The sequence below is a fragment of the Allobosea sp. GW821-FHT03A12 genome, assembly GCF_058986765.1.
In genome coordinates, this window is record NZ_JBYSVZ010000005.1 from 612,064 (window position 1) to 665,687 (window position 53,624).

The window sequence follows — 53,624 nt, forward strand, 5'->3', positions numbered from 1 at the left end:
GCAAAGGCGCTCTCGGCGATGCGCAGGGAGGCCTGCCGCGTCACCTTGCGGAACGACATGGCAAGGTCTGGCGTCGGCATGATCTCGCCGGGGCCGAGATGCATCGAGCGGTCTGAATAGAAGCCTTCGGTGTTCTCGCGCACCATGACGAGGTCGAGCGGCTTGCCGCAGCGCGGCGCAAAGCCTTCGCGCGAGCGGGCCGGGCGGATATTGGCGTAGAGGTCGAGCCGCTTGCGCAACTGGCCGGATGGGTTGAGCCCTCCCTTCTCGGCCGGCGGATACTCGTTGTGCGAGACCGGGCCGAGGATGACGCCGTCCGCCCGCTTTGCCGCCTCAAGCACGGTCTCGGGGAAGGTCGTGCCCTGGTTCTTCAGCGCAGCGAAACCGATCTCCGCCCGCTCATAGACGAGCCCGAAGCCGAAGAGCTTGCTCGCCGCGTCGAGCACCTTGCAGGTCGCCGCCGCGATCTCGGGGCCGATGCCATCCCCTTCGAGGACGAGCAGGCGCAGGGCAGGGGATGTCGCGTCGGTCATGGTCGGCATCGGTCCGTGAATGATGGAAGGTGATGGAGCGGGAGGGCGCCTTACTCGATCTTGATGTCGGTCTCGGCGACGACCTTCGACCATTTCGCGCGCTCGGCCTTGACGAAGGCGGCGAACTCGGCGGGCGTATTGCCGATCGGCTGGGCGCCTTCGAGCTCGAGATTCCGGCGCACCTCCGGCAGGTTGATGATGGTCGCGACCTCGCTGCGCAGCTTGTCGATGATCGCCTGCGCCGTGCCCTTGCGCACGAAGACGCCGTACCAGCCGCTCGCCTCGTAGCCGGGCACGCCGGCTTCCGCGAGCGTCGGCACTTGCGGCAAGGCCGGCGCCCGCTCGGCAGTGGTGACGGCGAGCGCCTTGAGGCCGCCGCCGTTCACATGGCCGATCGCCGAAGGCAGCGTCGCGAACATCATCGGGATATGCCCGCCGATGAGGTCGTTCAGCGCCGGCCCGGCGCCGCGATAGGGGGCATGCTTCAGCTTGACGCCTGCCATCAGCTCGAACAGCGCGGTGGCGATGTGGTTGGCCGAGCCATGCCCGGCGGTGCCGTAGGTCAGCCCGTCCGGCTGGGCCTTTGCGAGCGCGACCAGCTCGGCGACCGAGTTGGCCTTGACCGATGGATGCACAAGCAGGAGCAGCGGCGCCTTGGCGATCAGCGTCACCGGCTCCAGCACCTCGGCCGGATCGTGCTTCAAATTCTTGAACAGGCTCGGATTGACCGCCATCGGGCCGATATTGCTGATCAGCACGGTGTAGCCGTCGGCGGGAGCCTGCGCCGCCGCGGTGGTGCCGAGATTGCCGCCTGCGCCGGCGCGGTTCTCGACCACGACGCCGACCCCGAGCCGATCTTGCAGCTTCTGCGCCACCGCCCGTGCGATCACGTCGGTGCCGCCGCCGGCGGCATAGGGCACGAGCATGGTGATCGGCTTGTTCGGCCAGTCCTGCGCCTTCGCGGCAAGGGTCGGCAGCGCAGCGAGCGCGGCTGCGAGCAGGAGCGTTGGAAACCGGCGCGACATGAAGCCTCCCGTGCTGTTCTCATTTTCGGTATACCGAAGTATGCTGAAAGCGAGCGATGCGGGCAAGCGTTGATTTCGCAGCGGGGGCGGGCGATCACCGCAGCCGGCGTCGTGGAGCAGGAGAGGGCGCAGTTTGACGGTGTTCGCCGATGTCCAGCCGGTGCGCTCGCTTGCGGGCCAGGCCTATGCCCGTCTGCGCGAGGCGATCGATGCCGGCGAGCTCAGGCCCGGCACGCGCCTGCGCGAGGAGGATCTCGCCGCTCGCCTGGAGATGAGCCGCACGCCCTTGCGCGAGGCGGTGCGCCGGCTCGAGGCCGAGGGCTTCTTCACACGCGATTCGCGCACGCTCGTGGTGGCGACGCTTGATCATCAGGCCGTGTCCGAGCTCTATGCGATGCGCGAGGTCCTGGAGGGCACTGTCGCCGCCTTCGCCGCGCGTCACGCCTCCGAGGGCGATGTCGCGCTGCTGCGTGATCTGCACGGGATCGAGGCTGGGCTGCTCACCCGCCCGCAGGAGCTGGCGCGTCACAATGAGCGTTTCCATTCGGCGCTCTATGGCGCGGCGCATAACCGCTATCTGCTGAAGGCCCTGAACGCGCTGCGCGACGCCCGCGCGCTGCTCGGTTCCTCGACATTGCTGGATGCCGACCGGGCGGCGCAGGCCCATGCCGAGCACGATGCCATCGTCAGCGCGATCGAAGCCCACGATCCCGCCAAGGCGGAGGCTGCGGCGCGCGATCACATCAGGGCCGCCGGCCGCGAGCGGCTGCGGCGGCTGGTGCAGGCGGGCTGACCCGCCTGCGGCCGACTTGGCTCAGGCCAGATTGTCGGCGATCAGGAAGCCGAGCAGCGAGATGCACGCCATCACGATCGAGATTTCCAGAAGACTGAAGCCCATTGCCGCCTCCACCGCTGAGGAGGTAACGCGCTTCGCCTGCCATGGTTCCGCCGCAGCTGAGACGATTCTGTGATCGTGCTGCTCAGTGCGCCCGCTCCCGGGAGATCGCGGCCGGCGCAGGCTCCTTCGCCGTCGCCGGATGGCGCCCGGCGAGATGGAGCACGACATAGCCGATCACGGCCGAGAGGGCCGAGCCGGCGAGCACGCCGATCTTGGTCGCTGCGGCCAACGCCGGAGCCTTCTCGAAGGCGAGCGCTCCGATGAACAGGCTCATGGTGAAGCCGATGCCGCAGAGCAGCGAGATGCCGTAGAGCTGCGCCCAATTCGCCTTGGCCGGCATGGTTCCCAGGCCTAGCCGGACCGCGAGCCAGGCGAAGCCGAACACGCCGATCTGCTTGCCGAGGAAGAGCCCGAGCATGATGCCGAGCGGCACCGGCGTCAGCAGGAGCGAGGGCGACATCCCAGCGATCGAGACGCCGGCATTGGCGAAGCCGAAGACCGGCACGATAAAATAGGAGGACCAGGGATGGAGGCGGTGCTCCAACGTATGCAGCGGCGAATGCTCAGGCTCGTCGCTTTCAGTGCCATGGCCGCCGAGCGGAATGGTCAGGGCCAGCGCGACGCCGGCCAGCGTCGCATGGATGCCGGACTTCAGCACGAAGAACCAGAGCGCCGCGCCGATGACGAGATAGAGCGGCAGCAGGCGGACGCCGCGCAGGTTGAGTGCGATCAGGATCGCGAGGCAGGCGCCGGCCCCGGCCAGCATCGGCAGCGAGAGATTGCCCGAATAGAACACGGCGATGATCAGGATCGCGCCGAGATCGTCGAGAATGGCGAGCGCGGTCAGGAAGATCTTGAGCGAGACCGGCACGCGCGAGCCGAGGATAGCGAGCACACCGAGCGCGAAGGCGATGTCGGTGGCGGCGGGGATCGCCCAGCCGCGCAGCGCCTGCGCATCGCTCCAGGCGAGCGCGGCATAGATCAAGGCGGGCGCGATCATGCCGCCGAGCGCGGCCAGCGCCGGCAAGGCGCGCCGGCTCCAGGTCGCGAGCTGGCCTTCGATGAACTCGCGCTTGATCTCCAGTCCGACGACCAGGAAGAACACCGCCATCAGCGCGTCGTTGATCCAGTGCAGGATGGAGAGGCCGGCGATCTTGGCGTCCAGCAGCTCGAAATAGACGGGGCCGAGCGCCGAATTGGCGATAATCAGCGCCAACGCCGCGGAGAAGACCAGCAGCACGCCGGCCGCGGCTCCGCTTTCGAGAAAAGCGTGCAGAGGCGAGCGGCGCTTGGGCGGCCAATCCGGGTGGTGAGCCTCGCTCTCGTCCGTCCGCTGCGCCACATCGGCCTCCTTCCGCCGGCTTCCATTCCGCCGGTTTGCTGCGACACCTCGATGTCGTTTCGATTGCAGCCGAGGATCGCGCCAAGCGGCGAGTCGGCCTTCCCAGGTTGTGAATAAAGCAGAATGCGCGTGAAGCGGCACTCCATATCGCCGCACTATCGCCGGCGCCGCCGGCTCGCGCCACCTGCCAGCGCGGCCGTGGCGGTCATGATAGCCAGCAGCGCGGCCGTACCGCCGAACAGGCTGGCATAGCCGTATCCGGCGATCACAGGTGTGCTCAGCAACGGCGAGCAGAACTGGCCGATGAAGATCGAGGCGGTGAGGATGCCGCCGGCCAGTCCGCGCTTCTGCGCCGGTGCGAGGTTGAGGGCGAGCGCGACGAAGCTCGGCGAGACCAGGGCATAGCCTGCGCCGATCGCTGCTACGGCGGCGAAGATCGCCGGGGTGGTCGCCGCGAGCAGCAGAATGAGGAAGCCGAGCGCCATCGCGCCATAGCCCAGCGCGAAGATGCCGGGATAGCCGACGGCGCGCTGGATGCGAGGGTAGAGCAGGGCGAAGCCGCCGCCCGACAGCATCAGCACGCCGAGTGCCGAGCCGGTCATGATCGCGCTGTCATAGCCTCGCGCGTCGAGGAAGAAAGAGAGCTGCGTCGGCATGACGAAGAAGATCATGTTGGTCACACCCTGGAGCAGGACCAGCAAGGCGAGGGGCAATCGCCAGGGGCGAAAATCGTCACTCGCGCTCGACAGCTTCGAGCCACTTCCCGGCGACAGGCGCGGCGGATCGACGATGACCAGCCACATCAATGGCAGGAAGGCGGCGGCGAGCCCATAGATCGCGAAGGGCAGCCGCGGCGAGAGCGTCGCGGCCCATCCGGCGGTCAGGATGAAGACGAGGCCGCCGAGATTGCGCGCCGAGATCTGCAGGCCCGTCAGTGCATTGCGGTCGTCGCCGCTGAAATAGTCGCCGACCAGCGCCGTCTGCGCCGTCATGATCAGGGCGACGGCGATACCCAAGACCAGCCGGCTCGCGAAGATCGTCGGCAGGTCGGGCAGCATGAGCCCGGCGCAGCCCGACAGGATGAACAGGATAACCCCGAAGAGCAGCAACTTGCGCCGCCCGATCCGGTCGGCCGCGATCCCGGCGAGTGGTGCAAGGATCGCGACGCTGAGCGAGGGCGCCGGCACCAGCAGTCGCGTCAGCAGCGCCGCATTCGGATCGCCGGCGAACAGCCGCTCCAGTCCGGGCAGGGCCGGGGCGATCGTCGCGTTCGCCATAGTGGTGAGCGATGCCGCCATCAGCAGGGCGATGGCGCGCCGGTCCTGCCAGACCGGAATTTGCCTTGAAACGAGAACAGCTTCCATGATGATCCTCTTGCCGAAATCTTGGGTTCGGCAGAGCGTACGAATTCAAGTCGACTTGAGGTCAAGCATGGTTGCTCTCGATATCGGCGAGGTCGCCGAGCGCTCCGGCGTCGCGCCCTCGACCCTGCGCTATTACGAGGAGATCGGCCTGATCGCCTCGCTCTGGCGGCGGGGCCTCAGGCGGCAATTCGATGCCGACGTGCTGCTGAAGCTGTCGCTGATCGCGATGGGCAAGGCCGCCGGCTTCTCGCTGGAGGAGATCGCCGGCATGTTCGGGCGCGACGGCCGCCCCGACATCCCGCGCGACCAGCTGCGCCTCAAGGCTGACGAGCTGCAGCGCCAGATGATCGAATTGCGCACGCTGCGCGACATCCTGCGTCATGTCGCCGATTGCCCGGCGCCTTCGCATCTGGAGTGCCCGACTTTCCGCAAGCTGATGCAGGCCGCTTCGCGCCGGAAGCTCGTCTACCGCCCCTCCGTCCGACGCTCTGGCGCGCGGCGCGCAGCTCCTTAGCCGCGTCCATCTATCGCTTGGACAGCCTCACTCTGCGTGATAGGGACCGCGCGGGGATCGGCCGCGATCGGCCGCCGCATTTTCAGGAGCCGGACATGACCGACGCCGCGCGCGACAAGCACCTCTCCAACTCCTTCTTCGGCGCCGGCCTTGCCGATGTCGATCCCGAGATCGCCCGCGCCATCGAGCTCGAGCTCGGTCGTCAGCGCGACGAGATCGAGCTGATCGCTTCGGAGAACATCGTCTCGCAGGCCGTGCTCGAGGCGCAGGGCTCGGTGATGACCAACAAATACGCCGAGGGCTATCCGGGCCGGCGCTATTATGGTGGCTGCCAGTTCGTCGACATCGCCGAGAAGCTCGCGATCGAGCGCGCCTGCCGGCTGTTCGACTGCCAGTTCGCCAATGTCCAGCCGAACTCGGGCTCGCAGGCCAATCAGGCTGTGTTCATGGCGCTGATGCAGCCCGGCGACACCTTCATGGGCCTCGACCTCGCCGCCGGCGGCCATCTCACCCACGGCGCCCCGGTCAACCAGTCCGGCAAGTGGTTCAAGGTCGTGCCCTACGGTGTCTGCGTCGTCGACCAGATCATCGACTATGACGCGATGGAGCGCCTCGCGATCGAGAACAAGCCGAAGATCATCGTCGCCGGCGGCTCGGCCTATGCTCGCCATTGGGATTTCGCCCGCTTCCGCGAGATCGCCGACAAGGTTGGCGCCTATTTCATGGTCGACATCGCCCATTTCGCCGGGCTCGTCGCCGGCGGCGCCCATCCCTCGCCGTTCCCGCACGCCCATGTCGTCACCACCACCACGCACAAGACCCTGCGCGGCCCGCGCGGCGGCATGGTGCTGACCAATGACGAGGCGATCGCCAAGAAGATCAACTCGGCCGTGTTCCCGGGCCTGCAGGGCGGGCCGCTGATGCACGTCATCGCTGCCAAGGCCGTCTCCTTCGAGGAGGCACTGCGGCCGGAGTTCAAGACCTACGCCCATGCCGTCGTCGCCAACGCCAAGGCGCTGGCCGAGACGTTGAAGAGCAAGGGCTTCGACCTCGTCACCGGTGGCACCGACAACCATCTGATGCTGGTCGACCTGCGCTCGAAGAAGGTGACCGGCAAGGCGGCCGAGGCCGCGCTCGGGCGCGCCCACATCACCTGCAACAAGAACGGCATCCCCTTCGATCCGGAGAAGCCGATGGTCACCTCCGGCATCCGCCTGGGTACGCCGGCTGCGACCTCGCGTGGCTTCGGCGTCGCCGAGTTCAAGAAGGTCGGCGAGCTGATCGCCGAGGTTCTCGATGGCCTCGCCGCCAATGGCGAGGAGGGCAACGCCGCCGTCGAGCAGGCGGTCAAGGCCAAGGCCCACGAGCTGACCGCGCGCTTCCCGATCTACTGAGCGGGAGCGGGCGGGACCTCTTTTACGGGAAGGTCCCGGTCAGCTTGATCATGAACAGGTTCTCCGGACCGCCGGGCGCATCGCCCCGGTTGGTCCGGCTGAGCTCGGCGTTGAGGTCGAGCCCCTTGGTGATTTTGTAGCCGGCCGAGGCGCTGCCGCCGAACTGGCCGTCCTTGACCTGCGCCGCGACCGAGACGTTGAAGCGGTCATCGGTCGCGCTTAGCTTGAGATTGAGGTCGACGGTCGGCTTGGTGACGTCCTTCTTGACGATGCCGCTGAGCTCGAACGAGCCGTACTGGACCATGACCTCGCCCTCGACCTTCTCGATCGCGGCCGACTTGGTCACCACCTGAAGCGAAAGATCGAGCTTCAGCCGGTCCCATTTCAGCTTGCCGGTCAGCTTGGCGCCGACCAGCTCAGCTGTCGGGTCGAAGACGATGCCGCCGACGCCGAGCTTCAGCGCACCGAGCTTGACGACCTCGAATTTGAGCTTCTCCAGCTGCTGCAGGCCGAGCGTCACCGCGCCATTGTTCGGCTTGGTGACGAAGAGGGCCGCACCTGCTCCGAGCGCCAGCGCCGCGCCGACGACATAGACGATGCCCTTGTGCTGATCGACCCAGACGCCAAGGGCCGACGAGCTGGCAGCCTCCTTGAAGGCATCGAGCTGCTTTTCGAGCGATTTATACGCCGACGACTTCTTGATCTGCTTGAAATACTCGTCCGCCGCCTTCGACAGGACGTCGTCGCCGATGGAGCGGAGTTTCTGGATGTCCTCGAACGAAAGCTGCGTCGTCTGGCTCTTCAGCTTGGCGTTCGCGAAGCTCAGCAGCCCCTTCTGTGCCGTCGACAGGACGACCGGGCTCTTGAGGATCTCGGCGAGGCGTTCGGGAGACCTGTGGATCTCGCTGTCGAGAAGGTCGAACGCCAGGACGACCAGGCCGCCGAAGGCGTCGCCGACACTATCATTGGACATCTGCGTAACTCCGATTGGCGAGCTTCGTGGATCGGCAGGCAGGCGCAGGCGGGTCGCAGGACGATACCTTGCCATGGGAAGGCCACTCGTTGGGCGTCATTTCTTGCGAGCGCTGCGATCCGGCTGCCGGAGCGTCATGCGATCTCGTGCTTGCTCCCTTGCCGTCGGCTGGTCGTTTTTCGCTGGCCTGCGACGGCATGGCTGGGGCAATGAAGGGCCGCGGGCGCTATCGTCCCTCAAGCTAACCTGAAGGCCCCATTCATGCGCTGTCCCTATTGCGGCTCGCTCGATACCCAGGTGAAAGATTCGCGGCCGACCGACGACCACGCCTCGATCCGGCGCCGGCGCGTCTGCCCCGATTGCGGCGGCCGCTTCACCACCTTCGAGCGCGTGCAGCTGCGCGAGCTCACCGTGGTCAAGCGCTCGGGCCGGCGTACCGCCTTCGACCGCGACAAGCTGCAGACCTCGATCGAGGTGGCGCTGCGCAAGCGTCCGGTCGCGCCCGAGCGGATCGAGCGCATGGTCAACGGCATCGTCCGCCAGCTCGAAAGCTCGGGAGAGGGCGAGATCCAGAGCTCGACCATCGGCGAATTGGTGATGGAGGGGCTGAAATCGCTCGACGACGTCGCCTATGTCCGCTTCGCCTCGGTCTACCGGAACTTCCGCGAGGCCCGCGATTTCGAGGAGCTGCTCGGCCAGCTCGGCGGCGACGAGATCGAGATCGGCACCAAACCGGCTCCTGCCCGCGACGATGCCTGATCAGAACGCGATCGACCGCGCCTTCATGGCGTGGGCCTTGGAACTTGGCGCGCGCGGGCTCGGCCGTACCTGGCCGAATCCGAGCGTTGGTGCCGTCGTCGTGCGCGATGGTACGGACGGTTCGGTGATCGTCGGCGAAGGCCACACGCAGCCGGGCGGCCGTCCGCATGGCGAGGCGATGGCCTTCGAGCAGGCTGGCGCCGCTGCGAGCGGCGGCACGCTCTACGTCACGCTGGAGCCCTGCTCGCACCGCACCGTCCGCGGCGGCACGCCTTGCGTCGAGCGCACCTTGCTCGCCGGCGTCCGGCGCGTCGTCTCGGCGATGTCCGATCCCAACCCGCAGATTGCCGGCCTCGGCCATGCCTTGCTGCGCATGGCCGGCCTGGAGGTCGTCACCGGCGTGCTGGAGGACCAGGCCCAGCGCAGCCATCGCGGCCATGTCCTGCGGGTGACGCAAGGGCGGCCGATGGTGACCTTCAAGGTCGCGCGTACGGCCGATGGCTTCGCCGGCGGGGCAGGGGGCGCGCGCCTTGCCATCTCATGCCCGGAATCGGGCGAATGGGTGCATCGCCTGCGCGCCAGCCATGACGCGATCATGCTCGGCATCGGCAGCGTCCTCGCCGACGACCCGCTGCTGACCGTGCGCCTGCCCGGACTTGAAATCCGCTCGCCGATCCGCGTCGTGCTCGATTCCTCGCTGCGCTTGCCGCTCGACGCCAAGCTGGTGCGGGGGGCGGCGACCGTGCCACTCTGGGTGATCGCGGCCGAGGATGCCCCGGTTGCGGCCGAGGAGAGGCTCGTTGCCGCCGGCGTCGAGGTCATGCGCGTCTCGCGCGGCGCTGATGGCCATCTCGACTTACGCGAGGCGCTGCGCCTGCTGGCGACCCGCGGCATCACCCGCGTCTTCTCCGAGGGCGGTCCGACGATCGGTGAGCAACTGGCGCTGCAGGGCCTCGCCGACGAGGTCATCGTCTCGACCTCGCCGAAGCCGCTCGGGGCCGAGGGCATCGTCGCCGTCCGGCCGGGGCTTGCGGCACTGCTCGCCGATCCCGAAATCTACGCCGTCACCGAGGTCGGGCAGATCGGCTGCGACCGTTTCGAAGTTTTCACGAGGATCGCCTGATGTTCACCGGCATCGTCACCGCCATCGGCACCGTTACCCGCGCGCAGACCAAGGGCCCGAGCCTGAAGCAGTTCGATATCTCGTGCCCCTGGGAAGCCTCCGGCATCGAGCTCGGCGCCTCGATCGCTTGCGCCGGCGTCTGCCTGACCGTGACGGCGCTCAAGCCGCGCGAGGATGGCGAGGCGGGCTGCATCTTCCAGGTCGAGACCGCGGCCGAGACCCTTGCGAAGACCAGGGTCGCCGAATGGGCGCCCGGCACGAAGATCAACCTCGAACGCTCCTTGAAGATGGGCGACGAGCTCGGCGGCCATCTCGTCACCGGCCATGTCGACGGCGTCGGCACCATCCTGAAGATCGACGAGATCGCGCCCGATCCGAGCGAGCCCTGGGGCGCGACGGCGCGCTTCCATATCCGCGCGCCGCAAGGGCTTGCGCGCTTCATCGCTGCCAAGGGCTCGATCTGCCTCGACGGGACATCGCTGACGGTCAACACCGTCGAGGACGACGTCTTCACCGTGCTGCTGATCCCGCATTCCTTCAGCGTCACAACCTGGGGTGAGCGCCGCAAGGGGGACGGCGTCCATGTCGAGGTCGATCTGATGGCGCGGTATGCCGCGCGGCTTGCGGAGGCGCGTCCGGGGGGCTAAAGCCGGCCCAACGCTCAGCCCTCATCCTGAGGAGCCGTTTCTGCCGAAACCGCTCCTCAGGATGAGGGCTTTGGTGCTTGGATATTCACGGGCACCATCTCTTGCAAAAGGAAGACGCCATGGCCGGATCCCGGCAATCTTCGGCTGCCTCAGCCGCTCCGCTCGACGATGTCCGCGTGCTCGTTGTTGAGGCCCGCTTCTACGACGGCCTGGCCGACGAACTGCTCGCCGGCGCGACCGCCGTGCTGGAGAAGGCTGGCTGCCGCGTCGACGTCGTCACCGTGCCCGGCGCGCTCGAAATCCCCTCCGCCATCGTCATCGGCCTGCGCGCCGCCGACGAGGCGGTCGATCCTTATGAGGCCGTCGTCGCGCTCGGCACTGTCATCCGCGGCGAGACCGGCCATTATGACATCGTCGCCGGCGAGAGCTCGCGCGCGCTGATGGACCTGTCGGTCGCCTTCGCCCTGCCGCTCGGCAATGGCATCCTCACGGTCGAGAACGAGGCACAGGCCTGGGCCCGCGCCAACCGCAGCGAGATGGACAAGGGCGGCGGCGCGGCGGAAGCTGCGCTCGCGGTGCTGCGTTACAAGCGCTCGCTGGCGGAGGAGTCGAAATGAGCCGATCCGAGATGCGCCGCGGCGCGCGGCTCTCGGCCGTCCAGGCGCTCTACGAGATGGAGGTCGGCGGGCGCGGCGTGGTCGAGGCCATGGCCGAGTTCGAGGCCTTCTGGATCGGCAAGGAAGTCGAAGACATCGAGCTCCCCAAGGCCGAGATCGCCTTCTTCCGCGATCTGCTCGGCGGCGTCGTTCGCGAGCAGCGTCTGGTCGACCGCTCGGTCGACGATCTGCTCGCCTCCGGCTGGCCGCTGAAGCGCGTCGAGGCGGTGGTGCGCGCCATCCTGCGTGCCGGCGCCTATGAGCTCGCCTTCCGCAAGGACGTGCCGGCCCGCGCCGTGATTTCGGAATATGTCGCGGTCGCCCGCTCCTTCTACGAGGGCGAGGAGGTCGGCATGGTCAACGCGGTGCTCGACAGGATGGCCCGCGACGTCCGCGCCGAGGAATTCGACGCTCCGGCAGCGTGAGCGGCGCCGTGGCCGGAACCCAGTCCCCCGGCGAATTCGAGCTGATCGCCCGCTATTTCGCGCCGATAGCCGGCCGCGCCGGGCTCGGTCTGATCGACGATGCCGCTTTGCTGCGCCCGGCGCGCGGCTATGAAGTCGTGATCACCGCCGATGCACTCGTCGCCGGCGTGCACTTCTTCGCCGACGACCCGCCGGCCTCGATCGGGCGCAAGGCGCTGGGTGTCAACCTGTCGGATCTCGCCGCCAAGGGCGCCAGGCCCGATGGCTTCGTGCTCACGCTCGCTTTGCCCAAGGGCTGGACGGAAGGATGGCTCGCGGGTTTCACCGAGGGCCTCGGCGCCATGGCGGGCGAGGGCGGCTGTCCGCTGATCGGTGGCGATACGGTCTCGACCACCGGCCCGCTGACCCTCTCGATCACCGCCTTCGGTAGCGTGCCTGCCGGCCGCATGGTGCTGCGTTCCGGTGCCAAGCCGGGCGACATCGTCGCCGTCAGCGGCACGATCGGTGACGGTGCGCTCGGCCTGAAGGCGCATGGGCCGGACCGGCCCGCCTGGGTCGGCCAACTCCCGGAAGCCGACCGCGCCTTCCTCGCCGACCGCTATCTGCATCCGCAGCCACGGACCGCGCTCGCAGAAGCGCTGCAGGCCCATGCCTCGGCCGCGATGGACATCTCCGACGGCCTGGTGGGTGACCTCGCCAAGCTGCTGGCGGCCTCGAAGGTGGGGGCTGAGATCGACCTCGGCGCCGTGCCGCTCTCGCCCGCGGCCCGCACTGCGGTCATGGCCGATCCCGCATTGGCGGAACTGGCCTGGACGGGCGGCGACGACTACGAAATTCTCTGTACGATCCCAGAAGGAGAATTTCCTTCTATGGTTGCTGCCGCCGAGGCCGCGGGACTCAGCCTCGCGCGCATCGGGCGCATCACCGCCGAGGCGGAGAGCGTGCGCTATACCGAAGCGGGCCGGCCGCGAACGTTCGCACGCGGCTCCTTCGCTCATTTCTGACGGCGGCCAGGCGGCCGCGGGGGCGGCGGCTGCGATGAACCAGCATGGTCCGGTTATGGATGGCGACACACTCGCCAGGCGCAATGCGCTGGTGCTCGCCGGCGCCCAGGCCCTCGGCGGCGCGAGCCCCGCGATCGTCATTTCGCTCGGCGGCATCGTCGGCTCGCAACTGGTCGCGAACCAGGCCTTTGCCACCGTCCCGGTCAGCCTGATGCAGCTCGGGCTCGCCACCGGCGTCATCCCCGCGGCGTTCCTGATGCGCCGGATCGGCCGCCGCAACGGCTACGTCATCGGAGCGCTGATCGGCGCTACAGGCGCCAGCATCGCTGCGGCCGGTGCGGCCGAGCGCCTGTTCTGGCTGTTCTGCCTGGGCACCTTCCTGTGCGGGCTCTACAGCTCCTATGTCCAGAGCTACCGCTTCGCCGCCGCCGACACGGCGAGCGAGGCGTTCAGGCCGCGCGCCATCTCCTGGGTGATGATCGGCGGGCTGCTGGCAGGGGTGATCGGCCCGCAATCGGTCTACTGGACGCGTGACCTGACGCCGGCCGCGCCCTTCGCCGCGAGCTTCCTGGCCCAGGGCGCACTCGCGCTGCTGGCTATCGGCGTCGTGCTGGCGCTCCGGGCCCCGCCGGTGAAGGAGGCGAAGTCCGGCGGCGGCCGGCCGCTCCCCGAGATCATGCGCCAGCCCAAATTCATCGCCTCGGTGATCGCGGCGCTCGTCGCCTATGGTTTGATGAGCTTTGTCATGACCGCTGCCCCGATCGCGATGGTCGCCTGCGGCCACAGCGTCGGTGAGGCGGCGCTCGGCATCCAATGGCATGTGCTCGCCATGTACGGGCCGAGCTTCCTGACCGGCCGCCTGATCGCGCGGTTCGGCAAGGAGAAGGTCACGGCCGCCGGCCTCTTGCTGACCGCGATCGCAGCGATCGTCGGGCTCTCCGGCCTCAGCGTCGCGCATTTCTGGGTCGCGCTCGTCCTGCTTGGGATCGGCTGGAATTTCGGCTTCATCGGCGCGACCGCGCTGGTGACCGACTGCTACCGCCCCGAGGAGCGGGTCAAGGTCCAGGCCGCCAACGACTTCCTCGTCTTCGGCTCGGTTGCGATCGCTTCCTTCTCCTCGGGCGGCCTGCTCAGCGCCGGCGGCTGGACCAGTGTCAACTGGCTGGTCTTCCCACCGGTCGCGATCGCTTTGGCGCTGGTTGGCTGGCAGGCGATGGGCAAGCGGGCGGCGGTGGGCGCTGGCTGACCCTCAGCCAGGCCAGCCCCCCTTCGGCCAGTCACGGGCGCTGTGGATCACGCGCAGTACGACGAGCCTGTTGCCATCGAGCGCATAGGCTATGATCCAGGGCAGCCCGGACACTGTCTTCTCATAGGTCCCGGTGACACGCCCCGGTCGCCCGATCGGGCGCTCCGCCAATAGGCGCGCAGCGCGATCGATCGCCCCGGCGACTCTCTGGGCAGCGGCCTGATCGTCAATCGCGATCCGGGTGATGGCGGCTTCGAAATCGTCGAGCGCCGCAGTCGACCAGAGAAGCGAGCGCATCAAGGCTCGCCAGCACCGGCCTTGTCGATGCTGCGGGCGATCCTCGCCATTGCCTCGTCATGCTCGATGAGGCGCCCGGCCTTCAGGTCGTCAAGGCCCTGCTCGATCCCTTCGACGATGTCCGCTTCGCGGGCGACATAGGCGGCGATCGCTTCCCCGGCGAGGAAGGAGGGGGTGCGGCGTGTCGCTTGCGCCAGCCGGCCGAGCTTGTCCTTGACCTCTTCCGGCAGGCGGATCGTCATGGTCGTCGTCGCCACGGCAGCCTCTACGAATGTATACGACGTACACAATGTAAGCTGGTGTACCCCGTAAGTGAAGGGGACTGACATCCCCCCAAAATTGTCAGCCGACCCGTTTGCGATTCTGGCGGAAACTGGGCAACAATCCCACCCGACACTGGTGATCGGCGCTGTGGCCTGATTCTTCGTGAGGCCGACAGAGCCGTTTCCTGCGTTCAAAGAACCGGAAAACCGGCTCCGTCGGGGTGTCCTGCCCCGGATGACGAAATCTCAGGGATAGGAAATTCGATGTCGGCCTTGCTCATCATCATTGTCTTGAGTGCGTTATCGATCGTCTACGGCTTATGGGCCTATGGCGACGTGATGAAACGCGATGCCGGCAGCCAACGCATGCAGGAGATTTCCGGCGCGGTGGCGGAAGGCGCGCAGGCTTATCTCAAGCGCCAGTACATGACGATCGGCGTGGTCGGCGTCGTGCTCTTCCTCGGCCTGACCTGGTTGCTCGGCGCCTATGTCGGCATCGGCTTCCTGATCGGCGCCGTGCTCTCTGGCGTCGCCGGCTTCATCGGCATGAACGTCTCGGTCCGCGCCAATGTCCGCACTGCCCAGGCGGCGATGCAGTCGCTCGGCGAGGGACTCGACGTCGCCTTCAAGGCCGGCGCAGTCACCGGCATGCTGGTCGCCGGCCTCGCTCTGCTCGGCGTCGCCTGCTATTACGGCTTCCTCACCGGCATGAAGGGCTTTGCCGCCTCGGACCGCGTCGTCATCGACTCGCTCGTCGCCCTTGGCTTCGGCGCCTCGCTGATCTCGATCTTCGCCCGTCTCGGCGGCGGCATCTTCACCAAGGGCGCCGATGTCGGCGCCGACCTCGTCGGCAAGGTCGAGGCCGGTATCCCCGAGGACGATCCGCGCAATCCGGCGACGATTGCCGACAATGTCGGCGACAATGTCGGTGACTGCGCCGGCATGGCGGCCGACCTGTTCGAGACCTATGCGGTGACGCTGGTCGCGACCATGGTGCTCTCGGCGATCTTCTTCGCTGGCCAGCCCGTGCTCGGCGCGATGATGCTCTATCCGATGGCGATCGGCGCGGCCTGCGTCGTCACCTCGATCATCGGCACCTTCTTCGTCAAGCTCGGCGCCAACCAGTCGATCATGGGCGCGCTCTACAAGGGCTTCATTGCCGCCGGTGTGCTCTCGGTCGGCGCGATCGCCGCCGTGAACTACCTGATGTTCGGCGGCTTCGCGGCGTCGTTCACCACCGTGCAGGGCGTGACCTTCACCTCGGGCGGCCTGTTCGGCTGTGCGCTGGTCGGTCTTGCCGTGACGCTGCTGATCGTCGTCATCACCGAGTACTACACCGGCACCGGCAAGCGCCCGGTCGTCTCGATCGCCCAAGCCTCGGTCACCGGCCACGGCACCAACGTCATCCAGGGCCTCGCGGTCTCGCTGGAAGCGACGGCGATGCCGACCATCGTGATCATCGCCGGCATCATCGTCTCCTATGGCCTCGCCGGCCTGTTCGGCATCGCCATCGCCACCACCGCCATGCTGGCGCTGGCCGGCGTCGTCGTCGCGCTCGATGCCTTCGGCCCGGTCACCGACAATGCCGGCGGCATCGCCGAGATGGCCGGCCTGCCCAAGGAGGTCCGCCACTCTACCGACGCGCTCGACGCGGTCGGCAACACCACCAAGGCGATCACCAAGGGCTACGCGATCGGCTCGGCCGGCCTCGGCGCGCTGGTGCTCTTCGCCGCCTACACCTCGGACCTCAACTTCTTCGTGGCCGAGGCCAACAAGGCAGGCTCGACCACCTTCCAGTACTTCAAGGGTGTCACTGTCGACTTCACTCTGTCGAACCCCTACGTCGTCGTCGGCCTCCTGCTCGGCGGCCTGATCCCCTTCCTGTTCGGCGGCATGAGCATGACCGCCGTCGGCAAGGCGGCGGGCTCGGTGGTCGAGGAGGTCCGCCGGCAGTTCAAGGAAAAGCCCGGCATCATGGAAGGCAAGGACCGGCCCGATTACGGCCGGGCCGTCGACATGCTGACCAAGGCGGCGATCAAGGAGATGATCGTGCCGTCGCTGCTGCCGGTGCTGGCGCCGATCGTGACCTTCTTCGTCATCAACGCCATCGCCGGCAAGAACCAGGCCTTCGCCGCGGTCGGCGCCATGCTGATGGGCGTGATCGTCACCGGCATCTTCGTCGCCATTTCGATGACCTCGGGCGGCGGCGCCTGGGACAATGCCAAGAAGAGCTTCGAGGACGGCTTCGTCGACAAGGACGGCGTGCGCCACCTCAAGGGCTCGGAGGCGCACAAGGCCTCGGTCACCGGTGACACCGTCGGCGACCCCTACAAGGACACGGCGGGCCCCGCCGTGAACCCCGCGATCAAGATCACCAATATCATTGCGCTGCTGCTGCTCGCCATCCTGGCGCATAGCTGAACGGCAGAAGCGCCTGATCAAGACCTGGCCCCGCGGAGCGATCCGCGGGGTTTTTCGTTGGGGTGCAGGAGGTTGCGGCCAGCGGTGGAATCAGATTGCCAGGCGGTTGAATCGATCTGCGAGCCTACGGCCGGGGCCGTAGCGTTCGCGCGCGACGGGGCAGCCTTCGCCTGTCATGGTCCCGGCCATCCGAGGAGACACCGATGACCGCCCCAGCCGCTTCCACGGCCGCCCGATCCGGCCACCTGACCGATCTTGCCTGCCTGCTCGTGCTGGCGACGCTCTGGGGCGGCTCCTACAGCTTCATCAAGCTCGGCGTCGAGACGATCCCGCCGATTACCCTGATTGCGGCGCGCACGCTGATCGCCGGCGCGATCCTCATCGCCGTTATCCGCTGGCGCGGCCTCAGCCTGCCGCGCGATCCCGTCATCTGGCGGCGTTTCCTGATCCAGGCCTGCCTCAACAGCGCCGTGCCGTTTACGCTGATCGCCTGGGCCGAAACCAGCGTCGATGCCGGCCTCGCCGTGATCCTCAATGCCGGCTCGCCGATCTTCGCCTTCCTGATCAGCCTGCTGCTCTTTCGCACCGAGGCGGCGGCCGGGCGCAAGCTCATCGGCGTCTTTGCCGGGCTGCTCGGTGTCTGCCTGATCGTCGGCATGGAGGCGCTGTCGGGCTTCGGCCGCGAGCTTTGGGCGCAGCTCGCTCTGGTTGCGGCGGCGGCCTGCTATGGCGGCGCGGCGTTGTTCGGCCGCAATTTCAAGGGGCTCGATCCGATCATGCCGGCTTGCGGCTCGCTGATCTGCGGCGCCGTGATCCTGATCCCTTTCAGCCTGATCATCGACCGGCCCTGGACGCTCGCGCCTTCGGCATCGTCGATCCAGGCGCTGCTGGCGCTGTCGGTGTTCTCGACGGCGCTCGCCTTCATCCTCTATTTCCGGCTGATCGACCGGATCGGCACGGTCGGGACGACCTCGGTCGCCTATCTGCGGGTGCCGACCGGCGTCGCCATCGGCGTTCTCTTCCTCGGGGAGCGCCTGAGCCCGACCGCCTGGGTCGGGCTCGCTCTGGTCATCCTCGGCGTGTTCGCGATGACGCTGCCGGGGCGAAAGCCGAAGGGCGGCTAGGCGTCGGCTCGGCCAGCTAGGCCACAGCCAGGATGACATGGGCCTGGATATTGGCGGCGACCTCGCCGCTGCCATGTCGTTCCGCCAGCGCCGAGGCGGCGTAGTCGGTCGCAGCCGCCAGTTGTCCCGGCTCCCTGGCCTCGATCTCGCTGCGCAGAACCGTCCCCTGGCAATAGGCGACGGCCGGAATGCGGGGCGAGGAGGCACGGCTCATCTCGGCTCTGGTCTCGATCACCACCTCGGCAAAGCCCGCGCTCTCCAGGTCGCTGCGGATCAGCGCCTTGTCGTGGTAGCCATGCGGGGTGCGCGCCAGGAAGCGCGGCGGATCGTTGGGGAACAGCCTCGCGAGCGCATTGGTGACATCGTCGGCGAAGACATTCTCCTCGATGCGGTCCCAGACGTTGAACAGGAAATGCCCGCCGGGCTTCAGCACCCGCCCGGCTTCGCGATAAGCCGCCGGACGGTCGGGGAAGAACATCGCGCCGAACTGACAGCAGACGAGGTCGAAGGTCGCATCGTCGAACGGCAAGGCCATCGCATCGGCCTGGCACCAGCTGATGCGGTCATCCGGCGGCTGCTGCGAAGCCGCATAGTCGAGCATCGGCTGGTTGAGGTCTGTGACGACATAGCGCGCGCCGGATGGCAGTTTCGGCGCCAGCGCGCGGGTGACGGCTCCCGTGCCTGCGGCGATCTCCAGAACGGCCATTGGCGATAGTGAAGAGGCGCGGCGGGCGAGATCCGCAGCGTATGGCGCGAAGATCAGCGGCACCATGTAGCGGTCGTAGTTTTCCGGAATCGAGCCGGAGAACAGCTTGTCGGAGTCCAGCATCGCGACCCCCACCCTTGGCAATGATGGGTATCATAGCGAGGGCTGAAGGCAGACGATAGCGGCCGCGGCACTCTCAGGCCGCGAGCCGGAACCGCGAATCATCCGTCGGAGCGCTGAACGCGGCTGGTCTGCGCCAAAGAAAAAGCCCTGCGGCATCACCGCAGGGCTCTCGTGTCGTGCGTAGAGAGGCGCCTGCTCAGGTGCCGAACGGCGTGAACTTGGTGACGCCCTTGAACAGATTGCGCAGGAAGCTCTGCTCCTCGCCGCCGGTCGAGGTGGTGCGGCTGATGAAGTCGAAGATCACGCCGTCCTGCAGGCCGTAATTGGCGATGCGCTCGACCTTGAAGCCCTTGTTGAAATAGATCACCAGCACCCGCTGGTCGATGACGGTGAAATCCTGGAACTGGAAGCGGCGCCGCACCGTCTGGCTGATGTAGTAGAAGGTGCGGTTGCCGACGGTCGAGGTCGTCGAGGGCGTGCCGAGCGTGGTCAGCACTGTCTGCACGTCCATGCCGACCTTCACCTTGGCGATCAGCTCGTCGTCCATGACGAAGCCGCGGGTGAACTCCTCGTTGAGGCCAGCCGAGGTCGGAGTGCGGAAGCCGAGATTGGTGGCGGTGCCGCAGCCGGCCAGCGGCAGCGCGGCGGCCAGCGAGCCGATCAGAACGGTACGGCGGGTCGGAGCAGTCATGCGTGGCGGATCCGAAGGGGAGGCGCGCGGAGCTGCCGCGCTTGTCAGGGTGGGTGCGCTTGGCGTAACGCCCGAGCATGGCTTTGGCAAGGCAAGTCACTTTTTAGCTAAGGTCTTCGGGAAAGGTGGGGTAGGGGCTGTGATCTTCGGCCTGTTCGGCAGGAAGCGGGCGCGCATGGCGCCGGTCAACGCGCTGCTCGAGCGCATCGTCGGCGCGTCGCGCGAGCCTGCCCTGTATCTGCAGGGCCGCGTCCCCGATGATTTCGAGGGCCGCTTCGAGGCGCTGACGCTGCATCTCTTCCTGGTGCTGCGGCGCCTGCGCGATTTGCCGGCACCGGCGGCGGATGTAGCGCAGGACCTGATCGACGCCAGCTTCGCCTATCTCGAGCTCGGTTTCCGCCAGGGCGGCATCAGCGATGTCGCAGTGCCGAAGCGGATGAAGAAGATCGGCCGCAGCTTCTATGGGCGGCTCAGTGGCTATGAGGAGGCGCTTGCCGCCAATGAGCCCGGCGCCTTCGAAGCCGCGCTTGCCCGCAACATCGTTCCTGAGGTCGATGCCTCTGGGCTTGCCCGCCATCTCAAGGCTGGCGCCGCCGTCTTGGCCACGCGCTCGCTCGACGATATCCTTGCCGCCGATCCCTTGTTCCCGCCCTTCTCAGGCAGCCTCCAAGCATGACCGTTTCCCCTGAGGGCACATTGCCGCTTCACCGTCCGATTCGCGTCGAGAGCATCACCTTGCGCCCGGTTCCGGTCGAGGTCGCGCCGGAGCAGGGCGCTCTTCCCGCCATCGCGGCCTATCTCGGCGTCGTCTCGGTCGAGGCGCTGAAGGCAACATTCTCGCTCTCGCGCAATGGCGAGCGGGTCAAGCTCGAAGGTATGATCAAGGCGGGTCTGCACCAGACTTGCGTTGTCACGCTCGATGCCTTCCCGGTCGAGCTCAACGTGCCGGTCAAGCTCGATTTCGCGCCGGAGGCCGAGATCGCCGCCATGGCAAAGCCGTCCGAGGACGACGAGATCGACATCGAGGTGCTGCTCAACGAGGAGGAGCCGCCCGAGCCGATCGTCGACGGCATGATCGATCTGGGGACGGTGACGCTCGAATTCCTGGCGCTGGCGCTCGATCCCTATCCGCGCAAGCCCGGCGTGGCGTTCAGCGAGCCGGCGCCCGAGACGCCGGCCGAATCGCCTTTCGCCGCGCTGTTGCAGCTGAAGCGCGAGCAATGACCGGCAGAAACCTCCGCGCTTTCCCTTGCGGCGGGCGGCCAACCCGCTATTGTCCGCCGCCGCCCGGCCGCCCCCGGCAGGGGGCGCAGCCCCTGGAATCGATCACCACCGCATGACACGCCCGGTTACAATCGCGCTCGACGCCATGGGCGGGGATCACGGTCCGTCCGTGGTCATCCCGGGCGCCGCGCTTACGCTCGAACGTCGCCCGGACGCGAAGTTCGTGATCTTCGGCAACGAGAGCGAGGTCATGCCGCTGCTCGATGCGCATCCGCAGCTCAAGGCCGTCACCACCTTTCACCACACCGAGGTCTCGGTGAAGATGGATGACAAGCCGAGCCAGGCCCTGCGTTATGGCCGCTACAAGTCATCGATGTGGCGGGCCATCGACGCCACCAAGACCGGCGAGGCCGACGTCACCATCTCGGCCGGCAACACCGGCGCGCTGATGGCGATGTCGAAATTCTGCCTGAAGTCGATGCCGCAGGTCGATCGCCCGGCGATCGCCTGCCTGTGGCCGACGGTCCGCGGCGAGAGCGTCGTGCTCGATGTCGGCGCCACCATCGGTGCCGATGCCCAGCACCTGGTCGACCTCGCCGTGATGGGCGCGGCCATGGCCCGCGTCGTTCTCGACCTCGACCGGCCGAGCGTCGGCCTGCTCAATGTCGGCGTCGAGGAGATCAAGGGCGTCGAGGCGGTCAAGGAAGCCGGCCGCATCCTGCGCGAGAGCGCGCTGCCGCATCTCGATTACCGCGGCTTCGTCGAAGGCGACGATCTCGGCAAGGGCACGGTCGACGTCGTCGTCACCGAGGGCTTCACCGGCAATATCGCGCTCAAGACGGCCGAGGGCACCGCCAAGCAGATCGGCGAATACCTGCGCGCTGCGATGGGGCGTTCGCTGATGTCGAAAATCGGCTATCTTTTCGCCCGCGGCGCATTTGCGGCGCTGAAGGACAAGATGGATCCGCGCAAGGTCAATGGCGGCGTCTTTCTTGGCCTGGAAGGCATCGTGATCAAGAGCCATGGCGGCACGGATGCCGTCGGGTTCGCCAGCGCGACCGAACTCGGCTACGAGATGGCGCGCGAGAATCTGATGGCGAAGGTGCGTGAGATGGTCGCCGCGACTGCGCGGCCCAGCGCGGCACCGGCAAGCCCACAAGTCGCCGCCGGCGAGTAGGGAAGAGAAACGTCCTTGTCCAGAATGCGATCCGTCCTGCGCGGCTGCGGCTCCTATCTGCCAGCGCGCATCATGACCAACGCCGAATTGGCCGAGAAGGTCGACACCAGCGACGAGTGGATCGTCCAGCGCACCGGCATCCATGCCCGCCACATCGCGGCCGATGACGAGACCACCGGCACGCTCGGCCTGAAGGCGGCGCAGGCCGCGCTCGCCGACGCCGGCATCCCGGCGAGCGAGGTCGACCTCATCATCGTCGCCACCGCGACGCCGGACAACACCTTTCCGGCCACCGCGACCCAGATCCAGGCCGCGCTCGGCATCACGCAAGGCGCCGCCTTCGACCTGCAGGCCGTCTGCTCCGGCTTCGTCTTCGCAATCGCCACCGCCGACAAGTTCCTGGTGAGCGGTGCCGCCAAGACCGCCATCGTCATCGGCGCCGAGACCTTCTCGCGCATCCTCGACTGGGAGGACCGCGCCACCTGCGTGCTGTTCGGCGACGGCGCCGGCGCCGTCGTGCTCCGGGCGGAGGAGGGCTCCGGCACGCTCGCCGATCGCGGCGTGCTGACGACCCATGTCCGCTCCGACGGCCGCTACGCCAACAAGCTCTATGTCGATGGCGGGCCGGGCTCGACCAAGACCGTGGGCTTCCTGCGCATGGAGGGCCGCGAGGTCTTCAAGCATGCCGTGGTCAACCTCGCCGATACAGTGCGCCACACCTTCGAGGAGACCGGGCTCAGCGGCGCCGATATCGACTGGTTCGTGCCGCACCAGGCCAATCGCCGCATCATCGACGCCACTGCCCACAAGCTCGGCATCAGCGAGGACCGGGTCGTCATCACCGTCGGGCAGCACGGCAACACCTCGGCGGCCTCGATTCCACTCGCTTTGGCTGAGGCCCATATGGACGGGCGCATCAAGCCGGGCCAGCTCGTCCTGATCGAGGCTATGGGTGGCGGCTTCACCTGGGGCTCGGCACTGATCCGCTGGTAGCGGCGCCGGGTCGGCCGGCCAAGCTAAGCGCTTTGGATTTATGACATTTTCTTAGCGGTCGTCAGCGCGGATTTTCCGCGTTTTTCAACCTGTGCGAGCGCGTCGAGGATTGACCGCAACCGCCTGCCCGCCTAGCGTCCGCCTCCGGTGGGGCTAGGGTTAACGGGGACGCCGCTGCTGGAAGAAACGCCTTGGAGGAATTGATGGCGGGGCAAACGATAACGCGCGCTGATCTGTGTGAAGCAGTCTATCAGAAGATCGGCTTGTCGCGGACGGAGTCGTCAAAGCTGGTCGAGGCGGTGCTGGACGAGATCTGCGACGCGGTCGCGCGTGGGGAAAACGTCAAATTGTCTTCCTTCGGCTCCTTCGTCGTGCGCGACAAGGGCGAGCGAATCGGGCGTAATCCGAAAACCGGCGTCGAGGTCCCGATCGAGCCGCGTCGCGTGATGGTGTTCAAGCCGTCCAATGTGATGAAGGCGCGGATCAACGGACTGAACGGTGTAGGTGAGGAAGAGTGACTCTGGAGTTCCACGACGGCGGATTCGAGGCCGAATTGGATAACAAGAGCCCAGACGCATTCAGAACCATCAGCGAGGTCGCAGACGACCTCGACATTCCCCAGCATGTCCTGCGTTTCTGGGAAACGCGCTTCTCCCAGATCAAGCCGCTGAAGCGGGGCGGCGGCCGGCGCTACTACCGGCCCGACGATGTCGCCCTGCTCAAGGGCATCCGTCGCCTGCTCTATGGCGAAGGCTACACGATCAAGGGCCTGCAGCGCATCCTGAAGGAGCAGGGGCCGCGCTATGTCCAGGCGATCGGCCGCGGCGCCGAGATCGTCGGCGGCAACGCGACCGCCCAGCCGCCTGCGGCGGCGCATATGGCTCCGCCGCGCGCCGAGCCGACGCCGGCGTCGCAGCCGGTGCAGCATCACCACCATGCGTCTGCGATGGAGCCGGGTTTTGCGGCGAAGGCGCTGCTGTCCTCTTTGCCGCGTGCGGCCCAGCCGCTGGTCGGCGCCGACGATCTTGCCTTCCTCAAGGCGACGCTGTCCGAGTTGATCGAGTGCCGCCGTCTGCTGCATGGCGCGCTGGCCGGCGCGGCCGCCGGCGAGGACGGTTGAGCGCCCCTGCGCTTGAACCTTCGCTTCCGGCTCGCTAGATCAGCCGGCGAGGACGACCTCCGCCGGCTCTTGGCCGGCGTTTCCCAATAGGCGTGGACGACCCCGCCCTTCCCATAAGGAGGGCCGCCATGGCCTGGACCTATCTCTTCTTTGCCGGCCTGTTCGAAATCGGCTGGGCCATCGGCCTGAAATACACGCACGGCTTCACCCGTCTCATGCCGACCGTGCTGACGGTCGGCAGCATGGCGGTGAGCCTCGGGCTGCTCGGTCTTGCGCTGAAGAGCCTGCCGCTCGGCACGGCCTATGCGATCTGGACCGGCATCGGCACGATCGGCACGGCCATTCTCGGCATCGTCCTGTTCGGCGAGCCTGCGACGGCGCTGCGCCTTGCCTGCGTCGGCCTGATCGTCGCCGGCATCGTCGGATTGAAGCTCGTCTCCTGAGCCGGCCGGACAAGCCGGACCGGCGGCGTCCTAGAGCCGGATGATTTCAGATGGAATCGCAAAGCGATGCCATCTGAAAGCTGAATCCGTCTCTCATCAAAGAGTTGGAGCAGGATCTATGCGAAAACCGGTTCCCACTTTTCGCATCCTGCTCTAGCGCCGCCGGAACGCTTCCGGCCAGAGGCCGTTGCGCTCGAGCAGGACGACCGCGACGATGACCGCCAGCGTGACGACGATCGTCACCAGCTTGGCGTCCCAGGGCACGCCGCGGCCGATCAGCCAGATCAGCGCCAGGCCCGCGATGAGGGGGATGAGGAGCTCCATGGCGTCATCCTAAAGCGGGATTGGCGCCCACTTCAACGGCCGGCTCTGCTGCTGCCCCGATAGGGCCGCCTTCCATCAGCGGCCGCAGCCTGGCGAGTTCCTGCGCCATGAAATCGAGGAAAAGCCGCACCCGTGGCGAGTGGCGCAGATCCGGATGGGTCAGCAGCCAGAGATCTGCGGCATAGCCCGCCTGCGGCGGCCCGAGCCGGCGCAGGGCTGGCCGCTTGTCGGCGATGAAGCAGGGCAGGAAACCGATGCCGATACCGGCCTCCACCGCCTCGGTCAGCCCGAGCACGGTATTGATCTTGTAGATCACCCGCTCGGCCGGGACGGTCTTCTGCACATGCTGGACCACCTTGAAGGCGCCGAACTGGTCGCCGAGCGAGATCCAGTTGCGCTCGCGCAAACTCTCCTCGGCCTGGGGGGCCGTATCGGGGAAGTCGGTGCTGCGGCCGTAGAGCGCCCAGCCGATCTTGGCGGCGCGCCGGCCGATCAGGTTTTCGGGCGGGTTGTCGGTGGCGCGGATCGCGACATCGGCGTCGCGCTTGCTGAGATTGAGCGCTTGGTTGCCGAGCAGCACGTCGAGCTTGATGTCCGGGCATTGCCGCATGAAGGCGGCGAAGAGCGGCGTCAGCAACTCGACCAGCAGCGTGTCGTTGGTGGTGACCCGTAGTTCACCAGCCGGCAGGATCTCGCGGCCGGCCAGGCGCCGGGTGAAGCCGGCGATGTCGGTCTCCAGCCGCTCGGCCAGGACCGCCATCTCCTCGCCCGCCGGTGTCGGCACATAGCCGGAGCGATGCCGCTCGAACAGGCGCGTGCCGAGATTCTCCTCGATCTGGCCGAGGCGGCGGAAGACGGTGGAATGGTTGAGGCCGATCAGCTCGGCGGCGGCGGGCAGGCTGCGCGCTTCGGCGATGGCCTTGATCAGCCGGAAATCGTCCCAGGCGACGGAAGAGGCAGGGGTCGGCAAGCGGGCGGCTCCGGCGAAGTCAGCTCCCTGATACATGGTACGGGCGACAGGTTGCAGCAACCTGTCGCCCGTTCTGTTTGGCAGTGAGATGATGCTCAGGCCAAGGCGGGCTTGGCATTGACCGGCACGCCGGCCGGGCGCAGCGCCAGCGCGCCGTCGCCGATCAAGGCATGGGCGAAAGCGGCCAGAGCGAGGAAGGCGGGATATTCCCAGCCGCCGTTCGGCGCGTTGAAGACCCAGCCATTGGGGGCGTGGACGAAGAGCGCGCCGAGCAGGACCGGCAGCAGCAGGACCGAGACATAGCGGCCATAGAAGCCGGTGAGGATGGCAAGCCCGCCGATAAGCTCCGCCAGGATGATCGGCCAGGCGAGGAAGCTCGGCAGGCCGACCTGTCCGAGGAAGCCGGCGAAGCCCGGAACAGTGAAGACGGCGAGCTTCAGATAGGCGTGGGCGATGAACATGACGCCGAGCGCAACGCGCAGGGCCAGGGCGCCATAGGGGGCGAAACGATTGTCGATCATGGTCTTTCTCCGAAGGACCGGGTTGGTCTGCGGCAAAGAATGACGATTTCGGTTTGGCAATTCAAATTGGCAATTTCAGAGATCGACATTGCTGTTGTGCAATGTCTCTGGCCTGGCATTTTGCCGGCCCGCAATCATCTACAGGGCCAACGAGGGCAGCCTCCTGCAGCCCGGAGGACGATCATCATGCAGATCAACGGCATCCACCACGTCACCGCCATCGCCGGGCCGGCGCGCCGCAATCTCGACTTCTACAGCCGCGTCCTCGGCCTGCGCCTGGTCAAGAAGACCGTGAATTTCGACGATCCGACCACCTGGCACCTCTATTTCGGCGATGCCGACGGCAATCCGGGCACGATCCTGACCTTCTTCCCCTGGGAGCATGTCGCGCCCGGCCGGCTGGGCGTCGGCGAGACGCAGGAGACCGCTTTCCGCATTCCGGCGGCGGCGGTCGGCTACTGGACGCATCGCCTCATCGCCAATGGCGTCGCCCATGATGTCCCGCAGAAGCGGCTCGGCGAGACCGTGCTGAGCTTCCGCGATCCGGACGGCATGCGGCTCGCGCTGGTCGCCGTGCCGGGCGCCGAGAGCGAGCCGGCCTTCGACAATGGCGAGGTGCCGCCTGAATCCGCCATCCGCGGCTTCCACGGCGTCACCCTGCTGCTCGACAAGACGGAGACGACCGCCGCGATCCTGCGCGACGTGTTCGGCTTCGTCGAGGCCGGCCGCGAGGGCAACACCATCCGCATGCGGGCCGAAGGCACCGCCCATGGCGGCGTCGTCGACCTGCGCGCCGCCGGCGGCTTCCTGCCGGCCCGGATGGGCGCGGGCTCGGTGCATCACATCGCCTTCCGCGCCGGCGACGACGCGGAGCAGGCCCGCATGGTGAAGACGCTGGTCGAGACCTTCGGCCTGCGCCCGACCGAGCAGAGGAATCGGGACTATTTCCGCTCCGTCTACTTCCGCGAGCCCGGCGGCGTGCTGTTCGAGATCGCCACCGACGCGCCCGGCTTCGCCATCGACGAGCCGGCCGAGGGCCTCGGCAGCGCGCTCAAGCTGCCGGCGCAGTACGAGCCGCGCCGCGCCGAGATCGAAGCCGTGCTGCCGGCACTGGCCTGAATGTCAAAAAGCGCTCCGCCTTCGGGCGGGGCGCCCTTGACCGAACATCCTGAAAGGAGGCCGTGCCATGAGCGCGTCCGAAACCTTCATCCATCGCTTCGAGCCGGCGACCCTGCCGGGCCGCGCGCCGCTCCTGCTGCTGCACGGCACCGGTGGCGACGAGAGCGATCTCCTGCCGTTCGGGCTCGCCGTTGCGCCGGGCGCAGGCCTGCTCTCGCCGCGCGGCCGCACGCTCGAGGCCGGCATGCCCCGCTTCTTCCGCCGCCTGGCCGAGGGCGTCTTCGACGAGGACGACCTCACCCGGCGCACGCATGAACTCGCCGATTTCGTCGAGCAGGCGCGGGCGGAATACGGGCTGTCGGCTCCGATCGCGCTCGGCTTCTCCAATGGCGCCAACATCGCCGCCGCGATGTTGCTGCTGCGGCCGGAGGTGCTGTCGGGAGCGGTGCTGCTGCGGGCGATGTCGCCCTTCGAAAAGCCGCCGGCGGCGGCTCTGGACGGCAAGCCCGTGCTGATCGTTTCCGGCAGCTTCGATCCGATCATCCCGGAGAAGAATGCGGTGCGCCTGGCGGCGACGCTCGCCGGGGCAGGGGCTGCGGTCGCGCATCGCAGCCTGCCGACCGGTCATGGCCTGTCGCAGGCCGATCTGAGGCTGGTGCGGGACTGGCTGGCCGAGCGCCCCGCGCTCGCGGCTTGAGGCGGGCTCAGGCTCCGGGCCTGATGTGCTTGGTGAGATAGCACGTCAGGCCGAGCCCGCCGAGCATCACCGAGATCATATAGGGGCCGAACAGGCAGGCGACGAACACGGCCGCGATGAAGCCGAGCATCAGGCTGTTGCGCCAGTCCAGGGTCATGACGGGGCCTCCACGAATCGGTGCCAGTATCATGAAGATAACCCTCACCCTGTGAACCGCATTTGAACAGAATACCTTAACGAGTTCTTACCGTTGCGGGCGCTTCCTCAGACGGGTGCCGGAGAGGCTTCGGTGAGGCCGGTGCTGGCGCTTCAGGCACGGAAACAGTGAGGCGGCGGCACTGTTTCCGTGCCTGGGCCGTTCTCCCGCGTTGACCTCCACTTGACCGTTTTCCGCTTCGCCGGGAGAATCGGGAACATGGTTGGTCGGCTGAACCATGGATTGGCCGTGGCGCGGGGCTCCGCTCCGGCGCGCCGTAGGTCCATGGTCAGGCGGAGGCGGCCATGACCAATATCCTCCTCATCGCCGGGATCATCGCGACCTTGGCCGCCTCGATCTGGCTCGCGCTGGAAGGCAGCGCGGCGTTGGCCCTGCCGCTGGTGATCGTCTTCGCCGGGCTGGTGCGCACCCTGGTCCGCCGCACGGGACGCAGGGGCATCACGCCGGCCGAGATGGCGCCGCCCGCGCACGACGATCGGCAGCTGTGAATCCAGCGTGCCGAACCGGCAATTGCCGCGTTGCATCGCGGCCGCGTGCGCTCTATAAGCCGACGCGTCGGAGCGTAGCGCAGCCCGGTTAGCGCACTTGTCTGGGGGACAAGGGGTCGGAGGTTCGAATCCTCTCGCTCCGACCATTCTTCTTTCATCTCAGTTTCGTGAGAGGCGGCCCGGTCGCCTCGCCTCGTTGCGTCCTGGCGCAAGCTGGTTCCGGCCCACCAAAATCGGCAGACATGTTCGCGAGCCAGCTGTGTGGCCGTGTGCCCGTTCGTCCAATGAGAATCATCGTCGCCTTATTGCTTCTCGCTGCCGCACTCTGCGCTTGCGCTTGGGAGCGGGCAGGGTCGGAGACGTGCCGTACCCACGAGGTCGGCAATGGCGATTTGACCGAGTGCGATTGAAGGCCGACGGCTCGCCTCGGTGCTGTCCCGTTTCGGAGCGCTGGGCACTTCCGTTTGTTAACCGTCTCTTAAGGCTTCGATTGCGCGGCCCTTGCTGCGAGCGCAGGGTCGGCGCCTCACAGCAGGAAACGGGACATATCGTCATGTCGATGGCGTTGAGCGATCGTCGCTCGCTGCGGCCGCAGGACGTCGCCGCGGCGGGCAAGGGCTCGATGGAGAGCTTCTTCGCCGGGCTCCAGCCCGATTGGCACTCCGATTGGGCCTGGGATCATTACGAGGCGACGATCCTGGCGCTGATGCACCAGTTCGGGCTGAAGCGGCTCTGCGAGATCGGCGGCGGGCGCGATCCGCTCTTCGGCGCCGAGGATGCGCGCCGCCACGGCCTCGACCTCATCGTCAACGACATCGACGCGGGCGAACTCGCGCTGACGCCGAAAGGGCTGCGCACCGCCCGCTTCGACATCGCCGGCGATCTTTCGGAGCCGGATGTCGCCTGCGGCGGCTACGACATGATGATCTCGCGCATGGTGTTCGAGCATGTCCATGACGTCGAGCGCGCCTGGAGCAACATCCATGCCTTGCTGGCTCCCGGCGGTATCGGGCTCGCCTTCGTGCCGACCTTGTGGGCGCCGGTCTTCGCGCTCAACCACGTCCTGCCGAAGAAGGTCTCGCACGCCATCGTGCAGGCGCTGTTTCCCGCACGCCGCGCCGACGGCGACGACCCGGTCTTCCCGGCATTCTATGACTGGTGCCGCGGCAGTCGCACCAGGCTGGAGCCGATGCTGCAGCGGGCCGGCTTCCGCGATGTCCACGTCCAGCCGTTCTGGGGCAGCGGATATTTCGCGCGCATGCCGGGCTTGCGCGGCCTCGATGCGGCCTTCAACCGGCTCGCGGCCAGGGCCGATTGGCGCTTCGTGACGACCTATGCCTACGTCGTGGTGCGCAAGGAACGCTGACTCTCCGAGGCCGGCGTCCGCAGGGCCGCCAGGCCCCAGATCAGGCCGAGCATCAGGTAGAAGTGGCGCCAGTGGTCGGTGTCGATCTGCAGCCCCTGCAGGATCGTGACGAACAGCGCCGACCAGATCACGATCGCATGGCCCTGCCAGGGCGTGCGGCGGAAGACGGCGCGCCAGCCGGCGATGCAGGTCGCGACCGTCAGCGCCAGATAGGTGATGCCGCCGAGCCAGCCATAGGAGGCGAAGGCGTTGATGTAGACGTTGTGCGGGTCTTCCGGGAAGGTGAAGCGGAAGCGCAGCGGCCCGAAGCCGTTCGGCAGGTCGAGCAGCAGCGGCAGCGAACGCAGCTGGCTGCCGAAGCGGCCGGTGACGCCCTGGTCGTAGTCCTGGTCCAGGCTGGCGCGAATCTCGAACACGCTGCGGATGTTCTCGAAGGAGAGCGCGATCAGCAGGGCCACGACCACCAGCACCAGCATAACCAGCGTCAGGAAGACGATGCGGGCACGCTGCGAGGTGCTGCTCGAGGTCAGGAAGGTCAGGCTCGTCATCATCAGAGTCGCCGCGACGAGATTGCCCCAGGCGCCGCGCGAGAAGGTGAGGAACAGCGCCAGAAGCGGCACGCTCATCAGCAGGAAGCCCTTCGCCAGCCCGATGCGGCCGGTGAGGACGGCGTGCAGCAGATAGGTCAGCGGCAGCACCAGGAAGGGGCCGAGCACGTTCGGGTCCTTGAAGGTGCCCGATGCCCGGGAGGCGTAGGTGAACACGTCGGCGAGCCCGCCGACGTCGAAATAGCCGAGAATAGCCGCAAGGCCCGCGCACCAGGCGGCGAACAGATAGCCCTTGCGCAGCGTCTCCAGCCGGCCGAGCGGATCCTCCGCCATGATCGCGGCGAAGAAGATCGCGGTCAGCATCAGATAGACCGAGACGGCGGTGAAGCGGACGGAGGCCGGCTCGTCCATCCAGGGGATCAGCGCGATCACGCCGCCGATATTGTAGACGAGCAGCAGCACCGCCATCGGCAGCAGCTTCTGCGAGAAGCGGATGCCGGTGATCGCGAAGACGAGCAGCGTGATCGGGAAGACGAATTCGTAAGGCGAGGGCTCGATCAGGGCGAGGAAGCTCACCGCCATCAGCAGCCACAGCGTGCCGCGCTTGATCGCGGCATAGGAGACGGTCAGCCCCCTGCGCCGGGCCTTGCCGCCCGGTTGCTGCGCCAGCGCGCTCAATAGGCGTTCTCGTTCTTGGTCATCAGCGAGAACGGCGTCTTGATCAGGATGTAGAGGTCGAGCAGCACCGACCAGTTCTCGATGTAGTAGAGGTCGTGCTCGACGCGGCGCTGGATCTTGTCCTCGGTGTCGGTCTCGCCGCGCCAGCCATGGACCTGCGCCCAGCCGGTGATGCCGGGCTTGACCTTGTGGCGGGCGAAATAGCCGTCGACGACCTGCTCATAGGCGCGGTTCTGCATGGTGGCGTGGACGGCGTGCGGGCGCGGGCCGACCAGCGAGAGATTGCCCTTGAACACGACGTTGAGCAGCTGCGGCAACTCGTCGATCGAGGTCTTGCGGATGAAGCGGCCGACGCGCGTGACGCGCGGATCGCCCTTGGTCACCTGCTTGGCGGCGGCGAAGTCGCTCATCTCATGATAGAGCGAGCGGAATTTCAGCACCTCGATCATCTCGTTGTTGAAGCCGTAGCGCTTCTGCCGGAACAGGATCGGCCCTTTCGAGTCGAGCTTGACCGCGATCGCGGTCGCCAGCATCAGCGGCGACAGGGCGATCAGCGCCAGCGTGCCGACGATCTTGTCGAACACCCATTTGACGACGATGTCCCAGTCGGCGATCGGTCGGTCGAACACGTCGAGCACAGGGACCGCGCCGATATAGGAATAGGAGCGCGGCCGGAAGCGCAGCTTCGACATATGGGCCGAGAGCCGGATGTCGATCGGCAGCACCCAGAGCTTGCGCAGCATGCCGAGCAGCCGCGCTTCGGCCGAGATCGGCAAGGTGAAGATCACGAGGTCGAGCTTGGTGCGGCGCGCGAACTCGACGAGGTCGTCGATCGTGCCGAGCTTGGGGTAGCCGGCGACGAGGTCGGGCGAGCGATCGTCATTGCGATCGTCGAAGACGCCGCAGACGCGCAGTCCCGTGTCGCGCTGCGCCTCCAGCGCCTTGATCAGCTCCTCGCCGGCGGGGCCCCCGCCGACGATGGCGGTGCGGCGCTCGAGCCGGCCCATCCGGGTGAGCCTGAGGACGATCAGTGAGGCTGTCAGCCGCTCGGCCAGCAGAAGCGCGAGGCCGACCGCATAGAAGGCGGCGAGCCAGACGCGCGAGACCTGGTCGCCGATCTTGAGGAAGAAGAAGCCGGCCAGCGCCAGGAGGAACAGGATCGTCCAGCCGGCGGTGACCCGCACCGCCATGCTGATGAAGTTGCGCAGCGCGCTGACATGATAGAGGTGCAGCGCCTGGAACACGGCGAGCGCGCCGACCGCCACCAGCGGCACGGTGATCTGGTAGGGCAGGGCGTAGTCGACCTTGCCGGCGACGTAGAAGGCGAAGATCAGCCCGCCGACGGCGAGGATCACCAGCACGTCGGCAAGGCGCACCAGCCCCTCGATCAGCACCGGCGACAGCGTTTGCTTGACCGGCATGGCGGCGATGCGCTCGGCCAGCGGGTGGAACGTCCGCGTGCCGTCGGAAGAGGCACCGCCCGTCGGGGAGGGGCCGGTTGAATCCGCCTTGATCAGGTCGCGAACGTCGAAAGCGCCCATCTCGTCCAGTCCTCGCGCGCGGCGCCTGCCACGCAGGCCGCGCTGAAAGCCCCCGTGACCTAGCGCAAATTGCTCTCGGAAGACTTAATCGGACTCTGCGGAAGCGATCCGGATTTGAAGCGATTTGGGCTCATCGAAGACGGCCCGAAACCGCATCCTCGAGCCATCTTTTTTCAGACGTACGGAAAGGTCGATTTTCGCTCGGGCCTTCAAGGTATTAGCTGATGGTTTCGATGGTCGGAAAAAGGGTGTCTGGAGTGCTGAAAAAGGTGTTTGAGTTGACAAAAAGCATAGATTCAGGCATTTAAGCTCCCGATGAGTGTCTGAGAAGCACATATTTCATTGACCTTGCCCACGGGTATTTCCGATGATTTGGGCTTGGGCGTGTGCTGGCCTTTGGCGAAAGCCTGAGCGCTCCCTTCATCTCGAACATCGTCTTTTGAACGCCAACGATGCGCACCCCGCAGACGCCGCACCCGCGCCGCCTGCGCCCTGGGCCAGCGCCCCTGTGTGACTTATGTCTTTTCATTGGTTGATCCTGCTCGCGGCCATTGCCGTGGAGCTGCTTGCGACGTCGGCTCTCAAGGCCTTCGTCGCGGGCCCGGTCCTCGTCGCGGTTCTGCCGCTCGTGCTGATCGGATTGTCCTTCGCCCTGCTCAGCGTTGCCTTGCGGGTCATTCCCATGGCCGTCGCCTACGCGGTCTGGGAAGGCCTCGGCATCGTCGGCATCGCCCTGATCGGCCATGCCTTCTTCGCCGAGCATCTGACGGTCCCGCGCATCCTGGCGCTGGCCCTGATCATCGGCGGCATCGTGCTGCTGGAACGCGGTGTCGGTCACGACGCCGACGATATGGCCCTCGAGGAGGATGAGCGGAGGCTGGTGTGACCTTCGCTGCCTCTGCGCAGACCTTTGCGCTCGCCTGGCTGGCGCTGGCCGTCGCCCTCGAGGTGATCGGCACCAGCCTGCTCAAGATCTCCGACGGGCTCAAGCGCCGGCTCGTCGGCGCCCTCGGCGTGCTCTGCGTCGTCGGCGCCTTCGCCGCCCTGGCGCAGGCGATCCGCGGCATGGACCTCTCGGTCGCCTATGCCGTCTGGGGCGGCGTCGGCCTCGTGCTGACCGCCGTGGTCGGCGCGCTCGCCTTCGGACAGCGCATCCGCCCGGCCGGCTGGCTCGGCATCGCGCTGGTCGTCGCCGGCGTGGTCGCGCTCAAGCTGTTCTGACCCGAACGCGTCGTCTCAGTTCAGGAACGGGTTCTTCCACCCGCCCTGCTGGGCCGGCGCCTTGGCCGGAAAGACCTCGGCGAGATAGTCCAGCACCTTGCCGCGCTCTTCCGAAGGGAGGGCCGGCATGTTGTGCTTGCTGACCATCCAGTCGAGCGTCTCGCTCCATTTCTCGCGGCTCAATCCCTGGGCTGCGACCAGCTTGAAGTTGTGGCAGGCGACGCAGGCATAGAAGGCCTCGTCGCGGTTCGGCCCGGCCGGGAACATCTCCGGCGTCTCCTCGGACGGGGCAGGGGCCTGCGCCAGCGCCGCCGGCATGGCGAGCAGCAGGCCCGCGCCGAGCATGAGCCCGGCGCGGCGGATGCGTGCGATCATGGCGTTCACCCGACCAGCACCGCGACCCGGTGCATCGGATTGGCGCCATAGCCCTGCGGGTTCCAGCCGCCGGCGACATGCGGCTGCGCCCGGCCCTTGCTGTCGGTGGCGCGGACCCAGAGCTCGTAATAGCCGTCGGAGGGCAGTTCGACCTCGGCCGTCCAGCGCCGCCAGTCATAGCGGTTCTTCGGCTCGGCCGCCTTGGCCGGTTGCCAGGTCGCGCCGAAATCGATCGAGACATCGACGCGCGAGACGCCCTCATGCCCGTCCCAGGCGGCGCCGCGCAGAGCAAGCTTGCGCGTGCCGGCAGCCAGGCGCGTGCCGTTGGCCGGGTTGGTGATGATGCCGCGCACCGGCATGTCGGTCATGGTGCGCATGTTGGCGTCGTCGGTCTTGCCGCCGGGGATCATCGGCTTGATCGCGACGGAGTAGGAGGTGCCGCCCATGCCCTGGCCGTCATGCACCTTGTCGCGGATCGCGATCCGCTTCAGCCATTTATGCGAGACCGAGGCCGGGAAGCCGGGGATGATCACTCTGAGCGGCCCGCCATGGATCGCCGGCAGCGGCTGGCCGTTCATCGCCCAGACCAGGAGCGCATGCGGCTCCAGCGCCGCCGCGATCGGCACGCCGCGCGAGATCGCATCCTTCGTCGCATCGCCTGAGAGGTGCTGGTCGGCGCCGAAATTGCCGGTGTGGACGGCGGTCGATTTCAGGCCGGCGCTCTGCAGCACGTCGGCGAGCGGCACGCCGGTCCATTCGGCACAGCCGGCGCCGCCATTGGTCCACTGGTTGCCGCGGGCCTGCGGCTGGAAGAAGGAGCGGCCATTGCCGCCGCATTCCAGCACCGTGCGGAAGGTCTTGTGCGTGAACTTCTGCTTGAGTTCGCCGAGCTTGATCTTCAGCGGCGTGTTGACTTCGCCGTCGATGGTCAGTTCCCAGGCGTCGCCCTCGGTGAAGGGCTCCGGCGTCTGGCCGTTGTTGCGGACGAAGAACTTCTCGAACGGCGTGGTGTCGTCGTCGAGCATGTGCTCCGGCGTCTCGGCGACGAGCGGCCGGTCGCCGAGCAGGATCAGGCCCTTGGCCTTGCCGGGGAAGTCGAGCAGTTGCGGGCCCTTCGGCGCAGCGGCTGCCGGAGCCGCGGACGGAGCGGGGGAGGCTGGCGGCGTACTTTGCGCAAGCGCGGCGGGGATCATCCCGGCCGGCATCTGGTCGGAGAACGGGATCGCGCCACCGACGGCGGCGCCCATCGCCGCGAGCCCGGCGCCGCCGAGGAAGCCACGGCGGGAGGAGCCGGTGCGGCGGCCGAATGCCAGCGCATCGCCGCGCTCGGGATCGTCGCCATAGAGTTCGTCCAGGGACCGTTCCTGCTTGCCCATCATGTCCTCCCTCGCGGCGGCGCCATTGCGCCGGCGTTCAGGAACAAGACGCGCGAGCCGGCCGGATCATTCCATCCGGTCGCAAAAAAGATGTCAGGCGAGGCAGGGCTGGGCGCTGGGCCAGCCGTTCAGCAGGGCGGTGCGTATCGGCGCGACCCTGTCCGCCGGCTCGCTCGTCAGGGCCCTGAGGAAACCGGCGATCATCTCGAAGCGCGCTGGCGGCATCCCGGTCGCGATCAGGAGGTAGCCGTGCCCGCCGGCGCTCCAGCCTGCCAGCGTCCCGGTCGACTGGTCAGAAGGCGCCGGTTCCGTGTGCGGGCTGACATGCAGGCTGAGCCGGCAACCACGCAGGCCGACGAAGCCGATCCGGACCTGCCCGGTCGCCGAGGTGGCCTGCCAGACCGGCTGCAATCCGAGCCGGGCAAGCTCGCTGGAGACGGGGCCCGCTGCGGCCGGCGCGATCGTCACCACAGGCTGAGGGGATGTCGTCGCAAACTGCTCATGCGCCGCCAGGGACGCAGCGAGGAAGCTTTCGGAGGCATCCTGCCGCAGCAGCATCGGTGCCAGCGCGACGGCTGCAGTGACGAGGAGCACGGCGGCGATCGCCGCGACCCGTCGCCAGCCTGGGCGCGACGGTGCCGGGAACGAGGGCAGGGGCGGCGTATCGCCCGCTGGCAGCGCCTGCAGCTCCTGCTTCAGCCTGACGATGCCGCGCAACCTCTCCGCCGCCTCCGGCGAAGCCGCCAGCCGCTCGGCCATGGCGCGCTGCTCGGCCGGCGCCAGCTCGCCATCGGCCAAGGCGTTGAGCCTCTCCCAGTCCGACCCAGAGGATTGATCAGCCCGCGGCATGGCGGGCCGGGAGCACGCGGATATTGGCTCCCCCTATGATCGAGAGCAGCATGGCCCGGGCGCGCGACAGGCGGCTCATGACGGTGCCGGCCGGCACGCCGATCAGCGCCGCCGCCTCCGCATAGCTGAAGCCGTCGAGATCGACCAAGACCACCACCTCCTTCATCGCGACCGGCAGCTGCTCCAGCGCCTGTCGCACCGTGATCGCGCTGAGCGCGCGCTCGTCGAAACGCCAATCGGCCGGCTCGGGCGCCGGCGTGCCCTGCTCGCGCTGCTGCCGCCGGTTCTGGTCGATCAGCAGGTTGCGCAGGATGCTGTAGAGCCAGCGGCGATAGGCGGGATCGTCCGCCGGCTCGCTTCTGGCCGTGAGAACCCGCAGGGCGGCTTCCTGAGCAGCATCGGCCGCTCGCTCCCGATCGCGCGTCAGCGCGCAGGCATAGCGGAAAAGCCGCGCCCATTCGCGTTCGAGCCGCGCGCGGCGCGCGCTCGCCTTGCGTTCGTCGCGCCACATGCTCGCGCCATCCGAACCGGTTCATGCCGCGAGCGGACGAGGCCAACGCCGGGCCGCCGCGACACAGGCGAGCATAGGCGAGGATTCGCGAAAGCGGAACCGTGGCTGGTCGAGGTCGTCCGGCCGGTCAGCCGGCGCGCTTGGCGAGCGCGACTCGGTAGGAGTCGAGGACGCCGTCGATCATCGCGTTCAGGCAGAAATTGGCCCTGACATGCGAAGCAAGATCGGCCGCCTCAGCCAGCCGCTCGGTTGCCGGCGTGGCCAGGGCCTTGCGGATGGCGCCCGCCAGGATGGTCGGCTCATTGGCGGCGATGAGCCGGCCGGCATGCCGGGGGCCGTAGATCTCCTTGATGCCGCCGACATCGGTCGCGATCAGCGGCTGGGCCGCCGCCGCCGCTTCCAGGATCACATAGGGCAGCGATTCAGCCCGCGACGGGATCACCATGACATGCGCCTTGGCGAGCGCGGCGCGGATCGGTCCCGGCGGCTCGAACACGCATTGGCTTGCGACGCCCTGGTCGACCGTCATCTGCCGCAGCAAGGCCTCGTCCGGGCCGGAGCCGACGATCAGCACGCGCGGCGTCAGCCCGTCGCGACCTCTCATCAGCGCGAGCGCCTCGATCAGCGTGTCGACGCCCTTGGCCGAGCGCAATTCGCCGAGGTAGACGAGGTCGAATTCGGCATGGGCATGGTCGATCGGCTCGAACTCGGCCTCCGAGATGCCGTTCAGGACGATGCGGTGATCAGTGCGCGGCTTGTGCCCGATATGGGCCTCGAAGCGCCCGGCGATGAAGGCGCTCTCGAACAGGAACATGTCCGTCGCCGGTTCGAGCAGGCGCTCGATCGTCATGTAGAGGCGGTGCTCGGCACTGCCGGGCTTGTAGTTGAAGCTGCCGCCATGCGGGGTGTAGGCGGTGACGTAGCGCCGGCCGGGCGAGACCAGGGCCGGCAGGCGGGCATAGACGCCGCCCTTGGAGCCGTGCGCATGCACGATCTGCGGCGCGATGCGCTTGCGGGTCGAGACCGCCGAAGCTTGCGCGCGCATGTCGGTGAGGCTCGGATAGCGCGACATCGGCACGCGGGTGACGCCGAGCGAAAGCTGCGGCCCGAGCTCGGCGAAGACCTGGTCGGCGCGTGGCCCGCCCGTGGTCGAGTCGCAGAAGATGCCGACGTCATGGCCGCGTTCGATCTGGCCGCGGGCGAGGTCGAGCACATGCCGGAACAGCCCGCCGAGCGGCGCGCGGAAGACGTGCAGGATCTTGAGGGGCGCGGAGCCGGCCTCGGCGGGCATGGTGGCGATATCCCGGGAGGTGCCGCTCAGAACCAGCGTTCCTTGATCACGATCGTGTCGCCGGGCCGGACCGGATAGGTGATCGGCACCGTGCCGGTGACGAGCTGGCCGTCCATCAGGCGGGTGACCTCGGCATAATTGCGCTGGCCGCGCGGCGTGAAGCCGCCGGCGATCGCCACCGCCGTCTGCACCGTCATGCCATTGACGAAGGGGAACTGGCCGGAATTGGTGACCTCGCCGAGCACGAAGAACGGCCGGTAGGCATCGACCTCGACCGAGACCTTGGGCTCGCGCAGATAGCCGGCGCGCAGGCGCGCCTCGATCGCGCGCTCCAGCTGCTGCGTCGAGCGCCCCTGTGCCTCGACAGCGCCGATCAGCGGCATCGAGATGCGGCCGGAGCCGTCGACGGCATAGATGTTCGAGAGATTGTCCTGGCCGAAGACGATGACGCGCAGCTTGTCGCCGCTGGCGAGCTGGTAGGGGGCGGTCCGCTCCACAGCGAATTCGGGCGCTTCGATGCGCGGCGCGCAGCCGGCCACTGCGAGCGCAGCGGCAAGCGCCAGACAGACGGGATGTCTACTCATCATCACCGGCGAACCCTTCAGAATCTGCCCGTAGGGTTAGGCCGACATGGTTAATAAAAGCTGAGCGCGCGGTTGCGGGATACATCCGGGCGTTGTGGCGCCTTAACCCGGCACTAACCTTAATGCGCTCAGATGAGGCTGCGTGCTCTCCAAGGGGCACGAGAGTTCTGCGTGAATGGAAGCCTCATGACCGCTCGCTACGACTCCGTTGCGGCCGCCGGCGAGAGCCGCTCCGACCTGCTCGACCTGCCGGCCCTCTGGGCCGCGATCAAGGCGAGGAAGCTCTGGATCATCGGGCCGACGCTGGCCGCTCTCGGGCTGTCCTTCGTCGCGGTCAACGTCATTCCGCCGCGCTATACCGGCCAGGCGCAGTTGCTGCTGCAGAGCCGCGACAGCTATTTCACGCGGCCGGGCCAGTCGGAGGTTGCTGGCCAGCAATTCGATCCGGAAGCGGTGCAGAGCCAGGTCCAGGTCGTCCTGTCGCGCGACCTGGCGCGCGAGGCGATCAAGCGCATCGGGCTGGTCGGCAATCCCGAATTCGATTCCGGCGCCGGCGCGCTCGGCGCACTGAGGAAGATCGGCGTCCTGGTCGGGATCGGCGCCCATCCGGCCGACCGCTCGCCGGAGGAACGGGTGCTGGAGGCCTATTACGACCGGCTCCTGGTCTTCCCGGTCGGTCGCTCGCGCATCGTCGCGGTCGAGTTCACCTCGCGCGATCCGGCGCTCGCTGCCCGGGCCGCCAACGAGATCGCCGCCGTCTATCTCGAAATGGAGGAGGCGGCCAAGCAGGACACCGCCCGCAGCGCTTCGTCCTGGCTCTCGACCATGATCGATCCGCTGCGCAAGAAGCTGGCGGAGTCGGAGGCCAAGGTCGAGAATTTCCGCTCCCGCCACGGCCTGCTCGTCGGCGCCAACAACACCACAATCACCGCCCAGCAGCTCGCCGACCTGTCGACGCAGCTCTCCACTGCGCGCAACCAGCAGGCCGAATCGCAGGCCAAGGCCTCGATCATCCGCGACGCCATCAAGAGCGGCCGCACCTTCGATATCCCGGACGTCGCCAACAACGAGCTCGTCCGCCGGCTGATCGAGCAGCGGGTCAACCTCCGCGCCCAGATCGCGCTGGAATCGCGCAACCTCCTGTCGGAGCATCCGCGCATCAAGGAGCTGAACGCCCAGCTCGCCGACCTCGAAGGCCAGATCCGCGCCGCCGCCGAGCGCGCCGTGCGCACGCTGGAGAACGAAGCCAAGATCGCCGGCCAGCGCGTCGAGAGCGTCACTGCCGCGCTCGACGGCCAGAAGAAGACGGCCTCCGGCGCTAATGACGACGAGGTCCAGCTGCGTGCGCTCGAGCGCGAGGCGCGCACCCAGCGCGAGCAGCTCGAACAGTACATGCTGCGTTATCGCGAGGCGCTCGCCCGCGACGCGCAGAACGCGACCCCGGCCGATGCCCGCATCATCTCGCGCGCCATCGAGCCGACCACGCCGTCCTTCCCGAAGAAGCTGCCGACCATGGTCGTCGCGACGCTGGCGACCTTCCTGGTCGCGCTGGCCGCGGTGGTCTCGCGCGAGCTCCTGAACGGCGGCGCGTCGACCTCCGAGCAAGACGCGCCCCGCCGCAAGGGGCCGAATCGCGGTGAGCCGGGCTTTGGTACACCGAAGGACGAGGAGGAGGACCGGGAGGAGGGCGAAACCAAGGCGCCGCCGCCGCGCCGCGAGCGCATCGCCGGCCTCCTGACCCATGGCGGGCGCGTCGGCCAGCTCCACCTCGACCTCGCCGACCCCGAGGCGGGCGCGGCCGATCTGTCGGCCTGCGTCAACAAGCCGAGCGAAGGTCATGCGCCGCTCGTCGTAGTGTTGGACGGGGCCGAGCCCGGCGAAGCCGCGCCGCGGGCGCTGGCGCAGCTCCTCTCCGAGCGCAGCCGCTGCATCCTGATCGACCTCGCCAGCGACGACCGCGGCCAGGCCGGCTTCTCCGAACTGCTCGCCGGCGAGGCGATGTTCTCCGACATCATCACGCGCGAGCCGGATTCGCGGCTTCACGAGATCGCGCCGGGCCGGGCCGGGCGCGCGGCGGTGCTCGCGGCATCCGACATCGTCGACGTGGCGCTCGACGCGCTCTGCGAGACCTATGACTGGGTGCTGGTTGCTGCCGCTTCGACCGACGATACCGAGGCGCTCGCGCCGCTGCTCGGCCGAGCGCAAGGCGCGCTGGTCATGGCCGGCCATGTCGGCAACGGCCATGCGGTCGAGGCTGCCTATCGCCTCACCGACCTGACCGGAGCCCCGATCGCGCTCGTCATGGTCGAGGCGTCGGAGACGGTCGAGATCGCCATGCCGGACAAGGAGCCGGTGCCGGCCTGAGCGTCCGCCATGCCGTGAGCGGCCCCGATGCCGGGGCACGGCGGCAGCGCCGGCCCGTTCCTGTCGACAACATGGCCAATCTTGTCAGCTGCCCCGTGGCCCCGGCGAGACCGGCACTGTCCTCGATGATCGACACGCGCAAGCGGGTCGGTTTCTTCCATCATGTCGACGCCCCAAGGCAACCCAGTCAGCTTCGCGTCAGCTTGGCGGGCTAGCCTGTTTCTCAAGCGCCCATAAGCGCGCAGGGAAACAGAACAGGGGAGGGGCGCATGCTGGCCGCGTTCGACGCCAAGATTGCGGCTCCGCGCCTCGTGGTCGAGGGCGTGGCGCGGCAATACGAGCTGCCCCACATGGTGGAGAATGCGAGACGGCACGTCTCGTTCGACATCTATCCGCCAGCCCTGCCGATCCTGGAAAGCCTTGGCTGTGCCTGCTTGCTCGACTGGTCGCGCATTGCGCTGACCGGAAAGCGCGGCTTCGCCTGCAGCACCTAGGAGCCCCTGCCGGCGACAGGGCTCGTCGCTCGGCAATTCATCGCTGGCCTACCACTCATCGACATGGAGGAAACGTGATGTCCCATTTGAAATCCGCTTGTGCCCTCTCTGCATTCTGCCTCTTGGTGGCGCCCGCCCTGGCGTTTGACGGCTGGCGTCTTCAGGAGACGATGAAGATCCCCGGCAAGGGCTCGGCTTGGGACTATCTCGCGCTCGACGGCGCCCATAGCCACCTCTTCATCGGCCACCGCAAGGAAGGACTGCAGGTCTTCGATCTCGCGACCAAGACCATCACCAAGACAATCGCAGGCACCGAAAACGCCTCGTCGAACGGTGCGACCCTCGTCCCGGAATTCGATCTTGGGATTTCCAACAACGAGAATGGAACGATCACGCCGTTCAAGCTGTCGACGCTCGAGGCGGGCGAACCGATCAAGCTCGGCGAGGAGCTCGACACCAGCCACTATGACCCCGCCAGCAAGCGCATCATCGTGAACATGGCCGCGGGTGCGGACGGAACAGAGCTCGTCGTGCTCGAAGCGCCCTCGCTGAAGAAAGTCGGCGTCATCAAGGTTCCCACCAAGAAACCCGAGCATGCCGAAGCGGACGGCGCCGGGAATTTCTATCTCGCCGCGCGCGATACCGAGATGGTCTATCGCCTTGACACCAAAGCGCTTGCCGTCACCGCATCTTGGCCGACGCCGGGCTGCGGCCAGACCAACAGCGTCGCGCTTGATACCGTTGGCAAGCGGCTGATGCTTGGATGTCGCGGCAATGCCTCTACGAAGCCTTCCTTCGCCGTGATGAATGTCGAAACCGGAGCGATCGTCTTTTCCGCCGAGGTTGGCGGCGGCAATGACGGCGTCGCCTATGATGCCGAACTGAAGCGCATTTTCCTCACCAACGGCGTCAATGCGGTGATGAACATCTTTGAGCAGAAGGACGCCGACCACTACGCGCAGGTCGAAGCGCTGGGCACGCAAGCGGGCGTGCGCTCGCTCGCGCTCGACCCGAAGACGAAGACGATCTATTCGGTAACCGCCGAAGGCAGCGCCGACTATAGCAAGAAGATTACGACCAGCGTATCGCCCTACTACGCCAACACTTTCTTTCCCGATACGTTCGCTGTGCTCGCCTATGGCAAGAAATAGCAGGTCCTTCACACCTGAGCTCATCCGACGCCAGATCGATCAATGCCCTCGTTCTGGCCAGTAGGAGAATGCGGTCGGCGTAGAACGAAATCGCTCCCGCATCGGACTACCGATGCGGGAAGAAAGCTGAGGAGGCTGCGGTTTGTCCAATTCCGGCATGGCATAGGGCAGCGGCAAGATCGACCGGGACTTTCTCCAGCCCGCTAATCCTCGGCTTCGCTTTGCGGGCGCCGCCGCTTCAGCAGGCCGAGGACACGCTGAGCCGCCTTCAACGCCAGCGGCGAGGCCTTGATCCGCCGCTTCAGTGCGCGCTTGGCCTGACTGTAATGGGCATAGGCTCGCCCCTTGGCCGTCAGCGGGAAGAAGGTATCGACGAGCTCGTCGCTGTCGTCGCAGATCGTCGTCTTGTAGCGGGCTTCGCCGACGCCGAGATCGAACATGGTGAGGCCGGCCTGGCATTTGTGCTTGATCAGCTCGACCAGCAGGATCTCGCCCGGGCTTGTCCGCGCCGTTTCGGAGAGAAGGTCGAAGGAGGTCGCCATGCCGGAGAAGCGCTTGCCCTGCACGGCGCCGACATAGGTCGCGACCGAACGGCCTGAGAGGTCGAGCGAATAGAGCTCGATCGCCGGCGGCCGGCCGGGCCGTTCGATCGCGCCTTCGCGCAGGAAGCTGCGGATTGCCGGGGCAGCGAACGGGTCCGGCACGCCCATCTGGGCGAAGCGGGCGGCCTTCTGCGCCAGGAACGCGTCGAGCACGCGCTCGATCTCGGCCTCGCTGCGGGCCCGGACCAATTCGGACGGGCCGAATTCGGCGAAGCGGTTGCGCTTCGTCGTCATCTTCTTGCGAGCATGCTTGCTCATCGAGCGCCGAAGCGTGCCCTCGCCATCGCCCGGCGTGAGGGCGAGCTTGTAGGCTTGGCTTGGGCTCTGCCCGGCGGCGAGCATGGCCGGCGGATTGGCAATGCCCTGCCAGGCGGTCGGCTGGTTGATCAGGAACAGTGCGTCGATGCTGCCGATCGCGGCGCCGATCTCCTGCAGCAGCTGCTGGGTAGCCGTCGCATCCAGCGCTTCGGCAAAGCCGGGCCGGTAGAGCGCCATGTGATAATTGGCGTGCTTGCCGCCGATGAACTCGGCGAAGCGTGTGCCGAGGCGCCGGGTGACGACCAGCGGGAACAGCGCGAGCAGGCCGCCCTGGCTGTCCTCGACCCGGACGAAGCGGAACTCCATGCCCTCGGCCCGGCCGATCGTGGTGGCGAAGGGCTGGACCCAGTCATAAGCCTGATAGGGCGTCACCAGCGCATCGGCTTCGAGCCCGCGCCAATCGGTTTCGAGCGCGGCGAGTTCGCTGCCGGCCTGGACTCTGGACCACGGACGCGCGTCCGGCTCCCGCCGCAGGGCAGGGGCGGCGGACGGGCTGGACGCGCGGTCGGCGACGACGGACATGCCGTCTTCCTTAACCCCGCATTGTGAACGGACCTGCCACTGTCGCACACGTTGCAAGACAGCTTCGCCGAACAGCGTTAGCGAAGGGTTGAATCGATCTCTCGGAGACGCCGGGCATGAGCCTGCGCCACAAGGCTTTTTCGGCCGTCTTCACGGCCATCGCGGCAACCGGCGCCGACCGCTGGGGCAGGGGGTTCGCCCAGGGCAAGGGCGCGATCCTGACGCTGCACCATGTCCGCCCCACGACATCGGGCGGCTTCCGTCCGAACGGGCTGCTGGAGATCACGCCCGGCTTCCTCGACCGGGTGCTGGCCCTGATCCGGGCCGAGGGCTACGACATTGTCTCGCTCGACGAGGCGCTGGTTCGGCTGGTCGATCCGAAACCCGGCCGCTTCTTCGTCGCGCTCACCTTCGACGACGGCTATCGCGACAATCTCGACCATGCCTGGCCGGTACTGGCGAAGCACGAGGCGCCCTGGACGCTCTATGTCGTGCGCGGCTTCGCCGAGCGCACGGCGCGGCTCTGGTGGCTGGAGCTGGAGGAGGCGATCCGGGCGCTGCCCCGCCTCTCGCTCGATCTGCCGGGTGGTCGCTTCGACGTCCCGGCGGGGACCGATGCCGAGAAGCAGAAGGCCTTCGACCAGCTCTACTGGCGTCTGCGCAAAGGCCCGGAAGCGATTCTGCTCTCGGCGATTTCCGAACTGGCGACGCAGGCTGGCATCGATCCTGTCGCACTGGTCGAGCGCGAATGCCTGCCGGTGGAGACGCTGCGTTCGCTCGCCGGCGCGCCCGGCGTTACCCTCGGCGCGCATACGCTGAGCCATCCGATGTTGGCCAAGCATCCCGAAGCGGAGGCGCGCCGCGAGATCGTCGAGAGCAAGGCCTGGCTGGAGAAGGCGCTCGGCATGCACGTCCGCCACTTCGCCTACCCGGTCGGCGATCCCACCTCCGCCGGGCCGCGTGAATTCGCCCTGGCGAAGGAGGCGGGCTTCGCCAGCGCCGTGACGACAAGGCCGGGCCATCTCTTCGCCGAGCACGCCGACCACCTGCATGCGTTGCCGCGCGTTTCGCTCAACGGATTGCACCAGAGCGAGGCCGCGTTGAAGGCGCTTCTGTCGGGGCTGCCGTTCCTGCTGTGGAAACGGGGACAGCGTCTCAACTTAGATTGAGTGAGAGGAGAGTAGATGGATGTTGTGGGGCTCTTGATACTTGGAGTAGCGCTGCCGATGGTGGTCTTTGCCGCCTGCGTGCTATTTTTCTTCACTAGGCATTTTCTTTCGCGCCGCGACAGCCAATGAACGTCGAGCTTAAGTTTACGACCCGTCCTTCCGCTCCATCCATTTGATCAGCGGTAGCACCCAGATCAGCGCGGGAATGATATAGACGGCCGCCTGCACTGGCTTCGAGGCTTCGCTGATCCGGCCGTTCGCCAGCACTGTGGTGACAAGTGCTCAGGCGCACGACACGATCATCAAGACCGTGCCGAGGCGCTTGCGATAGGCGCGCTGGCCTTGTCGATCCGATCAGCGGATCGGCGGGGCGTAGTGCAGGCCGCCTTGCTTCCAGGAGGCATTCAAGCCGCGCTCGATCTTCAAGGGGCTGTCCTTGCCGATATTGCGGTCGAAGACCTCGTTGTAGGCGCCGACCTTGCGGATGATGTTCAGGGCCCAGTCCTTGGACAACCCGAGCGACTCGCCGATGGCGCCTTCGCGGCCGAGCAGGCGCAGGACATTGGGATCCTTCGTCGTGGCCGCGGCCTGGTCGACCGTGCTCGATGTCAGCCCGAACTCCTCGGCCGCATGCAGCGCATAGGCCGACCATTTGACGACATTGTACCAGGGATCGTCGCCCTGCCGGACGGCGGCGCCGAGCGGCTCCTTCGAGAGCGTGTCGGGAAGAACGGTGTGCTTCTGCGGCTCGGTCAGCTTGGAACGGAAGGCGTAAAGGACCGAGCGGTCCGAGCTGAAGGCATCGCAGCGGCCCGCTTGATAACCCTGCAGCGCCTCTTCCTGCGAGGCGAAGGCGACGATCTCGTTCTTCAGATTGTTCGAGCGGAAGAAGTCGGTGAGGTTGAGCTCGGTCGTCGAGCCCTGATTGGTGCAGAGCGTCGCGCCGTTCAGCTCCTTGCCGGACTTGACCTCGCCCGAGCGGACCATGATCCCCTGGCCGTCATAATAGGTCACGGCGGCGAACAGGATGCCGTTCGTGGTCTCGCGCCCCATCGTCCAGGTCGTCGTATTGAAGAGGATGTCGACCTCGCCGGACTGGAGCGCGGTGAAGCGGGCAGCGGCGGGAAGCGGCACGATCATCACCTTCTCGGGATCGCCGAACACAGCCGTCGCCACCGCGCGGCAGAAATCGACGTCGAGGCCGCGATGGCGGCCGGTCGCGTCGGCCATCGAGAAGCCCGGCGTGCCCATGGTGGAGCTGCATTTCAGGACGCCGCGCTGCCTCACGGTGTCGAGCGTGCCGGCCTGCGCCAGGCCTCCGCTGAGAACGAGCGCGAGCGAGCCCAGCCGCAACAACATCTTCATGACCCATTCCCTCAACTCATCCGCGACATGCGTCGCGCCGGTCGACCTGTTCGATCGCGGCGAAACGCTATTGCGGTTGTTGAGAGAGAGGCGCTCTCATTTGGCGGTCCAGCCGCAAGTTTCTTAAGTTCGGCGAGCCCAAAATGCAGGAAACGACAAAGCGGCGTCGCGAACGCCGGTGTGAGGGAGGGGCGGTCAGGCCTCGTCCTTGCGCTCCATCCACTTGATCAGCGGCAGCAGCGGCAGCACCCAGATCAGTCCGAGCACGATATAGGCGATGGTCTGAACCGGCTTCGAGGCTTCGGTGATCCGTCCCTGCGCCAGTGCCATCGCGACGAGCGCGTAGACGCAGACGAAGACGATCATCACGACCGTGCCGATGAGCTTGCGATGGGTCTGCCTCATGGCGATCATGGTCCGGGCTGCGGCATTGCGGGCGTTGTTCAGGTCTCAAGGGCGGACTATCTGTCACCCGCCGCCGCGCTTGTGAAGCGTATTCAAGCCTTCTCCCTGCGACCCGAGGTCCCGCTGCCGTGACGATCGCGCTCGATCAGACTGCCGTTCCGGCCGCCACCGGCCATGCCGGCATCCGCCGCTGGCTCTGGGCCGTCGCCTTCCTGGTCTTCGCCATGGTCGTGGTCGGCGGCGCGACGCGACTGACCGGCTCGGGCCTCTCGATCACCGAATGGCGGCCGGTCACCGGCGCGATTCCGCCGCTGAACGATGCCGCCTGGGCGCTCGAATTCGAGAAGTATCGCCTCAGCCCGCAGTTCCAGCTGCTGAATTCGGGCATGGAACTCGCCGACTTCAAGTTCATCTACTGGTGGGAATGGGGCCATCGCCAGCTCGGCCGCCTTATCGGACTGATCTATCTTGCCGGCTTCTTCGTCGTCCTGCTGCGGCGGCTGATGCCGTGGCGCGAAACCGCGATCCTGTTCGGCATGGGCCTGCTGCTCGGCCTGCAAGGCACGATCGGCTGGATCATGGTCGCCTCGGGCTTACAGCCGGGTATGATCGCGGTCGCCCCGGTCAAGCTGACGCTGCATCTGACCTTCGCCGGCTTCTTCTTCGCCAGCGTCATCGCCTTCGCCACCTGGCTGACGCCGTTGCGCCGCATCGAGCCGGCCTGGGGCAGGGCGGCAGCGTGGCTCCTGCTCCTGCTGCTCTTCGTGCAGATCGCGCTCGGCGGCCTCGTCGCTGGCTCCAAGGCCGGCTTCACCTTCAACACCTGGCCGCTGATGGACGGGGCGCTGGTTCCGTCGTCGTCGACGCTGTTCGCCGGGACACCATTCTGGGAGAACTTCGTCGACAATGTCGCGCTGGTGCAGTTCAACCACCGCATCGGCGCCTACATCCTGTTCGCCTTCGCGTTCTGGCAGATGCTGAGCTTGCGCCGTGCCGCGCCGGATTCGGGCGCCGCCAAGCGCGCTACTGCCATTGCCGGGCTCGTGCTCGCGCAGTCTGTCCTTGGCATCGTGACGCTGCTGCTGGTCGTGCCGCTCTGGGCCGGGCTGGCCCATCAGGCGCTCGGCTTCACCGTGCTGGCGATGGGCGTGGTGCATCTGACGCGGACGCAGCAGGCCGCGCGGGGGTAGCGCAAAGGGCGCTCCGCACTTTGTCATTCCGGGGCACGCCGCAGGCGTGAACCCGGAACCCACGACCGGGTGAGCCCCATCAGAGGGTTATGGAAACCGTTGCGACCCAGTCGTGGGTTCCGGGTCCGCTGCTGCGCAGCGTCCCGGAATGACAAGGCTGAGCATCTTTCAAAGCAAAAGGCGCCGTTTCCGGCGCCTTTATCATTCCGAGAATGCTGGCCTCGATCAGGCCAGCGCCTGATCGAGATCGGCGATCAGGTCCTCGACATCCTCGATGCCGATCGACAGGCGCACCACCTCGGGGCCGGCGCCCGACGCGGTCTTCTGCGCGTCCGAGAGCTGGCGGTGCGTGGTCGAGGCCGGGTGGATCACCAGCGAACGCGTGTCGCCGATATTGGCGAGGTGCGAGAACAGCGAGAGCTTCGAGACCAGCTGGATGCCGGCGTCATAGCCGCCCTTGAGGCCGAAAGTGAAGACTGCGCCGGCGCCCTTGGGGCAATAGCGCTGGGCGAGGGCGTGGTACTTGTTGTCCGGCAGGCCGGCATAGTTCACCCACTCGACCGCCGGGTGCTTGGCAAGATGCGTCGCGACCTTCAGCGTGTTCTCGCAATGGCGCTGCATGCGCAGCGGCAGCGTCTCGATGCCGGTCAGGATCATGAAGGCGTTGAAGGGCGAGAGCGCCGGGCCCATGTCGCGCAGGCCGAGCACGCGGGTCGCGATCGCGAAGGCGAAATTGCCGAAAGTCTCGCCCAGTACCATGCCGTTATATTCCGGCCGCGGCTTGGACAGCATCGGATAGCGCTCGTCGCCGGTCCAGTTGAACGAACCGCCGTCGACGATCAGGCCGCCGATCGAGTTGCCATGACCGCCCAAAAACTTGGTGGCGGAGTGCACGACGATGTCGGCGCCGTGCTCGAAGGGGCGGATCAGATAGGGGCTCGCCATCGTGTTGTCGACGATCAGCGGGATGTTGTGCTTCTTCGCGATCTTCGAGATGCCCTCGATGTCGACGATGACGCCGCCCGGGTTGGCGATGGATTCGATGAAGATCGCCTTGGTCTTCGGCGTCACCGCCGCGGCGAAAGCGTCGAGATCGTCAGAATCGGCCCAGATCACGTTCCAGCCGAAGTTCTTGTAGGAGTGGTTGAACTGGTTGATCGAGCCGCCATAGAGCTTCTTGGCGGCGACGAACTCGTCGCCCGGCTGCAGCAGCGCATGGAAGCACAGGAACTCGGCGGCATGGCCCGAGGCCACGGCGAGCGCAGCCGTGCCGCCCTCGAGCGCGGCGACGCGCTCTTCCAGCACCGCGTTCGTCGGGTTGCCGATGCGGGTATAGATGTTGCCGAAGGCCTGCAGCCCGAACAGCGAGGCGGCATGGTCGACATCGTCGAAGACGAAGGAGGTCGTCTGGTAGATCGGCGTGGCGCGCGCGCCGGTGGCTGCGTCGGGAGCAGCGCCGGCATGGACGGCGAGCGTATGGAAACCCGGTGCGCGGTCGGTCATGGCGTGCTCCCTCGGAAACTCTGATTTCGGACGACTTGTTCGATTTAACGAACGCTTTGCGAGGCGTCAATTCAGCGTGGCGGCCTTAGCTCCGGCCCGACATGCTCCGGCCGGACGCCCATGCCGACCATGCGGGCGGGCAGGCGGCGCAGCAGCGGGAAGCGTTGCAGCAGCCGGAGTGGCCAGGGCGGCGCGACCGGCTTGTCCGTGGCGAGCAGTGGCGTGATCACCCGGTTCTGGATCGCGATCTGGGCGGTCTGCGTAAGCTTGGTCGGCCATTCCCGCCGCTTCTGCACGGCGGCGAGATCGGCATCCGTCAACGTTTTCTCGCGCAGCGGCCGCGCCAGCAGGTTGGCGGTAGCGACCGCGTCCTGGATCGCCAGGTTGATGCCGACGCCGCCGATCGGCGACATCGCATGCGCGGCATCGCCGATGCAGATCAGTCCCGGCCGCCACCAGCGCTCCAGCCGGTCGACGGCGACCGAGAGCAGCTTGATGTCGTCCCACGACGCGAGTTCGTGGGTCCGATCGGCCAATTCCGGCGCCAGCGCCAGGAGCCCGGCCTTGAAGTCATCGAGCCCGGCTGCCTGCAATCTTTCGAGCGAGCCCTTCGGGATGATGAAGGCGCATTGCCAGTAGTCGCCGCGGTTGAGGCGGATGAAGAAGCGCCCGGCCGCGACCTGCCCGAAGGCCTGTGCCGGCTCGTCCGGTTGGCGGCTGAAGCGAAACCAGAGCACGTCCATCGGCGCGCCGAGTTCGGTGACGGTGAAGCCCGCCGCGGCGCGGACATCGGACCGCCGGCCGTCCGCCGCCACGACGAGGTCAGCGCGGATCTCAAGCAGGCCATCGAGGTTCTCGGCCGTAAGCCCGACGACACGCCCATTCTCCTCGACGAGCCCGGTGGCCTGCGTTCGCATCAGCAGTCGAAAATTCGGATAGGCCCGGCCGTGATCGGCGAGGAAGTCGAGGAAGTCCCATTGCGGCATGAAGGCGATGAACGGCGCCTTGACCGGCAGATGGCTGAAATCGGCGATGGTGATGTCCTCAGCTCCGAAGCGGGCAACGAGGTCGTCCTCCCGGACATGCGGCAGCGTCAGGAACGCGTCGAGCAGGCCGAGCTCGTGCATCACCTCCATGGTCGAGGGGTGGATGGTGTCGCCGCGGAAATCGCGCAGGAAATCAGCGTGCTTCTCCAGCACGATGACCTCGACGCCGGCGCGCGCCAAAAGGAAGCCGAGCATCATCCCGGCCGGGCCGCCGCCGGCGATGCAGCAGGTCGTGCTTTCCCGGCGCATGCCTGCCTCCCCCTATTCGGCCAGCCTGATCCCGGTCTTCGCCACCAGCTCGGTCAGGATCGCGCGGTCGCGGGCCATGAAGGCGCCGGTCTCCTGCGGGCTCCAGGCGACGGGCTCAATCACCAGCTCGCGATAGCGCGCGACCAGCTCGGCATCGGCCATCGCCACGTTGATCGCCGTGTTGAGGACGTGCAGCGTGCCCGGCTCGATGCCGGCCGGCGCGACGATCGAGGCCCAGCCGGGATAGACGAGGTCGACGCCCTGTTCCCTGAGCGTTGGCAGCTCGGGCAGTTGCGGCTGGCGTGCGTCGGTGGTCACCGCGAGCGCCTTCAGCTTGCCGCCCTGGATGTTGCCAAGGCTGGCGGCGAGGCTGTCGATCATGACATGGACCTGGCCCGACATCAGGTCGGCCGCAGCGAGGCCGGCGCCGCGATAGGGCACATGCGCCAGCTTGAGGCCGGCTGCCTGCATGATCATCTCGAAGACGAGGTGGTTGGTGCCGCCGATCCCGGCCGAGGCGAAATTGAGCTGGCCGGGCCGCTGCCTGGCATAGGCGAGGAATTCGCCGAGCGAATTGACCGGCAGGGTCGGCGAGGCGTTCAGCACCAGCGGAAACAGGCCGAGCATGCCGACCGGCGCGAAATCATAGGCGACGTCGTAGGGCAGCTTCTGGCCCAGCGCCGGGGCGGCGGCGAAGCTCGCCGCGGTCGCGACCAGCAGGGTGTGGCCGTCGGCCGGCGCCTTGACTACCGCCTGGCCGGCGACGATGCCATTGGCGCCCGGCCGGTTGTCGATGATCAGCGACTGGCCGAACTGCCGCGCCAGCGTCTCGCCGAGCCGGCGCGCCGCGATATCGGTGCCGCCTGCCGGCGCGAAAGGCACGACAAGCTGGATCGGCCGCTCGGGAAAGGCGGCGCGGGCGCTGCCGCTGCCGAGCGCGCTGGCGAGCCCAGCGAGCAGGACGGTGCGGCGATCGAGAGGGGGCATCGGCCTTCTCCGGCGTGAGCGGGAGCGGCGAGATTAGCGATCGCCCGCCGGCGGGGAAGGGGTTACGTGCCCGGCCTATTGATCGTCAGCTTCTGGAAGCCCTTGCCGGCCAGCACCGGCTTCTTCGCCGAGAGGATGCGCGAATTGATGCCCTGCCAGCCGATCTCGCCGGAGAGCCGGCCATATTCGATCTTCGGGCAGCGGTTCATGATCACGGTGAGGCCCTTGGCCTCGGCCTTGGCCGCCGCCTCGTCATTGCGCACCGAAAGCTGCATCCAGATCACCTTGGGCAGCGGGTTCAGGGCGAGCGCCTCGTCGGTGATCGGGCCGGCGGCTTCCGAGTTGCGGAAGATCTCGACCATGTCGATCGGCTGCGGAATGTCCTTCAGCGAGCCGTAGACGGTCTTGCCCAGCAGGGTCTGGCCGGCGAGCCCGGGATTGACCGGGATCACGTCATAGCCGCGATCGAGCAGGTATTTGGTGACGATCCAGCTCGGGCGCGCCTCGTTGGCGGAGGCGCCGACCAGCGCGACGGTCTTGACCTCGCGCAGGATGCGGCGAATGAGCGCATCATCGTAAGCGTCGTGATTCACGGACTCGAAATCCCAGCGAATTGAAAGAATTACCAGCTTTCCCTGAATCAATCGCGAAGCTGTGCGGAGGTCCGGAACTTAGCGTCGGCAAGCTGGTTCCCCATCTTGAAGAGTGCGGGGCAAATCCCGCTCTTCAGCACCAAGGAGGGCCTGCCATGTGCGACTACAGTCTGCACCATGTTATGTCGACTCCTGCCAAGGTCGGCGATGTCCTCAAGACCACCAGCTTCCTCGGCTCGAGTACCAGGGGGTTTTGCGCCGCTGGTGAACCGAATGTCGCGGTTTGCGTCCTGCCCGGCACGGAGCTGGCGTTCTCGGCCGAGATCGAATGCGACAGGGCGATCGGCTTCCTGCCGCATCGCCGGCTCGGGGCGACGCTGGCGCGCTTCCGCCAGGTCGATCTCGACAAGCCCTACGCCCATCACGACGCGATCGAACTCCCGAATGGGCGGATCGAATTGCTGACGAACCTCTCGCAGGGCCAGACCGCGACCGTGCTGCAACT

The 53,624-nt window shown here is 67.2% G+C and carries 59 protein-coding genes, 1 tRNA gene and 1 pseudogene (2 of these 61 only partly in view); 32 read left to right on the forward strand and 29 right to left on the reverse strand.

The features are described 5' to 3' along the window. A protein-coding gene (locus AC3WLC_RS21525) for an isocitrate/isopropylmalate dehydrogenase family protein (protein WP_493685957.1) crosses the window boundary here: on the reverse strand, positions 1-533 show its 5' portion. Its footprint begins 571 nt before the window's first position; 533 of the gene's 1,104 nt are visible here — the first part of the coding sequence; its start codon is at positions 531-533; its stop codon lies beyond the left edge, outside the window. Positions 534-583: 50 nt separating this feature from the next. After that, positions 584-1,558, reverse strand: coding sequence for a Bug family tripartite tricarboxylate transporter substrate binding protein (locus tag AC3WLC_RS21530; RefSeq protein WP_493685958.1), 975 nt, complete (start codon positions 1,556-1,558; stop codon positions 584-586). A gap of 139 nt (positions 1,559-1,697) precedes the next feature. On the opposite strand from AC3WLC_RS21530, the gene AC3WLC_RS21535 reads away from it, so the two are divergent. Next, positions 1,698-2,351: a GntR family transcriptional regulator gene (locus AC3WLC_RS21535; RefSeq protein WP_493686103.1), complete on the forward strand. Its 654-nt coding sequence runs from the start codon at positions 1,698-1,700 to the stop codon at positions 2,349-2,351. A gap of 187 nt (positions 2,352-2,538) precedes the next feature. On the opposite strand, the gene nhaA is transcribed toward AC3WLC_RS21535, so the two are convergent. Both nhaA and AC3WLC_RS21545 read right to left on the reverse strand, forming a co-directional pair. Further along, entirely contained in the window at positions 2,539-3,798 is a 1,260-nt protein-coding gene (nhaA, locus tag AC3WLC_RS21540; RefSeq protein ID WP_493685959.1) for a Na+/H+ antiporter NhaA, read from the reverse strand. A gap of 155 nt (positions 3,799-3,953) precedes the next feature. After that, the gene (locus AC3WLC_RS21545; RefSeq protein WP_493685960.1) at positions 3,954-5,162 is read right to left on the reverse strand and encodes an MFS transporter; all 1,209 of its coding nucleotides are present in this window, start codon (positions 5,160-5,162) and stop codon (positions 3,954-3,956) included. Positions 5,163-5,229: 67 nt separating this feature from the next. Between AC3WLC_RS21545 and AC3WLC_RS21550 the strand changes: the two genes are divergently transcribed. Both AC3WLC_RS21550 and glyA read left to right on the forward strand, forming a co-directional pair. Further along, positions 5,230-5,676 (forward strand): helix-turn-helix domain-containing protein, encoded by a 447-nt coding sequence (locus tag AC3WLC_RS21550; RefSeq protein ID WP_493685961.1) that lies wholly within the window; start codon positions 5,230-5,232, stop codon positions 5,674-5,676. A gap of 95 nt (positions 5,677-5,771) precedes the next feature. Then, positions 5,772-7,070, forward strand: a complete 1,299-nt coding sequence (gene glyA / locus AC3WLC_RS21555) for a serine hydroxymethyltransferase (protein ID WP_493685962.1) — start codon at positions 5,772-5,774, stop codon at positions 7,068-7,070. Between the two features lie 22 nt (positions 7,071-7,092). Here the strand turns inward: glyA and AC3WLC_RS21560 are convergent, their stop codons facing one another. Further along, the gene (locus AC3WLC_RS21560; RefSeq protein WP_493685963.1) at positions 7,093-8,043 is read right to left on the reverse strand and encodes a hypothetical protein; all 951 of its coding nucleotides are present in this window, start codon (positions 8,041-8,043) and stop codon (positions 7,093-7,095) included. Between the two features lie 261 nt (positions 8,044-8,304). Between AC3WLC_RS21560 and nrdR the strand changes: the two genes are divergently transcribed. From nrdR to AC3WLC_RS21595, 7 genes are all read left to right on the forward strand, one after another. Next, positions 8,305-8,802, forward strand: a complete 498-nt coding sequence (nrdR, locus tag AC3WLC_RS21565; RefSeq protein ID WP_493685964.1) for a transcriptional regulator NrdR — start codon at positions 8,305-8,307, stop codon at positions 8,800-8,802. Beyond that, on the forward strand, positions 8,795-9,925 hold the full coding sequence (gene ribD, locus AC3WLC_RS21570) for a bifunctional diaminohydroxyphosphoribosylaminopyrimidine deaminase/5-amino-6-(5-phosphoribosylamino)uracil reductase RibD (RefSeq protein WP_493685965.1): 1,131 nt from the start codon (positions 8,795-8,797) through the stop codon (positions 9,923-9,925). The genes nrdR and ribD overlap by 8 nt, the downstream gene beginning before the upstream one ends. Next, the gene (locus AC3WLC_RS21575; protein ID WP_493685966.1) at positions 9,925-10,572 is read left to right on the forward strand and encodes a riboflavin synthase; all 648 of its coding nucleotides are present in this window, start codon (positions 9,925-9,927) and stop codon (positions 10,570-10,572) included. Before ribD ends, AC3WLC_RS21575 begins: the two co-directional genes overlap by 1 nt. Positions 10,573-10,691: 119 nt before the next feature. Next, the gene (gene ribH / locus AC3WLC_RS21580) at positions 10,692-11,189 is read left to right on the forward strand and encodes a 6,7-dimethyl-8-ribityllumazine synthase (protein ID WP_493685967.1); all 498 of its coding nucleotides are present in this window, start codon (positions 10,692-10,694) and stop codon (positions 11,187-11,189) included. After that, the gene (gene nusB, locus AC3WLC_RS21585; protein ID WP_377800727.1) at positions 11,186-11,653 is read left to right on the forward strand and encodes a transcription antitermination factor NusB; all 468 of its coding nucleotides are present in this window, start codon (positions 11,186-11,188) and stop codon (positions 11,651-11,653) included. The genes ribH and nusB overlap by 4 nt, the downstream gene beginning before the upstream one ends. A gap of 8 nt (positions 11,654-11,661) precedes the next feature. Next, the gene (gene thiL / locus AC3WLC_RS21590; RefSeq protein ID WP_493685968.1) at positions 11,662-12,657 is read left to right on the forward strand and encodes a thiamine-phosphate kinase; all 996 of its coding nucleotides are present in this window, start codon (positions 11,662-11,664) and stop codon (positions 12,655-12,657) included. Between the two features lie 34 nt (positions 12,658-12,691). Beyond that, a complete protein-coding gene (locus AC3WLC_RS21595; protein ID WP_493685969.1) occupies positions 12,692-13,903 on the forward strand; it encodes an MFS transporter in 1,212 nt (403 codons plus the stop codon). A gap of 3 nt (positions 13,904-13,906) precedes the next feature. Here AC3WLC_RS21595 and AC3WLC_RS21600 read toward each other — a convergent pair whose 3' ends face one another. Beyond that, positions 13,907-14,203 (reverse strand): type II toxin-antitoxin system RelE/ParE family toxin, encoded by a 297-nt coding sequence (locus AC3WLC_RS21600; protein WP_493685970.1) that lies wholly within the window; start codon positions 14,201-14,203, stop codon positions 13,907-13,909. Further along, positions 14,200-14,442: a CopG family ribbon-helix-helix protein gene (locus tag AC3WLC_RS21605; RefSeq protein WP_493686104.1), complete on the reverse strand. Its 243-nt coding sequence runs from the start codon at positions 14,440-14,442 to the stop codon at positions 14,200-14,202. Before AC3WLC_RS21605 ends, AC3WLC_RS21600 begins: the two co-directional genes overlap by 4 nt. A gap of 285 nt (positions 14,443-14,727) precedes the next feature. Between AC3WLC_RS21605 and AC3WLC_RS21610 the strand changes: the two genes are divergently transcribed. Together AC3WLC_RS21610 and AC3WLC_RS21615 are read left to right on the forward strand one after the other, a co-directional pair. Beyond that, entirely contained in the window at positions 14,728-16,884 is a 2,157-nt protein-coding gene (locus AC3WLC_RS21610; protein WP_493685971.1) for a sodium-translocating pyrophosphatase, read from the forward strand. Between the two features lie 203 nt (positions 16,885-17,087). Then, complete coding sequence (locus tag AC3WLC_RS21615; protein WP_493685972.1) at positions 17,088-18,008, forward strand: DMT family transporter; 921 nt, start codon at positions 17,088-17,090, stop codon at positions 18,006-18,008. Positions 18,009-18,024: 16 nt separating this feature from the next. Here the strand turns inward: AC3WLC_RS21615 and AC3WLC_RS21620 are convergent, their stop codons facing one another. Further along, positions 18,025-18,837 carry a class I SAM-dependent methyltransferase gene (locus AC3WLC_RS21620; RefSeq protein WP_493685973.1) on the reverse strand — a complete coding sequence of 271 codons (813 nt, stop codon included), beginning with the start codon at positions 18,835-18,837 and terminating at the stop codon, positions 18,025-18,027. A gap of 196 nt (positions 18,838-19,033) precedes the next feature. Beyond that, on the reverse strand, positions 19,034-19,528 hold the full coding sequence (locus AC3WLC_RS21625) for an outer membrane protein assembly factor BamE (protein ID WP_346359596.1): 495 nt from the start codon (positions 19,526-19,528) through the stop codon (positions 19,034-19,036). A gap of 175 nt (positions 19,529-19,703) precedes the next feature. Between AC3WLC_RS21625 and AC3WLC_RS21630 the strand changes: the two genes are divergently transcribed. The 7 genes from AC3WLC_RS21630 to sugE all read left to right on the forward strand — a co-directional run bounded on the left by AC3WLC_RS21630 (position 19,704) and on the right by sugE (position 24,485). After that, positions 19,704-20,204, forward strand: a complete 501-nt coding sequence (locus AC3WLC_RS21630) for a ubiquinol-cytochrome C chaperone family protein (RefSeq protein WP_493685974.1) — start codon at positions 19,704-19,706, stop codon at positions 20,202-20,204. Continuing rightward, positions 20,201-20,752, forward strand: a complete 552-nt coding sequence (locus tag AC3WLC_RS21635; protein ID WP_493685975.1) for a YceD family protein — start codon at positions 20,201-20,203, stop codon at positions 20,750-20,752. Before AC3WLC_RS21630 ends, AC3WLC_RS21635 begins: the two co-directional genes overlap by 4 nt. A 112-nt stretch (positions 20,753-20,864) precedes the next feature. Then, positions 20,865-21,929: a phosphate acyltransferase PlsX gene (plsX, locus tag AC3WLC_RS21640; RefSeq protein WP_493685976.1), complete on the forward strand. Its 1,065-nt coding sequence runs from the start codon at positions 20,865-20,867 to the stop codon at positions 21,927-21,929. A 15-nt stretch (positions 21,930-21,944) separates the two neighbouring features. Further along, on the forward strand, positions 21,945-22,922 hold the full coding sequence (locus AC3WLC_RS21645; protein WP_493685977.1) for a beta-ketoacyl-ACP synthase III: 978 nt from the start codon (positions 21,945-21,947) through the stop codon (positions 22,920-22,922). A gap of 203 nt (positions 22,923-23,125) precedes the next feature. Beyond that, positions 23,126-23,440 carry an integration host factor subunit alpha gene (locus AC3WLC_RS21650; RefSeq protein WP_057192231.1) on the forward strand — a complete coding sequence of 105 codons (315 nt, stop codon included), beginning with the start codon at positions 23,126-23,128 and terminating at the stop codon, positions 23,438-23,440. Between the two features lie 35 nt (positions 23,441-23,475). Continuing rightward, positions 23,476-24,042: a MerR family transcriptional regulator gene (locus AC3WLC_RS21655; RefSeq protein ID WP_493685978.1), complete on the forward strand. Its 567-nt coding sequence runs from the start codon at positions 23,476-23,478 to the stop codon at positions 24,040-24,042. A 128-nt stretch (positions 24,043-24,170) separates the two neighbouring features. Further along, entirely contained in the window at positions 24,171-24,485 is a 315-nt protein-coding gene (gene sugE / locus AC3WLC_RS21660; protein WP_493685979.1) for a quaternary ammonium compound efflux SMR transporter SugE, read from the forward strand. Positions 24,486-24,638: 153 nt separating this feature from the next. Here the strand turns inward: sugE and AC3WLC_RS21665 are convergent, their stop codons facing one another. The 3 genes from AC3WLC_RS21665 to AC3WLC_RS21675 all read right to left on the reverse strand — a co-directional run bounded on the left by AC3WLC_RS21665 (position 24,639) and on the right by AC3WLC_RS21675 (position 26,300). Then, entirely contained in the window at positions 24,639-24,809 is a 171-nt protein-coding gene (locus AC3WLC_RS21665; protein ID WP_167561519.1) for a hypothetical protein, read from the reverse strand. 4 nt (positions 24,810-24,813) lie between these two features. After that, positions 24,814-25,779 carry a LysR family transcriptional regulator gene (locus AC3WLC_RS21670; protein ID WP_493685980.1) on the reverse strand — a complete coding sequence of 322 codons (966 nt, stop codon included), beginning with the start codon at positions 25,777-25,779 and terminating at the stop codon, positions 24,814-24,816. A gap of 95 nt (positions 25,780-25,874) precedes the next feature. Next, entirely contained in the window at positions 25,875-26,300 is a 426-nt protein-coding gene (locus AC3WLC_RS21675; protein ID WP_346359587.1) for a DoxX family protein, read from the reverse strand. A gap of 186 nt (positions 26,301-26,486) precedes the next feature. Between AC3WLC_RS21675 and AC3WLC_RS21680 the strand changes: the two genes are divergently transcribed. Then, positions 26,487-27,419 carry a ring-cleaving dioxygenase gene (locus AC3WLC_RS21680; protein WP_493685981.1) on the forward strand — a complete coding sequence of 311 codons (933 nt, stop codon included), beginning with the start codon at positions 26,487-26,489 and terminating at the stop codon, positions 27,417-27,419. 67 nt (positions 27,420-27,486) lie between these two features. Beyond that, positions 27,487-28,116, forward strand: coding sequence for an alpha/beta hydrolase (locus tag AC3WLC_RS21685; protein ID WP_493685982.1), 630 nt, complete (start codon positions 27,487-27,489; stop codon positions 28,114-28,116). 7 nt (positions 28,117-28,123) lie between these two features. On the opposite strand, the gene AC3WLC_RS21690 is transcribed toward AC3WLC_RS21685, so the two are convergent. After that, positions 28,124-28,273 carry a hypothetical protein gene (locus tag AC3WLC_RS21690; protein ID WP_291674421.1) on the reverse strand — a complete coding sequence of 50 codons (150 nt, stop codon included), beginning with the start codon at positions 28,271-28,273 and terminating at the stop codon, positions 28,124-28,126. 344 nt (positions 28,274-28,617) lie between these two features. On the opposite strand from AC3WLC_RS21690, the gene AC3WLC_RS21695 reads away from it, so the two are divergent. The 3 genes from AC3WLC_RS21695 to AC3WLC_RS21705 all read left to right on the forward strand — a co-directional run bounded on the left by AC3WLC_RS21695 (position 28,618) and on the right by AC3WLC_RS21705 (position 30,187). Next, a complete protein-coding gene (locus tag AC3WLC_RS21695; protein ID WP_493685983.1) occupies positions 28,618-28,821 on the forward strand; it encodes a hypothetical protein in 204 nt (67 codons plus the stop codon). A 68-nt stretch (positions 28,822-28,889) separates the two neighbouring features. Next, positions 28,890-28,967 (forward strand) — tRNA-Pro (locus AC3WLC_RS21700). A gap of 407 nt (positions 28,968-29,374) precedes the next feature. Continuing rightward, positions 29,375-30,187, forward strand: coding sequence for a class I SAM-dependent methyltransferase (locus AC3WLC_RS21705; protein WP_493685984.1), 813 nt, complete (start codon positions 29,375-29,377; stop codon positions 30,185-30,187). Here the strand turns inward: AC3WLC_RS21705 and AC3WLC_RS21710 are convergent. After that, positions 30,160-31,413 carry an O-antigen ligase family protein gene (locus AC3WLC_RS21710; RefSeq protein WP_493685985.1) on the reverse strand — a complete coding sequence of 418 codons (1,254 nt, stop codon included), beginning with the start codon at positions 31,411-31,413 and terminating at the stop codon, positions 30,160-30,162. The genes AC3WLC_RS21705 and AC3WLC_RS21710 overlap by 28 nt on opposite strands. Continuing rightward, positions 31,410-32,954, reverse strand: a complete 1,545-nt coding sequence (locus tag AC3WLC_RS21715; protein ID WP_493685986.1) for an undecaprenyl-phosphate glucose phosphotransferase — start codon at positions 32,952-32,954, stop codon at positions 31,410-31,412. Before AC3WLC_RS21715 ends, AC3WLC_RS21710 begins: the two co-directional genes overlap by 4 nt. 517 nt (positions 32,955-33,471) lie before the next feature. Between AC3WLC_RS21715 and AC3WLC_RS21720 the strand changes: the two genes are divergently transcribed. Continuing rightward, positions 33,472-33,840: a DMT family transporter gene (locus tag AC3WLC_RS21720; RefSeq protein WP_346359578.1), complete on the forward strand. Its 369-nt coding sequence runs from the start codon at positions 33,472-33,474 to the stop codon at positions 33,838-33,840. Continuing rightward, positions 33,837-34,175: a multidrug/spermidine efflux SMR transporter subunit MdtI gene (gene mdtI / locus AC3WLC_RS21725; RefSeq protein ID WP_092158625.1), complete on the forward strand. Its 339-nt coding sequence runs from the start codon at positions 33,837-33,839 to the stop codon at positions 34,173-34,175. The genes AC3WLC_RS21720 and mdtI overlap by 4 nt, the downstream gene beginning before the upstream one ends. 15 nt (positions 34,176-34,190) lie before the next feature. On the opposite strand, the gene AC3WLC_RS21730 is transcribed toward mdtI, so the two are convergent. The 6 genes from AC3WLC_RS21730 to AC3WLC_RS21755 form a co-directional block, all read right to left on the reverse strand. Beyond that, the gene (locus AC3WLC_RS21730; protein WP_493685987.1) at positions 34,191-34,550 is read right to left on the reverse strand and encodes a hypothetical protein; all 360 of its coding nucleotides are present in this window, start codon (positions 34,548-34,550) and stop codon (positions 34,191-34,193) included. Positions 34,551-34,555: 5 nt separating this feature from the next. After that, positions 34,556-35,926: a sulfite oxidase gene (locus AC3WLC_RS21735; protein WP_493685988.1), complete on the reverse strand. Its 1,371-nt coding sequence runs from the start codon at positions 35,924-35,926 to the stop codon at positions 34,556-34,558. 93 nt (positions 35,927-36,019) lie between these two features. Further along, the gene (locus AC3WLC_RS21740; RefSeq protein WP_493685989.1) at positions 36,020-36,724 is read right to left on the reverse strand and encodes an anti-sigma factor family protein; all 705 of its coding nucleotides are present in this window, start codon (positions 36,722-36,724) and stop codon (positions 36,020-36,022) included. 37 nt (positions 36,725-36,761) lie between these two features. Continuing rightward, complete coding sequence (locus AC3WLC_RS21745; protein WP_493685990.1) at positions 36,762-37,286, reverse strand: RNA polymerase sigma factor; 525 nt, start codon at positions 37,284-37,286, stop codon at positions 36,762-36,764. Between the two features lie 127 nt (positions 37,287-37,413). Continuing rightward, positions 37,414-38,577, reverse strand: coding sequence for a glycosyltransferase (locus AC3WLC_RS21750; protein ID WP_493685991.1), 1,164 nt, complete (start codon positions 38,575-38,577; stop codon positions 37,414-37,416). 26 nt (positions 38,578-38,603) lie between these two features. Continuing rightward, entirely contained in the window at positions 38,604-39,161 is a 558-nt protein-coding gene (locus AC3WLC_RS21755; RefSeq protein ID WP_346359571.1) for a polysaccharide biosynthesis/export family protein, read from the reverse strand. 186 nt (positions 39,162-39,347) lie between these two features. Here AC3WLC_RS21755 and AC3WLC_RS21760 point away from each other — a divergent pair, with 186 nt between their 5' ends. The 3 genes from AC3WLC_RS21760 (at position 39,348) to AC3WLC_RS21770 (ending at position 43,170) form a co-directional block, all read left to right on the forward strand. Further along, on the forward strand, positions 39,348-41,525 hold the full coding sequence (locus AC3WLC_RS21760; protein ID WP_493685992.1) for a GumC family protein: 2,178 nt from the start codon (positions 39,348-39,350) through the stop codon (positions 41,523-41,525). Between the two features lie 269 nt (positions 41,526-41,794). After that, positions 41,795-42,019 (forward strand): hypothetical protein, encoded by a 225-nt coding sequence (locus AC3WLC_RS21765; protein WP_493685993.1) that lies wholly within the window; start codon positions 41,795-41,797, stop codon positions 42,017-42,019. A gap of 77 nt (positions 42,020-42,096) precedes the next feature. Next, positions 42,097-43,170 carry a YncE family protein gene (locus AC3WLC_RS21770; RefSeq protein WP_493685994.1) on the forward strand — a complete coding sequence of 358 codons (1,074 nt, stop codon included), beginning with the start codon at positions 42,097-42,099 and terminating at the stop codon, positions 43,168-43,170. 203 nt (positions 43,171-43,373) lie between these two features. Here the strand turns inward: AC3WLC_RS21770 and AC3WLC_RS21775 are convergent, their stop codons facing one another. Further along, positions 43,374-44,612, reverse strand: coding sequence for a GNAT family N-acetyltransferase (locus AC3WLC_RS21775; RefSeq protein WP_493685995.1), 1,239 nt, complete (start codon positions 44,610-44,612; stop codon positions 43,374-43,376). A 116-nt stretch (positions 44,613-44,728) separates the two neighbouring features. On the opposite strand from AC3WLC_RS21775, the gene AC3WLC_RS21780 reads away from it, so the two are divergent. Continuing rightward, positions 44,729-45,781 carry a polysaccharide deacetylase family protein gene (locus AC3WLC_RS21780; protein WP_493685996.1) on the forward strand — a complete coding sequence of 351 codons (1,053 nt, stop codon included), beginning with the start codon at positions 44,729-44,731 and terminating at the stop codon, positions 45,779-45,781. A gap of 144 nt (positions 45,782-45,925) precedes the next feature. Here the strand turns inward: AC3WLC_RS21780 and AC3WLC_RS21785 are convergent. The 3 genes and pseudogenes from AC3WLC_RS21785 to AC3WLC_RS21795 all read right to left on the reverse strand — a co-directional run. After that, a pseudogene (locus tag AC3WLC_RS21785) lies at positions 45,926-46,051 on the reverse strand (DUF2842 domain-containing protein); the annotation flags it as partial. Between the two features lie 84 nt (positions 46,052-46,135). Beyond that, positions 46,136-47,146: an amino acid ABC transporter substrate-binding protein gene (locus tag AC3WLC_RS21790; protein ID WP_493685997.1), complete on the reverse strand. Its 1,011-nt coding sequence runs from the start codon at positions 47,144-47,146 to the stop codon at positions 46,136-46,138. Positions 47,147-47,341: 195 nt separating this feature from the next. Further along, positions 47,342-47,551 carry a DUF2842 domain-containing protein gene (locus tag AC3WLC_RS21795; protein WP_346359563.1) on the reverse strand — a complete coding sequence of 70 codons (210 nt, stop codon included), beginning with the start codon at positions 47,549-47,551 and terminating at the stop codon, positions 47,342-47,344. Between the two features lie 128 nt (positions 47,552-47,679). Here AC3WLC_RS21795 and AC3WLC_RS21800 point away from each other — a divergent pair, with 128 nt between their 5' ends. Then, positions 47,680-48,741, forward strand: a complete 1,062-nt coding sequence (locus AC3WLC_RS21800; protein WP_493685998.1) for a COX15/CtaA family protein — start codon at positions 47,680-47,682, stop codon at positions 48,739-48,741. Between the two features lie 225 nt (positions 48,742-48,966). On the opposite strand, the gene AC3WLC_RS21805 is transcribed toward AC3WLC_RS21800, so the two are convergent. From AC3WLC_RS21805 to AC3WLC_RS21820, 4 genes are all read right to left on the reverse strand, one after another. After that, positions 48,967-50,244 carry an O-acetylhomoserine aminocarboxypropyltransferase gene (locus AC3WLC_RS21805; RefSeq protein WP_493685999.1) on the reverse strand — a complete coding sequence of 426 codons (1,278 nt, stop codon included), beginning with the start codon at positions 50,242-50,244 and terminating at the stop codon, positions 48,967-48,969. A 71-nt stretch (positions 50,245-50,315) separates the two neighbouring features. Then, positions 50,316-51,539, reverse strand: coding sequence for an FAD-dependent oxidoreductase (locus AC3WLC_RS21810; protein WP_493686000.1), 1,224 nt, complete (start codon positions 51,537-51,539; stop codon positions 50,316-50,318). A 12-nt stretch (positions 51,540-51,551) separates the two neighbouring features. Further along, complete coding sequence (locus tag AC3WLC_RS21815; protein ID WP_493686001.1) at positions 51,552-52,526, reverse strand: Bug family tripartite tricarboxylate transporter substrate binding protein; 975 nt, start codon at positions 52,524-52,526, stop codon at positions 51,552-51,554. 62 nt (positions 52,527-52,588) lie between these two features. After that, positions 52,589-53,119, reverse strand: a complete 531-nt coding sequence (locus tag AC3WLC_RS21820) for a CoA-binding protein (RefSeq protein WP_493686002.1) — start codon at positions 53,117-53,119, stop codon at positions 52,589-52,591. 155 nt (positions 53,120-53,274) lie between these two features. On the opposite strand from AC3WLC_RS21820, the gene AC3WLC_RS21825 reads away from it, so the two are divergent. Next, positions 53,275-53,624 carry the 5' portion of a hypothetical protein gene (locus AC3WLC_RS21825; RefSeq protein ID WP_493686003.1) on the forward strand. 91 nt of this gene lie beyond the right edge of the window, so 350 of the gene's 441 nt are visible here — the first part of the coding sequence; the start codon lies at positions 53,275-53,277; its stop codon lies off the right edge, out of view.

Coding starts and splice junctions, on each gene's coding strand:
- AC3WLC_RS21530 (WP_493685958.1), bottom strand. CDS start 1,558: ATGTCGCGCCGGTTTCCAACGCTCCTGCTCGCAGCCGCGCTCGCTGCG.
- AC3WLC_RS21545 (WP_493685960.1), bottom strand. CDS start 5,162: ATGGAAGCTGTTCTCGTTTCAAGGCAAATTCCGGTCTGGCAGGACCGG.
- AC3WLC_RS21550 (WP_493685961.1), top strand. CDS start 5,230: ATGGTTGCTCTCGATATCGGCGAGGTCGCCGAGCGCTCCGGCGTCGCG.
- glyA (WP_493685962.1), top strand. CDS start 5,772: ATGACCGACGCCGCGCGCGACAAGCACCTCTCCAACTCCTTCTTCGGC.
- AC3WLC_RS21560 (WP_493685963.1), bottom strand. CDS start 8,043: ATGTCCAATGATAGTGTCGGCGACGCCTTCGGCGGCCTGGTCGTCCTG.
- nrdR (WP_493685964.1), top strand. CDS start 8,305: ATGCGCTGTCCCTATTGCGGCTCGCTCGATACCCAGGTGAAAGATTCG.
- ribD (WP_493685965.1), top strand. CDS start 8,795: ATGCCTGATCAGAACGCGATCGACCGCGCCTTCATGGCGTGGGCCTTG.
- AC3WLC_RS21575 (WP_493685966.1), top strand. CDS start 9,925: ATGTTCACCGGCATCGTCACCGCCATCGGCACCGTTACCCGCGCGCAG.
- ribH (WP_493685967.1), top strand. CDS start 10,692: ATGGCCGGATCCCGGCAATCTTCGGCTGCCTCAGCCGCTCCGCTCGAC.
- nusB (WP_377800727.1), top strand. CDS start 11,186: ATGAGCCGATCCGAGATGCGCCGCGGCGCGCGGCTCTCGGCCGTCCAG.
- AC3WLC_RS21595 (WP_493685969.1), top strand. CDS start 12,692: ATGAACCAGCATGGTCCGGTTATGGATGGCGACACACTCGCCAGGCGC.
- AC3WLC_RS21605 (WP_493686104.1), bottom strand. CDS start 14,442: ATGACGATCCGCCTGCCGGAAGAGGTCAAGGACAAGCTCGGCCGGCTG.
- AC3WLC_RS21610 (WP_493685971.1), top strand. CDS start 14,728: ATGTCGGCCTTGCTCATCATCATTGTCTTGAGTGCGTTATCGATCGTC.
- AC3WLC_RS21615 (WP_493685972.1), top strand. CDS start 17,088: ATGACCGCCCCAGCCGCTTCCACGGCCGCCCGATCCGGCCACCTGACC.
- AC3WLC_RS21620 (WP_493685973.1), bottom strand. CDS start 18,837: ATGCTGGACTCCGACAAGCTGTTCTCCGGCTCGATTCCGGAAAACTAC.
- AC3WLC_RS21625 (WP_346359596.1), bottom strand. CDS start 19,528: ATGACTGCTCCGACCCGCCGTACCGTTCTGATCGGCTCGCTGGCCGCC.
- AC3WLC_RS21630 (WP_493685974.1), top strand. CDS start 19,704: ATGGCGCCGGTCAACGCGCTGCTCGAGCGCATCGTCGGCGCGTCGCGC.
- AC3WLC_RS21635 (WP_493685975.1), top strand. CDS start 20,201: ATGACCGTTTCCCCTGAGGGCACATTGCCGCTTCACCGTCCGATTCGC.
- plsX (WP_493685976.1), top strand. CDS start 20,865: ATGACACGCCCGGTTACAATCGCGCTCGACGCCATGGGCGGGGATCAC.
- AC3WLC_RS21650 (WP_057192231.1), top strand. CDS start 23,126: ATGGCGGGGCAAACGATAACGCGCGCTGATCTGTGTGAAGCAGTCTAT.
- sugE (WP_493685979.1), top strand. CDS start 24,171: ATGGCCTGGACCTATCTCTTCTTTGCCGGCCTGTTCGAAATCGGCTGG.
- AC3WLC_RS21665 (WP_167561519.1), bottom strand. CDS start 24,809: ATGGAGCTCCTCATCCCCCTCATCGCGGGCCTGGCGCTGATCTGGCTG.
- AC3WLC_RS21675 (WP_346359587.1), bottom strand. CDS start 26,300: ATGATCGACAATCGTTTCGCCCCCTATGGCGCCCTGGCCCTGCGCGTT.
- AC3WLC_RS21680 (WP_493685981.1), top strand. CDS start 26,487: ATGCAGATCAACGGCATCCACCACGTCACCGCCATCGCCGGGCCGGCG.
- AC3WLC_RS21685 (WP_493685982.1), top strand. CDS start 27,487: ATGAGCGCGTCCGAAACCTTCATCCATCGCTTCGAGCCGGCGACCCTG.
- AC3WLC_RS21690 (WP_291674421.1), bottom strand. CDS start 28,273: ATGACCCTGGACTGGCGCAACAGCCTGATGCTCGGCTTCATCGCGGCC.
- AC3WLC_RS21695 (WP_493685983.1), top strand. CDS start 28,618: ATGACCAATATCCTCCTCATCGCCGGGATCATCGCGACCTTGGCCGCC.
- AC3WLC_RS21705 (WP_493685984.1), top strand. CDS start 29,375: ATGTCGATGGCGTTGAGCGATCGTCGCTCGCTGCGGCCGCAGGACGTC.
- AC3WLC_RS21715 (WP_493685986.1), bottom strand. CDS start 32,954: ATGGGCGCTTTCGACGTTCGCGACCTGATCAAGGCGGATTCAACCGGC.
- AC3WLC_RS21720 (WP_346359578.1), top strand. CDS start 33,472: ATGTCTTTTCATTGGTTGATCCTGCTCGCGGCCATTGCCGTGGAGCTG.
- AC3WLC_RS21730 (WP_493685987.1), bottom strand. CDS start 34,550: ATGATCGCACGCATCCGCCGCGCCGGGCTCATGCTCGGCGCGGGCCTG.
- AC3WLC_RS21735 (WP_493685988.1), bottom strand. CDS start 35,926: ATGGGCAAGCAGGAACGGTCCCTGGACGAACTCTATGGCGACGATCCC.
- AC3WLC_RS21745 (WP_493685990.1), bottom strand. CDS start 37,286: ATGTGGCGCGACGAACGCAAGGCGAGCGCGCGCCGCGCGCGGCTCGAA.
- AC3WLC_RS21750 (WP_493685991.1), bottom strand. CDS start 38,577: ATGCCCGCCGAGGCCGGCTCCGCGCCCCTCAAGATCCTGCACGTCTTC.
- AC3WLC_RS21755 (WP_346359571.1), bottom strand. CDS start 39,161: ATGAGTAGACATCCCGTCTGTCTGGCGCTTGCCGCTGCGCTCGCAGTG.
- AC3WLC_RS21760 (WP_493685992.1), top strand. CDS start 39,348: ATGACCGCTCGCTACGACTCCGTTGCGGCCGCCGGCGAGAGCCGCTCC.
- AC3WLC_RS21765 (WP_493685993.1), top strand. CDS start 41,795: ATGCTGGCCGCGTTCGACGCCAAGATTGCGGCTCCGCGCCTCGTGGTC.
- AC3WLC_RS21770 (WP_493685994.1), top strand. CDS start 42,097: ATGTCCCATTTGAAATCCGCTTGTGCCCTCTCTGCATTCTGCCTCTTG.
- AC3WLC_RS21775 (WP_493685995.1), bottom strand. CDS start 44,612: ATGTCCGTCGTCGCCGACCGCGCGTCCAGCCCGTCCGCCGCCCCTGCC.
- AC3WLC_RS21780 (WP_493685996.1), top strand. CDS start 44,729: ATGAGCCTGCGCCACAAGGCTTTTTCGGCCGTCTTCACGGCCATCGCG.
- AC3WLC_RS21790 (WP_493685997.1), bottom strand. CDS start 47,146: ATGAAGATGTTGTTGCGGCTGGGCTCGCTCGCGCTCGTTCTCAGCGGA.
- AC3WLC_RS21795 (WP_346359563.1), bottom strand. CDS start 47,551: ATGAGGCAGACCCATCGCAAGCTCATCGGCACGGTCGTGATGATCGTC.
- AC3WLC_RS21805 (WP_493685999.1), bottom strand. CDS start 50,244: ATGACCGACCGCGCACCGGGTTTCCATACGCTCGCCGTCCATGCCGGC.
- AC3WLC_RS21810 (WP_493686000.1), bottom strand. CDS start 51,539: ATGCGCCGGGAAAGCACGACCTGCTGCATCGCCGGCGGCGGCCCGGCC.
- AC3WLC_RS21815 (WP_493686001.1), bottom strand. CDS start 52,526: ATGCCCCCTCTCGATCGCCGCACCGTCCTGCTCGCTGGGCTCGCCAGC.